51 protein-coding genes (1 of these 51 running past the window's edge) are annotated in these 56795 nt (G+C 62.6%); 26 read left to right on the top strand and 25 right to left on the bottom strand.

The features are described from left to right. The 12 genes from ACQ4W4_RS05810 to miaB all read right to left on the bottom strand — a co-directional run. A protein-coding gene (locus tag ACQ4W4_RS05810) for a lysophospholipid acyltransferase family protein (protein ID WP_034746739.1) crosses the window boundary here: on the bottom strand, positions 1-576 show its 5' portion. It extends 165 nt beyond the left edge of the window; 576 of the gene's 741 nt are visible here — the first part of the coding sequence; it begins with the start codon at positions 574-576; its stop codon lies beyond the left edge, outside the window. A gap of 16 nt (positions 577-592) precedes the next feature. Then, complete coding sequence (gene gmhB / locus ACQ4W4_RS05805) at positions 593-1180, bottom strand: D-glycero-beta-D-manno-heptose 1,7-bisphosphate 7-phosphatase (protein ID WP_436541170.1); 588 nt, start codon at positions 1178-1180, stop codon at positions 593-595. Continuing rightward, positions 1180-3282: a glycine--tRNA ligase subunit beta gene (gene glyS / locus ACQ4W4_RS05800; RefSeq protein ID WP_436541169.1), complete on the bottom strand. Its 2103-nt coding sequence runs from the start codon at positions 3280-3282 to the stop codon at positions 1180-1182. Before glyS ends, gmhB begins: the two co-directional genes overlap by 1 nt. 39 nt (positions 3283-3321) lie before the next feature. Continuing rightward, on the bottom strand, positions 3322-4239 hold the full coding sequence (glyQ, locus tag ACQ4W4_RS05795) for a glycine--tRNA ligase subunit alpha (RefSeq protein ID WP_034746745.1): 918 nt from the start codon (positions 4237-4239) through the stop codon (positions 3322-3324). A 146-nt stretch (positions 4240-4385) separates the two neighbouring features. Continuing rightward, the gene (gene lnt, locus ACQ4W4_RS05790) at positions 4386-5966 is read right to left on the bottom strand and encodes an apolipoprotein N-acyltransferase (protein ID WP_436541168.1); all 1581 of its coding nucleotides are present in this window, start codon (positions 5964-5966) and stop codon (positions 4386-4388) included. 16 nt (positions 5967-5982) lie between these two features. Then, positions 5983-6861 carry a CorC family transporter gene (locus tag ACQ4W4_RS05785; RefSeq protein ID WP_034746750.1) on the bottom strand — a complete coding sequence of 293 codons (879 nt, stop codon included), beginning with the start codon at positions 6859-6861 and terminating at the stop codon, positions 5983-5985. 117 nt (positions 6862-6978) lie between these two features. Continuing rightward, positions 6979-7401, bottom strand: coding sequence for a DUF4259 domain-containing protein (locus ACQ4W4_RS05780; protein ID WP_436541167.1), 423 nt, complete (start codon positions 7399-7401; stop codon positions 6979-6981). A gap of 66 nt (positions 7402-7467) precedes the next feature. Continuing rightward, entirely contained in the window at positions 7468-8058 is a 591-nt protein-coding gene (locus ACQ4W4_RS05775) for a hypothetical protein (RefSeq protein ID WP_436541166.1), read from the bottom strand. A gap of 35 nt (positions 8059-8093) precedes the next feature. Further along, complete coding sequence (locus ACQ4W4_RS05770) at positions 8094-8648, bottom strand: hypothetical protein (protein WP_436541165.1); 555 nt, start codon at positions 8646-8648, stop codon at positions 8094-8096. A gap of 285 nt (positions 8649-8933) precedes the next feature. Then, positions 8934-9398, bottom strand: a complete 465-nt coding sequence (gene ybeY, locus ACQ4W4_RS05765) for an rRNA maturation RNase YbeY (RefSeq protein ID WP_436541164.1) — start codon at positions 9396-9398, stop codon at positions 8934-8936. Next, entirely contained in the window at positions 9382-10446 is a 1065-nt protein-coding gene (locus ACQ4W4_RS05760; RefSeq protein ID WP_070257432.1) for a PhoH family protein, read from the bottom strand. The genes ybeY and ACQ4W4_RS05760 overlap by 17 nt, the downstream gene beginning before the upstream one ends. Further along, on the bottom strand, positions 10443-11810 hold the full coding sequence (gene miaB, locus ACQ4W4_RS05755; protein ID WP_436541163.1) for a tRNA (N6-isopentenyl adenosine(37)-C2)-methylthiotransferase MiaB: 1368 nt from the start codon (positions 11808-11810) through the stop codon (positions 10443-10445). Before miaB ends, ACQ4W4_RS05760 begins: the two co-directional genes overlap by 4 nt. Positions 11811-12460: 650 nt before the next feature. Here miaB and ACQ4W4_RS05750 point away from each other — a divergent pair. Next, positions 12461-12787, top strand: coding sequence for a hypothetical protein (locus tag ACQ4W4_RS05750; protein ID WP_034746769.1), 327 nt, complete (start codon positions 12461-12463; stop codon positions 12785-12787). A gap of 166 nt (positions 12788-12953) precedes the next feature. Here the strand turns inward: ACQ4W4_RS05750 and ACQ4W4_RS05745 are convergent, their stop codons facing one another. After that, positions 12954-13799 carry an HDOD domain-containing protein gene (locus ACQ4W4_RS05745; protein ID WP_436541162.1) on the bottom strand — a complete coding sequence of 282 codons (846 nt, stop codon included), beginning with the start codon at positions 13797-13799 and terminating at the stop codon, positions 12954-12956. Beyond that, a complete protein-coding gene (locus ACQ4W4_RS05740) occupies positions 13796-14134 on the bottom strand; it encodes a hypothetical protein (RefSeq protein ID WP_070221004.1) in 339 nt (112 codons plus the stop codon). Before ACQ4W4_RS05740 ends, ACQ4W4_RS05745 begins: the two co-directional genes overlap by 4 nt. Positions 14135-14341: 207 nt before the next feature. On the opposite strand from ACQ4W4_RS05740, the gene ACQ4W4_RS05735 reads away from it, so the two are divergent. From ACQ4W4_RS05735 to ACQ4W4_RS05725, 3 genes are read left to right on the top strand one after another with little or no spacing between them, the layout of a single operon-like run. Further along, on the top strand, positions 14342-15907 hold the full coding sequence (locus ACQ4W4_RS05735; protein WP_436541161.1) for a sensor histidine kinase: 1566 nt from the start codon (positions 14342-14344) through the stop codon (positions 15905-15907). Positions 15908-15920: 13 nt separating this feature from the next. Next, positions 15921-16508, top strand: a complete 588-nt coding sequence (locus ACQ4W4_RS05730) for a DUF1697 domain-containing protein (protein WP_436541160.1) — start codon at positions 15921-15923, stop codon at positions 16506-16508. Between the two features lie 19 nt (positions 16509-16527). Then, complete coding sequence (locus ACQ4W4_RS05725) at positions 16528-16707, top strand: hypothetical protein (RefSeq protein ID WP_436541159.1); 180 nt, start codon at positions 16528-16530, stop codon at positions 16705-16707. Positions 16708-16779: 72 nt separating this feature from the next. Here the strand turns inward: ACQ4W4_RS05725 and ACQ4W4_RS05720 are convergent, their stop codons facing one another. Then, positions 16780-17187 carry a PEP-CTERM sorting domain-containing protein gene (locus ACQ4W4_RS05720; protein WP_436541158.1) on the bottom strand — a complete coding sequence of 136 codons (408 nt, stop codon included), beginning with the start codon at positions 17185-17187 and terminating at the stop codon, positions 16780-16782. Between the two features lie 333 nt (positions 17188-17520). Between ACQ4W4_RS05720 and ACQ4W4_RS05715 the strand changes: the two genes are divergently transcribed. From ACQ4W4_RS05715 to ACQ4W4_RS05700, 4 genes are read left to right on the top strand one after another with little or no spacing between them, the layout of a single operon-like run. After that, on the top strand, positions 17521-17874 hold the full coding sequence (locus tag ACQ4W4_RS05715; protein ID WP_436541157.1) for an ArsR/SmtB family transcription factor: 354 nt from the start codon (positions 17521-17523) through the stop codon (positions 17872-17874). Between the two features lie 7 nt (positions 17875-17881). Next, complete coding sequence (locus tag ACQ4W4_RS05710) at positions 17882-18307, top strand: YeeE/YedE family protein (protein ID WP_436541156.1); 426 nt, start codon at positions 17882-17884, stop codon at positions 18305-18307. Continuing rightward, complete coding sequence (locus ACQ4W4_RS05705; protein ID WP_436541155.1) at positions 18304-18735, top strand: DUF6691 family protein; 432 nt, start codon at positions 18304-18306, stop codon at positions 18733-18735. Before ACQ4W4_RS05710 ends, ACQ4W4_RS05705 begins: the two co-directional genes overlap by 4 nt. A 42-nt stretch (positions 18736-18777) precedes the next feature. Then, the gene (locus tag ACQ4W4_RS05700; RefSeq protein WP_436541154.1) at positions 18778-19635 is read left to right on the top strand and encodes a ChaN family lipoprotein; all 858 of its coding nucleotides are present in this window, start codon (positions 18778-18780) and stop codon (positions 19633-19635) included. Here ACQ4W4_RS05700 and ACQ4W4_RS05695 read toward each other — a convergent pair whose 3' ends face one another. Then, complete coding sequence (locus tag ACQ4W4_RS05695) at positions 19636-20463, bottom strand: IclR family transcriptional regulator domain-containing protein (protein ID WP_436541153.1); 828 nt, start codon at positions 20461-20463, stop codon at positions 19636-19638. Between the two features lie 166 nt (positions 20464-20629). On the opposite strand from ACQ4W4_RS05695, the gene ACQ4W4_RS05690 reads away from it, so the two are divergent. The 18 genes from ACQ4W4_RS05690 to ACQ4W4_RS05605 all read left to right on the top strand — a co-directional run bounded on the left by ACQ4W4_RS05690 (position 20630) and on the right by ACQ4W4_RS05605 (position 42681). Next, a complete protein-coding gene (locus tag ACQ4W4_RS05690; protein WP_436541152.1) occupies positions 20630-21331 on the top strand; it encodes a 3-oxoacid CoA-transferase subunit A in 702 nt (233 codons plus the stop codon). A 12-nt stretch (positions 21332-21343) separates the two neighbouring features. Next, a complete protein-coding gene (locus ACQ4W4_RS05685) occupies positions 21344-21985 on the top strand; it encodes a 3-oxoacid CoA-transferase subunit B (protein WP_436541151.1) in 642 nt (213 codons plus the stop codon). 72 nt (positions 21986-22057) lie between these two features. Then, positions 22058-23260 (top strand): 3-oxoadipyl-CoA thiolase, encoded by a 1203-nt coding sequence (pcaF, locus tag ACQ4W4_RS05680; protein ID WP_436541150.1) that lies wholly within the window; start codon positions 22058-22060, stop codon positions 23258-23260. Between the two features lie 153 nt (positions 23261-23413). Then, the gene (locus tag ACQ4W4_RS05675; RefSeq protein WP_058048361.1) at positions 23414-24709 is read left to right on the top strand and encodes an MFS family transporter; all 1296 of its coding nucleotides are present in this window, start codon (positions 23414-23416) and stop codon (positions 24707-24709) included. Between the two features lie 76 nt (positions 24710-24785). Beyond that, complete coding sequence (locus ACQ4W4_RS05670) at positions 24786-25481, top strand: fumarylacetoacetate hydrolase family protein (protein WP_436541149.1); 696 nt, start codon at positions 24786-24788, stop codon at positions 25479-25481. 21 nt (positions 25482-25502) lie between these two features. Then, positions 25503-25823, top strand: a complete 321-nt coding sequence (locus tag ACQ4W4_RS05665) for a thioredoxin family protein (protein WP_436541538.1) — start codon at positions 25503-25505, stop codon at positions 25821-25823. A 716-nt stretch (positions 25824-26539) separates the two neighbouring features. Further along, positions 26540-27826, top strand: coding sequence for an MFS transporter (locus ACQ4W4_RS05660; protein ID WP_070290424.1), 1287 nt, complete (start codon positions 26540-26542; stop codon positions 27824-27826). Between the two features lie 267 nt (positions 27827-28093). Next, positions 28094-29095 (top strand): ABC transporter substrate-binding protein, encoded by a 1002-nt coding sequence (locus ACQ4W4_RS05655; RefSeq protein ID WP_436541148.1) that lies wholly within the window; start codon positions 28094-28096, stop codon positions 29093-29095. Positions 29096-29298: 203 nt separating this feature from the next. After that, on the top strand, positions 29299-31473 hold the full coding sequence (locus tag ACQ4W4_RS05650; RefSeq protein ID WP_436541147.1) for an ABC transporter permease: 2175 nt from the start codon (positions 29299-29301) through the stop codon (positions 31471-31473). Beyond that, positions 31470-32555 carry an ABC transporter ATP-binding protein gene (locus ACQ4W4_RS05645; RefSeq protein ID WP_099410804.1) on the top strand — a complete coding sequence of 362 codons (1086 nt, stop codon included), beginning with the start codon at positions 31470-31472 and terminating at the stop codon, positions 32553-32555. The genes ACQ4W4_RS05650 and ACQ4W4_RS05645 overlap by 4 nt, the downstream gene beginning before the upstream one ends. Next, on the top strand, positions 32552-33385 hold the full coding sequence (locus ACQ4W4_RS05640) for an inositol monophosphatase family protein (RefSeq protein ID WP_326459631.1): 834 nt from the start codon (positions 32552-32554) through the stop codon (positions 33383-33385). The genes ACQ4W4_RS05645 and ACQ4W4_RS05640 overlap by 4 nt, the downstream gene beginning before the upstream one ends. Before the next feature lie 111 nt (positions 33386-33496). Continuing rightward, a complete protein-coding gene (locus tag ACQ4W4_RS05635) occupies positions 33497-34597 on the top strand; it encodes a porin (protein WP_436541146.1) in 1101 nt (366 codons plus the stop codon). Positions 34598-34667: 70 nt separating this feature from the next. Continuing rightward, positions 34668-35657, top strand: a complete 990-nt coding sequence (iolG, locus tag ACQ4W4_RS05630; protein WP_436541145.1) for an inositol 2-dehydrogenase — start codon at positions 34668-34670, stop codon at positions 35655-35657. A 12-nt stretch (positions 35658-35669) separates the two neighbouring features. Beyond that, a complete protein-coding gene (locus ACQ4W4_RS05625) occupies positions 35670-37616 on the top strand; it encodes a bifunctional 5-dehydro-2-deoxygluconokinase/5-dehydro-2-deoxyphosphogluconate aldolase (protein WP_436541144.1) in 1947 nt (648 codons plus the stop codon). Beyond that, positions 37613-39457 (top strand): 3D-(3,5/4)-trihydroxycyclohexane-1,2-dione acylhydrolase (decyclizing), encoded by a 1845-nt coding sequence (iolD, locus tag ACQ4W4_RS05620; protein WP_436541143.1) that lies wholly within the window; start codon positions 37613-37615, stop codon positions 39455-39457. The genes ACQ4W4_RS05625 and iolD overlap by 4 nt, the downstream gene beginning before the upstream one ends. Position 39458: 1 nt before the next feature. Next, entirely contained in the window at positions 39459-40373 is a 915-nt protein-coding gene (gene iolE, locus ACQ4W4_RS05615) for a myo-inosose-2 dehydratase (RefSeq protein WP_436541142.1), read from the top strand. Next, entirely contained in the window at positions 40370-41167 is a 798-nt protein-coding gene (gene iolB / locus ACQ4W4_RS05610; protein ID WP_436541141.1) for a 5-deoxy-glucuronate isomerase, read from the top strand. Before iolE ends, iolB begins: the two co-directional genes overlap by 4 nt. Positions 41168-41181: 14 nt before the next feature. Continuing rightward, positions 41182-42681: a CoA-acylating methylmalonate-semialdehyde dehydrogenase gene (locus tag ACQ4W4_RS05605; protein ID WP_436541140.1), complete on the top strand. Its 1500-nt coding sequence runs from the start codon at positions 41182-41184 to the stop codon at positions 42679-42681. A gap of 39 nt (positions 42682-42720) precedes the next feature. Here the strand turns inward: ACQ4W4_RS05605 and ACQ4W4_RS05600 are convergent, their stop codons facing one another. From ACQ4W4_RS05600 to ACQ4W4_RS05560, 9 genes are all read right to left on the bottom strand, one after another. After that, the gene (locus tag ACQ4W4_RS05600) at positions 42721-44307 is read right to left on the bottom strand and encodes a histidine-type phosphatase (RefSeq protein ID WP_436541139.1); all 1587 of its coding nucleotides are present in this window, start codon (positions 44305-44307) and stop codon (positions 42721-42723) included. Positions 44308-44403: 96 nt separating this feature from the next. Further along, the gene (locus ACQ4W4_RS05595; protein ID WP_436541138.1) at positions 44404-46014 is read right to left on the bottom strand and encodes a histidine-type phosphatase; all 1611 of its coding nucleotides are present in this window, start codon (positions 46012-46014) and stop codon (positions 44404-44406) included. 79 nt (positions 46015-46093) lie between these two features. Continuing rightward, positions 46094-47494 (bottom strand): alkaline phosphatase family protein, encoded by a 1401-nt coding sequence (locus tag ACQ4W4_RS05590; RefSeq protein WP_436541137.1) that lies wholly within the window; start codon positions 47492-47494, stop codon positions 46094-46096. Positions 47495-47736: 242 nt separating this feature from the next. Continuing rightward, on the bottom strand, positions 47737-48756 hold the full coding sequence (locus tag ACQ4W4_RS05585; RefSeq protein WP_436541136.1) for a LacI family DNA-binding transcriptional regulator: 1020 nt from the start codon (positions 48754-48756) through the stop codon (positions 47737-47739). 161 nt (positions 48757-48917) lie between these two features. After that, positions 48918-51404: a TonB-dependent siderophore receptor gene (locus tag ACQ4W4_RS05580; protein ID WP_436541135.1), complete on the bottom strand. Its 2487-nt coding sequence runs from the start codon at positions 51402-51404 to the stop codon at positions 48918-48920. 74 nt (positions 51405-51478) lie between these two features. Continuing rightward, positions 51479-52483 carry a FecR family protein gene (locus ACQ4W4_RS05575; RefSeq protein ID WP_436541134.1) on the bottom strand — a complete coding sequence of 335 codons (1005 nt, stop codon included), beginning with the start codon at positions 52481-52483 and terminating at the stop codon, positions 51479-51481. Then, positions 52480-53007 (bottom strand): sigma-70 family RNA polymerase sigma factor, encoded by a 528-nt coding sequence (locus ACQ4W4_RS05570; protein WP_436541133.1) that lies wholly within the window; start codon positions 53005-53007, stop codon positions 52480-52482. Before ACQ4W4_RS05570 ends, ACQ4W4_RS05575 begins: the two co-directional genes overlap by 4 nt. Positions 53008-53262: 255 nt before the next feature. Beyond that, complete coding sequence (locus ACQ4W4_RS05565; protein ID WP_436541132.1) at positions 53263-55929, bottom strand: hypothetical protein; 2667 nt, start codon at positions 55927-55929, stop codon at positions 53263-53265. Beyond that, positions 55926-56543: a hypothetical protein gene (locus ACQ4W4_RS05560; RefSeq protein WP_436541131.1), complete on the bottom strand. Its 618-nt coding sequence runs from the start codon at positions 56541-56543 to the stop codon at positions 55926-55928. Before ACQ4W4_RS05560 ends, ACQ4W4_RS05565 begins: the two co-directional genes overlap by 4 nt. Between the last annotated feature and the right edge of the window lie 252 nt (positions 56544-56795).

Genomic DNA, 56795 nt, shown 5'->3' with positions numbered 1-56795 from the left:
GCACTCGCCTGAATTGTGCGCAATCGGCACCACCACGGCGCCCGTGGCGATGGCCAGACGCGTGCCGCCGCTCTTGTACTTGCCTGCCTGACCCACGGGAATGCGGGTACCTTCAGGGAACATGATAATCCATTGGCCATCGGCCAGGCGGCGCTTGCCATGCGCGACGACGCTCTTGAACGCATGCTTGCCCTGCTTGCGGTCGATGGGGATCATGCGCAGCAGCGCCATGGCCCAGCCGAAGAAGGGAATGTACAAAATCTCCTTCTTGAACACATACACGAGCGGACGGGGCAGGCTGGGCAGCAAGAAGATGGTTTCCCATGCCGACTGGTGTTTCGACAGCACGATGGCCGGCGCGTCGGGGAAGTTCTCGGCGCCCTTGACTTCATAGCGGATGCCGCAAATGACCTTGGCACACCACAGGATAAACACGTTCCAGCGCGAAGTGACCCAATAGCGCTTGTTGTAGCTCAATGGCGCGGCAAAAAAGCACACGCAGGCCCAGACGATGGTGGCTACGATCATGATGATCATGAACAGCAGGGATCGCAGGAACAGGGAAATATTACGCAATGCGGTTCTCCGAAGATTAAATACTGAATGCCACGGTGGGCGCCGGTGCGGCGGGCGCCTTGAGCAGGTGGTTCACGACGGCGGCCAGATCGGGGAAGACCTGGGTGCCAGGCGGCAGGCCACCCGTCTCGTTGGTTTTTTCGCCCTTGCCCGTCAAGACCAGGTAGGGCACGCAGCCGCTGATGAAGCCGGCCTGCAGGTCGCGCAGCGAATCGCCGACGGTGGGCACGCCTCTCAGGCTGGTGTTGTAGCGCTGCGAGATTTCATGGAACATGCCCGGTTTCGGCTTGCGGCAGTCGCAATTGTCCGCGCCCGCATGCGGGCAAAAGAAGATGGCGTCGATGTCGGCGCCCACCTGCTGCGCCAGGGTGTGCATCTTCTGGTGGATCGCGTTCAGCACCGTCATGTCGAAGTATTCGCGCGCGATGCCCGACTGGTTCGAGGCGACGATAACGCGATAGCCGGCCTGGTTCAGGCGGGCGATCGCTTCGAGCGAACCGGGGATCGGCAGCCATTCGGCCGGCGACTTGATGAAGTCCGGCGAGTCATGATTAATGACGCCGTCGCGGTCGAGAATAATCAGTTTCAGCGCCGGAGTACCCATTATGCCGCCAGCTTGGAAATGTCGGCCACGCGGTTCATCATGCCGTGCAAGGACGACAGCAAGACCAGGCGGTTGTTGCGCAGGGCGACATCCTCGGCCATCACCATCACGTCGTTGAAGAAGCCATCGACATCGTCGCGCAGCTGCGCCAGGGTTTGCAGGGTGCTGGTGAAATCGCCCTTGGCGAAGGCCGCGTCGACTTCCGGCTGCACGCGCGAGACGGCGGCGGCCAGTTTTTTCTCCGCTTCGTCCTGCAGCAGCGCCACGTTGACGCCGCCGGCGGCGACCTGGCTCACGGCTTCCTCGTTCTTTTTCAGGATGTTCGTGATGCGCTTGTTGGCGGCGGCCAGCGAGGCGCTTTCCGGCAAGGCGGCAAACGCCTGCACGGCTTCCAGGCGCTGCACGATGTCGTCCAGCCGATCCGGGTTCTGCGCCACGACGGCTTCGATTTCATTCGGCGAGAAACCGCGCTCGCGCAGGATGCCGCGCAGGCGGTCGAGCATGAAGGTGGTGACGTCCGCGACCGGGTCCTTGAAGCCGGGAACGGCTGCGAACTGCGCGGCCGCATCGGCCAGCAAGCCCTGGATCGACAGGGGCAGGCGTTTTTCCAGCAGCATGCGCAGCACGCCCAGCGCGTGGCGGCGCAGCGCGAACGGGTCCTTGTCGCCCGTCGGCGCCAGGCCGATGGCCCAGATGCCGACCAGGGTTTCGAGCTTGTCGGCCAGCGCCACGGCGGTGCCGGTGGCGGTCGATGGCAGGGCGTCGCCGGCAAAGCGTGGCTGGTAGTGTTCCGAGGCGGCCAGCGCCACTTCTTCCTGCTCGCCATCGTGACGCGCGTAATACGTGCCCATGATGCCTTGCAGTTCGGGGAATTCGCCCACCATGTCGGTCAGCAGATCGGCCTTGGCCAGCAGGGCGCCCCGCTCGGCCAGCGCCACGTCGTAGCCCAGCTTGGCGGCGATGGCGCCGGCCAGCGACTTGACGCGCTCTGTGCGGGCCGCTTGCGTGCCCAGCTTGTTGTGGTAGACGACGTTGGCCAGCAGCGGCAGGCGCGATGCCAGGGTTTTCTTCTTGTCCTGCTCGAAGAAGAACTTGGCGTCGGACAGGCGCGGGCGCACGACGCGCTCGTTGCCGCCGATGATGTGTTCAGGCGTGTCCGTCTCGATGTTCGAGACGATCAAAAAGCGCGAGCGCAGCTTGCCTTCGCTGTCGGTCAGGGCGAAATACTTCTGGTTCGTCTGCATGGTCAGGATCAGGCATTCCTGCGGCACGGCCAGGAATTCTTCCTCGAAGTGGCACTCGTACACGACCGGCCATTCGACCAGGGCGGTCACTTCATCGAGCAGCGCTTCGGGCATCAGCACCAGGTCGGCACCGGCTTTTTCCAGCAGCTGGGCGCGGATGCGCTCCTTGCGTTCCTCGTTGCTGGCGATGACGCTGGCGTTGAGAATCAGCGACGGCGCATAGTTTTCCGCGTGCGCGATGGTGATCGGTTCGCCGTCGGTGAGGAAGCGGTGGCCCAGGGTGGTGCGGCCGGCTGTCAGACCCAGCAGGGTCAACGGCAGGATATTGATGCCGTGCAGGGCGATCAGGCTGTGGGCCGGGCGCACGAATTGCACGGTGGTGCCGTTCGGGCGCTGGTAGCTCATCAGTTTTGGAATCGGCAGCTTGGCGGCCGATTCCGTCAAGGCCGCCTGCGCGCCCGTGGCGAGCTGGCTGCCCGGCGCCGTGTAGGTGTAGAAGAAGCTTTCAGCCTTGCCGTCGGCGGCGCGTTCCAGCTCGGCCACCGTTAGCTCGGGAAAACCCAGCGCGGCCAGTTTCTTGGCCAGCGGCGGCGTGCCGTTGCCGTTCGCGTCCAGCGCCACGGAGACGGGCAGGACTTTTTCGCGGATCGATTTGTCGGGCGAGACTTCGCGCACGTTGGTGATGGAAACGGCCAGGCGGCGCGGCGAGGCGTAGCTGGTGGCGACGCTGTCGGCTTCGAGGAAGTCGCGCGCTTTCAGGCCGTTGACGATGCCGGCCGTGAAGGCGGCGCCCAGTTTGGCCAGCGCTTTCGGCGGCAGTTCTTCGGTCAGCAGTTCGATGAGCAGTGTTTGGTTCATGGTGTTCTTGTCTGGTACGGCGGTGTATGAGCTAGGCGATCAAGCGGCGGCGGGTTGGTCTGCGGCGGGCAGCATCGGGAAGCCGAGGCGTTCGCGCGAGTCGTAATACGCTTGCGCCACCAGGCGCGACAGGGTGCGCACGCGGCCGATGTAGGCGGCGCGTTCCGTCACCGAGATGGCGCCGCGCGCATCGAGCATATTGAAGCTGTGCGAGGCCTTCATGATCTTCTCGTAAGCGGGCAGGGTCAGTTGCAGCTCGATCAGACGCTTCGCTTCCGCTTCGTAGTTGCCGAACTGTTCGAACAGCAGGTCCGTATTCGCGTGTTCGAAGTTGTAGGTCGATTGTTCCACTTCGTTCTGGTGGAAGACGTCGCCATAGGTCAGTTTTTTCGTGGTGCCGTTTTCTTCCCACTCGGTCCACACCAGGTCATACACGTTTTCCACGCCTTGCAGGTACATGGCCAGACGTTCGATGCCGTAGGTGATTTCGCCCAGCACGGGCTTGCAATCGAGGCCGCCCACTTGCTGGAAGTAGGTAAATTGCGTCACTTCCATGCCGTTCAGCCAGACTTCCCAGCCCAGACCCCAGGCGCCCAGGGTCGGGCTTTCCCAGTCGTCTTCGACGAAGCGCACGTCATTCTGCTTCAGGTCCAGGCCCAGCGCGGCCAGCGAACCCAGATACAGGTCGAGGATGTTTTCCGGCGCGGGCTTGAGCACCACCTGGTACTGGTAGTAGTGCTGCATGCGGTTCGGGTTTTCGCCATAGCGGCCATCCTTCGGACGGCGCGAAGGCTGCACATACGCGGCGCGCCACGGTTCCGGGCCGATGGCGCGCAGGAAGGTACCGGTGTGGAAGGTGCCGGCGCCGACTTCCATGTCGTAAGGCTGGAGCAGGGCGCAACCTTGCTTGTCCCAATAGGTTTGCAAGGTCAGGATAATTTGTTGAAATGTGAGCATCGTATGAGTTCGCCGCGCGGGAGGCTGCGCGCTGTTAAGGTTTGCTTGAAGCCCGCACGCTGCTAACAAGCGCGTCCGGGCCGGGGTTTTGCTAATTTTAGCGGTTTTTACGGGCCCACTGTGACTCTTCGGGCAATATCGACCGCTTATTGCTGCGCAGCGCGGCCGCGGCGGGCGGCGCGCGACAGCAGGAAGGCCGTCAGCAGGGCCAGCGCGGCCAGGGCCAGCACCAGTTTGTTGCCGTACAGAATGTATGGCGTCATGCCGCCCATGCCTTGCACCTTGGCCGCCAGCGTAGCTTGCTGTTCCGGCGGCAGCAGGCTTTGCACCACGCCCTTGCCGTCGATGACGGCGGTGGCGCCCGTGTTCGTCGAGCGCAGCATGGGACGGCCCGTTTCCAGGCTGCGCATCTGCGAAATCTGCAGATGCTGGGGGATGGCGATCGAGTCGCCGAACCAGGCCAGGTTCGAGATATTGAGCAGTACGGACGCCGACTGCTTGCCGTGGCGGTGGGCGCTGGCCAGCTGGCCGGCGATTTCCTCGCCAAACAAATCTTCGTAGCAGATATTCGGCAGCACCAGCTGGTCGCGCACGGGCAGCGGCGCCTGCACCTCGGCGCCGCGGCCCATGTCGCCCAGCGGGATGGCCATCATGGCGACGAACCAGTGCAGGCCGGGCGGCACGAATTCGCCGAACGGCACCAGGTGGTGCTTGCGGTACTGGTAGTAGGGACCGCCTGTGCCGTTGGGGGAAATTCCCAGGGCCGCGTTGTAGAAGCGCTGCTGCTCGTCGAGCACGGGCATGCCGACCAGGATCGTGCTGCCCGTCTGCTGCGCATACGTCGCCAGGCTATCCAGATAGCCGGGCGGCAGCTGGTGCGGCAGCACGGTGACGGCTGTTTCCGGCGTGGCGATCAGGTCGGCCGGCGCACTGGTGATGGCGCTCTGATACATCTGCAGGGCGCCCAGCACGAAGCCGGGGTCGAATTTCTGCTGCTGCGGCACATTGCCCTGCAGCAGGCGCACCGTGATCGGGCGCCCGACCGGATGGGTCCAGTTCACGTATTGCAGGCCGATGCCGGCCGCGTACAGGACGACCACGCCGCCCAGCGCGCTCCAGCGCGTGCGGTGCGTGAGCAGCAGCAGGGCGCCAGCGGACAGCGCCGCCAGCCAGCCCAGGCCGTACGATCCGACGATGGGCGCAAAGCCGCCCAGCGGGCTGGTATTGTGGGCGTAGCCGGTGGCCAGCCACGGAAAACCCGTAAACAGCCAGCCGCGCGTCCATTCGAACAGGGTCCATGTGGCCGGCAATACCAGCAGGGTCATGGCGGGCAGGGACAGCACCCAGCGCTGGCGCAGCCAGGCGGCCGCGCCCATGGCCAGGGCCACGTAGATGGCCATCAAGAGGGCCAGCAGGGCCACGGCGACGGCGGCGATCGGCGCGGCCATGTCGCCATAGCGATGCATGGAGATATACAGCCAGTGCGTGCCGGCCGCGCACCAGCCGAAGCCGTAGGCCCAGCCGATCAGCGCGCCGGCCTTGACGTTCGCCGCGCGCAGCACCTGGTAGAACAGCACGCCCAGGCTGAGGATTTGCAGCGGCCAGTAGCCGAAAGGGGCGAACGCCAGCACCGCGACGGCGCCGGCGATGGCGGCAGTCAGCATGCGCGCCCACATGCTGCGGGGCGGTTTGGCGGGGGCGTTGGGGTCGGCGCGTCTGAAACGCATTTACAGCACGCGCATGTCAGAGTTCCAGTTCCGGCACATTGGGCAGGCGCTCGACGAGCAGCACGTGCACCTGGCGCGCATCGGCGCGCAGCACCTCGAAGCGCAAATTGCCCAGGTCGAAAATATCGCCCTTGTGCGCCATGCGGCCCAGGTACTTCGAAACTAGGCCGCCGATGGTGTCGACGTCGTCGTCCACCAGGTGGCTGCCCACTTCTTCGTTGAACTGTTCGATCTCGGTCAGCGCCTTGACGCGCCAGCGGGGGCCGAACTGGCCTTCCTTGAGCGAGAGGATATTGTCCTCCGCTTCGTCGAAGTCGTATTCGTCCTCGATGTCGCCGACGATCTGTTCCAGCACGTCTTCGATGGTGATCAGGCCGGCGACGCCGCTGTATTCATCGACGACGATGGCCATGTGATTGTGGTTGGCGCGGAAATCGCGCAGCAGCACATTCAGGCGTTTCGATTCGGGGATGAAGATGGCGGGGCGCAGCATGTCACGCACGTCGAAAGTTTCTTCTGCGTAATAACGCAGCAAGTCTTTCGCCAGCAGGATGCCGATGACCTTGTCGCGCTCGCCTTCGATCGCGGGGAAGCGCGAGTGGGCGGTGGACAGGACTTCCGGCATCCATTCCTCGATCGGCTTGCTGATGTCGATGACATCCATTTGCGAACGGGGAATCATGATGTCGCGCGCACAGAGATCCGACACCTGGAACACGCCTTCGATCATCGACAGGGCGTCGGCGTCGATCAGCTTGCGTTCATGCGCATCGTGTAGAACTTCGAGCAATTCTGCACGGTTCTCTGGCTCGGGGGAAATGAGTGCGGTCAGGCGTTCAAACAGTGACCGGTGGGGCTTGACGTCAGTTCTGACGCCACTAGGGTGCTCGGGCATAGGAGGCGTGAGCCGTTGTTGCGAAGGGATATAGGATACACCAAAAGTGGGGGAATACCGGATTTCCCCGCTTTTGATGCAAATTTAATACGTTGAAGTGCGCCGTTGCGCGATCTTTTACGCCGCTTCCGGGCCCAGCACGCGCGCGCGCAAGTGCGCCACGTCGGCTTGCCAGTCGGCAAAGTGCCCGCTGTCCTGCCACAGCTGGCGCAGTTCCGAGGTCTCGGCCGCGATCCTGTCGAAGGCCAGGCGCGCCTTGTCCAGCAGCGGCGGCGTGACCTTCTTCTTGCAGGCGGCCACCCATTCATCGACTTCCGCCGTGGCCGGGTCGTCCTCGCCCGGTTTTCCCAGCAGGCGCGCGATGACTTCCAGCGCGGCCAGCGCCTCGGCGGCGAACGGCGCTTCCAGTGCCGCTTCCTGGCTGTCGATGACGTTGTCGAGCGTCGTCTCGACCAGTTCCAGTGTTTTATATTCGTGCAAATCCTGCGCCCAATCCATAGCGTAGTCGTTGCCGAAGGCGTCGGTGGCCCAAGTGCCCATGCTGTGTCCTTGTTGCGTTGTATGGAATGGCAGGCATTTTGGCATGCCTGCCATGGCCATGCGGATTTAATTGCGCAGGATGGGTTCGTCCAGCAGGGCTTGCTGCATCTTGAGCATGGCATCCGTCAGCGCCCGTTTGCCGGTGATGGCGTGGTCTTTCTTGAATTCGCTGAATTCTCCTTCGCCCACGCCGACGACTTTCTTCGACACGATTTCCTTGCCGCTGGCATCGCTGATGTTGCAGGTCAGGTCGACGTTGAACCGGGTCGGCGGCCAGGTGAAGGCGCTGTCCGACGAAGAACTGGTCGACAGCTGCGGCGTCACGACATACACGATCTGGTGACGCGCCATGGCTTCCTGGTCAGCCGGGCTTTTCAGCGTGGTGACTTCGCCAAAGACATTCGACAGCATTTTGTACAGCGACAGCTCCATGTCGCGGTAGGGGAAATAGCTGACCTTGTCGCCACCGCCGCCGCCAGTGGTGACTTCGGTTTGGCGCAGCGTGTCGCTGATGTAGTACGCGACATTTTTCTTGACCGGGCGTGCGGTATCGGGGCGTTCGATGCCGGCGAGGTTGGGCGTGATGACCATGGGATGGGCGCAGCCCACCAGGGCGATGGCAACGGCAAGCGTTGCAAGAAGTTTGGTAATAGCCATGTGATAAGGATTTCGTGAAGTAGGGGGACGCCGGCTTATTGCAGGCTGTTGTTGAAGTCCTTGTCCTGATACAGCTGGGCGAGCAGTTTCTGCACGACGACCGTGTATTCCTGCATGGCGCGCGGCAGCGCGATGGCGCCGGCAAACGAGGATGGCCATTCATGGCTGGCTGTCTTGATCTGGTCATAGCGCACCTTGCCGGCTTTCTTGACGATGAAGCGCGCTTCCAGCATGGCCGTGCCGGTGCTGAAGCCCGACGCGTCGAATTCATTTTGCAGCAGGGTGCCGGAAATTTCGATATCGGCATCCGGCGCCAGCTTGTTTGCCAGGCTCAGTTCCTGTTTCAGCGCCTCGGCCACATACACGGAATAGGACTTCTCATACGGCGAGGCCAGGGACGCGCCACGCATGGACAGCGGGGCATCGGCCTTTTTCTGTGCGGCGAAAACCCCCACCTTTGCCTGGCTGCCGGCGCTATTTTTGAGTGTCTGGACGTTGTCCATCGACGGGGTGTAGGGCGGCGCGACGGTGGAGCAGGCGGAAAGGGCGATGGCGGACAAAAAGGCAAACAGAATCTTGGCGTGACGCATGCTGAAATGACTCCCTGGGTTCGGATGGTTAGTTGATCCATTCCTCTTGCGTGAATGGAAGATCTTTGCCTGGTGGAATCGCCAATTCTTTTTTATGAATATGGCGAATATGGCAAGACCGTATTATATCGTTGCGTTTTGGCAATTGAATCAAGCCGCGACGATATATTTCAGGGGGCAGTCATGGGGCAGGGGCGCACGCCGGCATTTGGCCAGCGTGGCAATGGCGGCAGTGGCATGGCGCGCACTGCTGCCTGGAGGCGATCGCGGTTGACGGGGCCAGGCTCAAGCCTGGTAGGGATCGGCAATCCCCAGCCCGGCCAGGATCTCCGTCTCCAGGCCTTCCATCTCCGCCGCTTCCTCGTCGACCATGTGGTCGTAGCCCTGCGCGTGCAGCACGCCATGCACGATCAGGTGGGCCGTGTGCTCTTCCACGCTCTTCTTCTGCTCGGCCGCTTCCTTTTCCAGCACGTCCGTGCACAGGATGATGTCGGCGCGCGTCGGCTCGTCGTCATGCAGCTCTTCGCCTTCGTTGTAGGCGAACGTCAGCACGTTGGTGGCGTAGTCCTTTTCGCGGTAGTCGCGGTTCAGGCTGCGGCCTTCTTCCTCGTCGACGAAGCGGATGGTGAATTCGGCCGGGGCGAACAGGGCCGCCTTGACCCAGCGGCGCACTTTCGGGCGCGTGATCAGGGTTGCCAGGCGGGTGTCCGGGTATTGCACGGACAAGGACAGTTTATTTTTTTCGGACATTTTTGGCGGCGGCTGGTTTCAACAAGGGGAGTAACTGGGCGGCGTCGGCATTGGCCGCCTGCGCCGTTTCATAGGCGTCGACGATGCGCGCCACCAGCGGATGGCGCACCACGTCGGTGCTGTTAAATTGCGTGAAGCCGATGCCGCGCACATCCTTGAGCACGTGCACGGCGTCGATCAGGCCGCTGGTCTGGCTCTTGTGCAGGTCGACCTGCGTGACGTCGCCCGTCACCACGGCCTTGCTGCCGAAGCCGATGCGCGTCAAAAACATCTTCATCTGTTCGACGGTGGTGTTCTGCGCCTCGTCGAGGATGACGAAGGCGTGGTTCAGGGTGCGCCCGCGCATGTAGGCCAGCGGAGCGATCTCGATCACCTGTTTTTCAAACAGCTTTTGCGTGCGGTCAAAGCCCAGCAAGTCGTACAGCGCGTCGTACAGGGGACGCAGGTACGGGTCGACCTTTTGCGCCAGGTCGCCCGGCAAAAAGCCCAGGCGCTCGCCCGCTTCGACGGCCGGGCGCGTCAGGATGATGCGCTTGACGGCGTCGCGTTCGAGCGCGTCGACGGCGCAGGCGACGGCGAGATACGTCTTGCCTGTGCCGGCCGGACCCACGCCAAAGCTGATGTCGTGTTCGAGGATGTCGCGCAAATAGGCGATCTGGTGCGGCGTGCGTCCGCGCAGGTCGGAGCGCCGGGTTTTCAGCACGGGGCTGGCGATGTCCGGTTCCACAAAAGTGCTGGCAGGCGCGTTGGCGTGGTGTTCGGAGGCGGCGGACAGGCCCGCGCGCTGTTCCACCAGGGCCAATTGCACTTCTTCCAGCGGCACGACCTTGTTGGCGATGGCGTAGAACTGCTCGAGGATTTCCACGGCGCGTTCGGCATTGCTGCCGCCGACGATGAATTTCTCGCCGCGGCGGAAGATCGTCACGTCGAGGGCGGCGGAAATCTGGCGCAGGTTTTCATCGAGCGGGCCGCACAGGTGCGCCAGGCGCGTGTTGTCCAGCGGCTCGGGGATGAAGTAATGCGGCTGTATCGGGGCTTTGGTTTTCAACTGGCTCTTTTCAATGCGGGTGCGCTGGCGACGAGTTCGCCGCGCAAGGTGTAGGAATGGCTTTCGGTGATGCGCACGTTGACCAGCTGGCCGACCAGCTTCAGCGCATCTGCGCCGGCGTCGAAATTGACCACGCGGTTGTTTTCCGTGCGGCCTTGCAGCTCGCTGTCATTGGTGTCCTTCTTCGAGCGGCCTTCGACGAGGATGGTTTGCACCGTGCCCACCATGGCCAGGCTGTATTTGCGCGTGTTGGCGTCGATGGCCGCCTGCAGCTGCTGCAGCCGGGCCAGTTTCACATCGTGCGGCGTGTCGTCTTCCAGGCTGGCGGCCGGCGTGCCGGGGCGCTTGCTGAAGATGAAGCTGTAGCTGTTGTCGAAGCCGACGTCGGCGATCAGCTTCATCATGGCGTCGAAGTCGGCCTGGGTCTCGCCGGGGAAACCGACGATGAAGTCGGACGAAATGGCCATGTTCGGACGCACGGCGCGGATGCGGCGGATGATGGACTTGTATTCGAGGCCCGTGTAGCCGCGCTTCATGGCGCCGAGGATCTTGTCGGAACCGTGCTGCGCCGGCAGATACAGGTGGTCGACCAGCTGCGGGATCTTCGCGTAGGCGTCGATCAGGCGCTGCGTGAATTCCTTCGGGTGGCTGGTGACGAAGCGCATGCGTTCGATGCCGGGAATGTCGGCCACGTATTCGAGCAGCAGGGCGAAGTCGGCGATCTCGCCGCCTTCCATCGCGCCCCGGTAGGCATTCACGTTTTGCCCCAGCAGGGTGATTTCCTTGACGCCCTGGGCGGCCAGGCCCGCCACCTCCGTCAGCACGTCCTCGAAGCGGCGCGACACTTCCTCGCCGCGCGTGTAGGGCACGACGCAGTAGCTGCAATATTTGCTGCAGCCTTCCATGATGGAGACGAAGGCCGAAGCGCCTTCCACCTTGGCCGGCGGCAGGTGGTCGAACTTTTCGATTTCCGGGAAGCTGATGTCCACTTGCGCATCGCCGCTGGCGCGGCGCAGTTCGATCATCTGCGGCAGGCGGTGCAGGGTTTGCGGGCCGAACACCATGTCGACATACGGCGCGCGCTTGACGATGGCGTCGCCTTCCTGCGAGGCCACGCAGCCGCCCACGCCGATCAGGAGGTGCGGCTTGGCCAGTTTCAGCTCGCGCAGACGGCCCAGGTCGGAAAACACTTTTTCCTGCGCCTTTTCGCGCACGGAGCAGGTGTTGAGCAGGATGACGTCGGCGTCTTCCGGCGTATCGGTGCGCACCAGGCCATCGGAGGCGCCCAGCACGTCGGCCATCTTGTCCGAGTCATACTCGTTCATCTGGCAGCCGAAGGTTTTAATGAATACTTTTTTCTGCATGGAGTCAGGCGCTTATCGGTAAATGTGGCGGCAAACAAGATGGGTGGGCAGGATGCTGCGGCGCAGGGGGCCGCTCAGGGTCGGGCGCGGTGGATGACCGGCCGGGCGCCTCTGGCTGCCCGGTGGCAGGCTCGCTGCAAGTTCAGGCCATAGTTTAGCGTAAATCGCCGGCACGGGCCATGTCGTGCTGATCTTGCCGGCAAGGTTGCGGTGTGAACAAGGCGCCCGGGACGGCGATGCTGAAAAGCATTTATTGCTGTGCGGCACCATTGATTTGTAACAAGTTGCTGCAAAGCCTTGTGTGCGCCCGCTGGCATCCTAATGTGTTGAAATAGCATCGTTGCCAAGCCAACCAGCAGCTTGATTGATATTTAACAATCAGGAAGTTTGCGCGAGGCGCAGATGCTGCGTGTTTGGACTAGTATATTGCCTTATATGCAATTCATTTTGGTGGGTTGCAGTGCTTTTACTCACGCGGCAAGTTGCGTACGTTGGCTGGGCGTGGCTGTGCGAGTCCTGTGCGGGCAGTGCGATAAGGAAAAGGGCGGGGGAAGGCTGAATAAGTTGAAAAAACGTTTATTTACACACTCTAAGCCAGCCTTAAGTTCGTATCGGCATTATTTTCTACATTCACCAGACGAGGAAAAATCATGGCACATCATGCATTAGCATCGCAAGAGAGTTACAACCCGAACCACCTGCTGGATATTCTGCTGAGCAAGATGCAGCTGAAGAACGATGCAGCCCTGTCGCGCCTGCTTGAAGTGGCGCCACCGGTCATCAGCAAGATCCGCCACCACCGCTTGCCGGTCGGCGCCTCGCTGCTGATCCGTATGCACGAAGTGACGGGCATGAGCATCCGCGACCTGCGCGACTTGATGGGCGACCGCCGCACCAAGTATCGTCTGTCCGACGCTCAGGGCCGTCCCAAAGCGGAAGACCGCGGCGATGCGCAAGAATCGAATTACGCGCACTGATGTGGCGGTTGCGCGCTGACTGTGCCGCTTGCGTAGCTGCTGGCGGCAACAGGCTGGCGTGGACCGGGCAGCATGGACCGGGTAACATCGATGTATCGCAGTACCCATAACGGCTTTCGCTTCGCAGCGAGAGCCGTTTGCATTTGCGGCCATGTGAGGATCTTGATTAGCTCAGCAGTGCCGAGGTGATTTCGTCGTAGCGCAGTTCCGTTTCGCGGAACAGCTGCAGATACGCGTCTTCACTCAGGCCCAGCGCATCCCAGGCCACCGGCGAGACGCGCGGCACCATGTCGTCGCCCGCCTGCGCCAGGTCGAGCGCGCAAACAATCGCATTGGCCACATGGATCAGCGACGCGAGAAAGCCTGCCCCCGGCGTTTCCGGCTGCAGGTAGTTGCCCAGCGCCAGGCGCATGGTGTCGGAAAAATTCCAGTGTTCGGCCAGGGCCACGGCCGCCTGCACGTGGTCCACGCCCAGCACGGTTTGCTCCGCTTCCAGCAGGCTGCAATCGTGCGCGGCCTGGTAAGCGATGACTTGCGCGTAGTGCGCGGGAAAGCTGCTGACCAGCACCAGCCGTCCGATGTTGTGCAGCAAGCCGGCCGTGAAGGCGTAATCCTGGTTGAAGCGGATCTGCCGCGCCAGTACCTTGGCGCAGGCGGCCGTCGCCACCGAGTGGCGCCAGAAGGCCTTGTCGTCGAAACCGGGGCAGCGGCCTTCCGGGAAGCAGCCCGTGATGGCGGCCGAGGTGATCAGGCTGCGCGTGGTCTGGAAGCCCAGGTAGGTGATCGCCTGCTGGATGGTGGTGGCCTTCACTTGCAGGCCATAGTGCGATGAGTTGGCCAGGCGCAGGGTTTTTGCCGTCAGCGCCTGGTCATACGACACTTTTTTGGCCAGCACGGAAATATCGACGTCCTCCTGGTCTATGCTGTTGAGCAATTCCATGACGACGGCGGGCAGCGAAGGCAGGTCATCGAGGTGGGCGACGATATCGTCGAGCGTCAGCTGGGTGCTCATGCGGCCTCTCCCGTGCCCAGGCGGTAAGCCGTGACATAGTTGCGCAGCAAGGTGGTGGCCGCATCGAGAGGATCGTCCGGGTCATGCTTGCGGAACAGGTAGGCCAGCCGTTCGCTGTCGGCCGCTTGCTGCGCGGCGATTTCTTCCGGCGACGGGGGCGGCGCCTGGATCGGCAGCATGTCGATGTTGTGGCGGGGCATCAGGGCCAGCATGTTTTCCGTCAAAACCGCGCCTTGCGGCAGCAGCACTTGTCCATGCGCATCGAGCAAGACATCCGACAAGATCATGCCGGGACGAACTTGTTCCAGGGGTAGATGTTGATGCGTGACCGCCATGACGACTCCTTAGATGATTGCGGGATATTACCATTGCCATGACGCAATGTCTCAACCTGCATCAAAGTCTCTATCGAAACTGGGAATGCTGTAAATCTTGCCAATAAGCATGTCATACCGTACATTTGAATCAGGCCCTTGCATTGCTGACGTATCTGCGCCCGCGCCGCGGGCTGGCGGCTGGCCTGGCCCGGGGAGTGTTGATAGATGGTGAGTATCCAAGTCCGGCTGACCCTGCTTTTTGTCGTGATCGTCACCTTGGTGCTGGGCATTTCCGGCAGCTATACCCAATATACCTTGAGCAAGGAACTCGAATCGGGCAGCGCGCGCCTGCGCAGCGGCGTGCTCACGCGCTTGCAGACCAGCTTGCCGTCCGCCCTGTGGGACCTCGATAAATCCAAGGTCGACAGCATCGTGGCGGCCGAAATGCTGCCGCCGGAACTGGTCGGCATCCGCGTCTATGACGCCTCGGTCGGTTTGTTCGCCGGCGAAGTGCGCGACGCGGCCGGCACCCTGGTGCCGCTGGAGGCGGACGTGGCCATGGGCGGCACGCCCGTCGAGGCGCCGCTCGTGTTCCGCGACGCCGTGGCGGCGGCCACGGGCGGCAAGCCGGTGATCGTCGGCAAGGTCATCGTCAATTTCAGCCGCGCGCAGATCGATGCGGCCTTGCGCAGCGAAGTGCGGCGCAAGGTACTGGAAGTGTTGCTGCTTGACATCATCCTCGTGGGCGCCCTGGCGCTGAGCCTGCGCATCGTCTTCGGGCCACTGAAACAGTTGCGCGACGGTTTGTTCGACCTGGCCACGCGCGGCAGCGACGAGGTCGAAGAGCTGCCGGAAAACCGGCGCGACGAACTGGGCGACGTGATCCGCGGCTTCAATGCCGTGCAGCGCAAGCTCAAGTCCATCATCGAGGGCAGCCGCGAGGCGGAAGACATGGCGCGCCGCTCGCAGCAGGCAACGGCGCAGGCCATGGACGAGCTGCGCCGCGCGCAGGAATCGTTGCTGCAGTCGGAACGCCTGGCCTCGCTGGGCAGCCTGGTGGCGGGCGTGGCGCATGAAATCAACACCCCGGTCGGCATCGCGCTGACCAGCGCCTCGGTGCTGAAGGAGGCCACCGATGCCATCAGCACGGCGGTGGCAGGCGGCAGCGTGAAGAAGACCGACATCGTGCGCTACCTGGAAACGGCCGGCGAAAGCGCGCGGCTGATCATGAACAATGCCTACCGCGCCGCGCATCTGATCCACAGCTTCAAGCAGATCGCCGTCGACCAGGTCAGCGAGGCGCGCCGTTTGTTCGAATTGCGCGACTATATCGGCGAGGTGATCTCGAGCCTGCAGCCGACCCTGAAAAAGACGCGCATCAGCATCGATATCGATTGCCCGCCCGACATCATGCTCGACAGCTATCCGGGCGCGCTGGCGCAGGTGCTGACCAACCTCGTGTTGAACTGCGTCGAGCACGCCTTCGATGCGGACACGGCCGGCAATATCCATATCGGCGTGCGCCGCGACGGCGACGCTATCGCCATGCAGGTGCGCGACAACGGCCGCGGCATCGCGCCCGACATGCTCGACCGCGTGTTCGATCCGTTTGTCACCACGCGGCGCGGGCAGGGCGGCACGGGACTGGGCTTGAATATCGTGTTCAACTTGATTGCCAAGCAGTTTGGCGGCACCATCACGGTCAGCAGCACCTTGGGGCAGGGCGCGACGTTCCTGCTACGCCTGCCCACGGTGACGCCGTTGCCGGAAAGTACCAGCAGCCAGGCATAGTCAAGGAGATGACATGGCACAGATAGAAAACAGTCAGCAAGTGGCGTTTTTGCGCGGGATCAATGTGGGCCGCGCCAAGCGCGTAGCCATGGCCGACCTGCGCAAGCTGCTGAGCGACCTCGGTTTTGCGCAGGTGCGTACGGTACTCAACAGCGGCAATGTCGTGTATGACGGGGGCGCGGTGGCGCCGGCCGAGGCCGCTTCCCGCATCGAAGAAGCGCTGGTGCTGAAACTGGGCGTGGCGGCCAGGGTGACGGTGCTGTCGGCCAGCCAGTTTGCCGAACTGGTCGAACAAAACACCCTGGCGCCGGCGGCCGATGCGGCACGCCTGCTGACCTTGGTGCTGAACAATCCAGCCGACGTGCAGCGTCTGACGCCGCTCCTGCAGCAGTCGTGGCAGCCGGAAGCGCTGGCGCTGGGCCGGTGGGCCGCGTATGCCTGGTGTCCCGATGGCGTGCTGGCCAGCAAGGTGGTGGCGGCACTGGGCGTGCTGCTGGGCGACGGCGTCACCTCGCGCAACTGGGCCACCATGCAAAAATTATATGTGCTGCTGAACGGAGCGGATGCGGCCAGCATATCCTCATTTGCCAAGGAGCACTGATGTCCTCCATGGAAACGCCATGAACTGGGATATCGTCAAGGGCGTCTTGATCGTGCTCGTCGCCATCAGCGTGGTGGTGACGGCCTTCGTGCTCATGTCCGCCTCGGGCCCGGACAAGGCGGGCTGCATCGCGCGAGCCCTGAAGTCGGGCATTCCGGTGGGCAATATCGAACGGGTCTGCCGCTTGCTGGACAAATGATGGCGACACAAAAAAAACATTCCGCACGAGGCGGAATGTTTTGCAGCAGCGCACTTGCCAGCGCAGGCGCCGTCAGTTGTCGAATTTTTCCTGTTTTTCGCCGTGCAGGCTCAAGGCCAGCAGGCCCAATCCCACCAGCAGCATCGAGTACATGCTCGCTTCCGGCACGGCGGCCGGTATGCTGGTTTGCTGTGCGGTCGCGGCCGTCATGGGCCTGGGCGGCGCCAGGGCCGCATGGCGCACGCCACTGGTGCTCCAGTGCGGTGCCACCGTCGCGGTGCTGCTGGCCAGCAGGCGGGCATACGGCAAGTCCGGCGTTTCCCAGCCAGGATTGTTATTCAAGCTGATGCTTTCATCGATCGTCACGCGTTCGCCGGCTTCCTGCAGCTTGCCGGCCGTCGTGTCGCTGACTGCCGCCATGCTCCCCGTGCTGGCCGACAGCGCCAGCAAGGCCACGCATAGCGGCTGATAGATTCCCATCGTGCTCTCCCTGTTGTTCACCGCGCGGCGCAGCCGAAACCGGCTAGCGCATGGACGGACAATTCGCCTGTACGGGGGCGTATCATGGTTTTTCTGCTGACCTCACATTACAACATGGATCGTGACAATTTTGATACGTTTATTTCCTGTTTATTACGAATATTTGTCATTTTGATAGCGTAAACATGATCGTTGCCGCACACTTTGCATGAGTACGCTATCGCCGCAAAACACTGTTGTTTTTTTGTGCGAATCGCCAGCAGGAAAACAATATATTGATTAGTATATTGTTTATCGCACGCTATTCAATATGACCGCCTGTGGGAGGGCACGATGGAGACAGTCGCAACACAACACGCCGAATACACGCTCGACGCCATGCGTGGCTCGGCCTACAAGGCCAGCTCGCTGCTCAAGGCCATGGGCAATGCCGACCGTTTGATGCTGCTGTGCCAGCTATCGCAGGGCGAGCATTGCGTCAGCGACCTCGAGCAAAAAGTGGGCATCGGCCAGCCGACCCTGTCGCAGCAGCTGGGCGTGCTGCGCGAAGAGATGCTGGTGGCCACGCGGCGCGACGGCAAGCAGATCTACTACCGCGTCGCCAGCGCGCCCGTGCTGGCCGTGCTGCAAGTGCTGTACGCGCAATTTTGCGCGCCGCGCCCCACGTTCAACGACGAAGCGGACTGATCCTGCCATGACTATCGACTGGCAGCACTTTACGCCATGGGCCTCGCTGGCTGGCGGCATGCTGATCGGTCTGGCTGCGGCCCTGCTGATCCTGTTCAATGGCCGCATCGCCGGCATCAGCGGCATCCTCGGCGGCTTGCTGCGCCCGCGCAGTGGCGACCTGGGCTGGCGTGTCGCCTTTCTTGCCGGCCTGGTCGGCACGCCCCTGCTGTACCGGTTGTGGCAAGCCTTGCCGCCCGTGCAGATCGATGCGGGCACGCCCGCCCTGATCGTGGCGGGCCTGCTGGTGGGCGTGGGCGTGCGCTACGGCGCCGGCTGCACCAGCGGCCACGGCGTGTGCGGCCTGTCGCGCCTGTCCCCGCGTTCGCTGGCGGCCACCATCGCCTTCATGGCGGCCGGTTTCCTCACCGTCTATCTGTTGCGTCACCTATGAGCAAGCTGATCCTTTCCCTGTTGAGCGGCCTCGTCTTTGGCCTGGGCCTGATCGTTTCCGGCATGAGCAACCCGGCCAAGGTGCTCGGTTTCCTCGACCTGGCCGGCGCCTGGGATCCGTCGCTGGCGCTGGTGATGGGCGGCGCCATCGGCGTGGCCCTGCCGGCCTTCTGGCTGGCGCGCCGGCGTACCAGCTCGCTCCTGGGCGAGCCCATGCAATTGCCCGCATCGCGGCGCATCGACCGGCGCTTGCTGCTGGGCAGCCTGGCCTTTGGCGCGGGCTGGGGCATCGCCGGTTTCTGTCCCGGCCCCGCCCTCGTGTCCCTGCTGGCGGGCCAGCCGAAAGCGTGGCTGTTTGCCGGCGCCATGCTGGCCGGCATGTCCGTGTTTGAAGTGCTGGAGCGCCGCAAGGCACCCGCGCCGGCCTGAGACGGTACAATCTGGCGCATCGCCACTTTGGATACTGCTGACATGAACACCGTGATTTTCCGCGCCTGCGCGCGCGCCGCCCTGCTGTGCAGCGTGCTGGCGCTGGCCGCCTGCGGCGGCTTGCTGAAGAAGGGAGCACCGCTCCCTCCCGCGCCCGTAGGCGACGCCTTGCCCAATCCGCAAGTGCTGCTGCTCGGCGAAGTCCATGACAATGCGCAAGGCCACCGCCTGCGCGTGGCGGAATTGCAGCGCCGCCTGGCCGCCGGCTGGCGTCCCGTGATCGTCATGGAGCAGTTCGACCGCGAAAACCAGGCCCTGCTGACGCGCGCCGCGCGCGATTGCGCCGACCCCGACTGCATCATCCGCGTGATGGAACAGCCGCGCTGGGACTGGAGCTTGTACCGGCCCGTGCTGGACCTCGTCATCAGCTACCAGCTGACCCTGGTCGCCGGCAACCTGTCGCCGGCCGATGCCTCGCGCATCGTGCGCGACGGCATCCAGTGGGCCATGCCGCCCGCCATGGTGGCCACGTATCTGGCCGGGCCCGTGCCGGCCGATATTCTGGAAGGGCAAAAGAAGGAAGCCCAGGCGGCCCGCTGCAATATGCTGCCCGACATGATGATCAACGGTGTCGTCAACGCCCAGGTGGCGCGCGATATCTGGATGGCCAAGCTGATCCGCGACCAGGCGCCGCGCGACGTGGTGCTGATCGCCGGCAATGCGCATGTGCGCAAGGATATCGGCGTGCCCCGCTGGCTGAAGCTGGCCGACCCGCAATTGAACATGCGCAGCATCGGCTACCTGGAACAGGGCGTCGCCGGCTACCAGGGCACGTTCGACCTGACGCAAACGATGCCGGCGCAGCCGCGCCCGGACCTGTGCGCCAAGTTTAAAAAATAATCACTGCTGCACGCGCACCAGGGCGCTGACCCGGCTGGCCGTGTCGAGCAGTTTCGGCAGGCTGTGTTCCAGCAGGTGCGCCACGGACGGCCCCGCCGTCTGGCCGCTGACGTTGATCGCCGCCACCACCTTGCCGGCCCGGTCGAATACGGGCGCGGCCAGGGCGATCAAGCCCTGTTCCAGTTCTTCCTGCACCAGGCACCAGCCCTGGCGCCGCACTTGCGCAATCTCTTCCATCAAGACGTCGATATCGACCTTGGTCGCCGGCGTGATCTTCAGCAGCGCCATTGTCGACAGCCGTTGGCGCAGCACGTCGGGCGCCAGTCCCGACAGCAACACCCGTCCCATCGAGGTGCAGTAGGCGGGCAGGCGGCTGCCAATGCCCAGGTTGATCGACATGGTGCGGTGCGCGGACAGGCGCACCACATACACGATGTCGTCGCCGTCGAGCACGGTAGCCGAGCACGACTGGCGCAAGGTCTGCATCAATTCTTCCAGCAGCGGCTGCGCCTGCGTCCACACGGGCAAGGACGACAGATAGGCATAGCCCAGGTCGAGCACCTTCGGCGTCAGGCGGAACAGCCGTCCATCCGCTTCCACATACCCGAGATGCAGCAAAGTGTGCAGGATGCGCCGCGCGCCCGCGCGCGTCAGCTGCGCCCGCTCCGCCACTTCGCTCAGGGTCTGCTGCGGCGCGTCCGCGCCAAAGCTGCGCAAGACGGCCAGGCCCCGCGCGAACGATTGCACATAGCTGTCGCCGGGACGCGGCGCGCCGTCGGCATCGACGGTGTCGTCGGTGGAAAGAGAAGTGCTGCTGCGTGCGGTCATGGCAATTCCAATGGGGCAAGGTGGCAATTATAGCCATGGCGCCGGCGAAAACGGCAAATTGACAAGCGCCCAGAACAGGCATATTCTCACGAATAAGTTCTAAATACGAATATTTGTTCGCAATACGAACAAATGGTTGATGAGTTTGATTGGGAGGAGACAGGCAATGATCGACAAACTGCGTTCCAGCGTCCTAGACGCGCTGGCCGATATCCACGATGGCGCCACCGTCATGATTGGCGGCTTCGGCGGCGCGGGCCAGCCGGCCGAGCTGATCGACGGTCTGATCGCCCAGGGCGCGCGCGACCTTGTCATCGTCAACAACAATGCGGGCAACGGCGACACAGGCCTGGCCGCCCTGCTGAAAAACGGGCAGGTGCGCAAGATCATCTGTTCGTTCCCGCGCCAGGCCGATTCCCACGTGTTCGACGCGCTGTACCGCGCGGGCAAGCTGGAACTGGAATTGGTGCCGCAGGGCAACCTGGCCGAACGCATCCGCGCCGCCGGCGCCGGCATCGGCGGCTTTTTCACGCCCACGGGCTATGGCACGGACCTGGCCAAGGGCAAGGAAACGCGCGAGATCGACGGCCGCATGTATGTGTTCGAGTCACCGATCCACGCCGACTTCGCGCTGATCAAGGCGGAGCAGGGCGACCGCTGGGGCAACCTGACCTATCGCAAGACGGCGCGCAACTTCGGCCCGATCATGGCCATGGCCGCGAAAGTCAGCATTGCTTCAGTGCACGAGGTGCTTGAGCTGGGCAGCATCGACCCCGAGCACGTCGTCACGCCGGGCCTGTTCGTGCAGCGCCTCGTGCAAGTGCCGCGCACGGCCACCGGCCCCGCCGGCTTCAAAGCTGCAGCTTGAGAAGGAAATAACATGAATAAATGGAATCGAGATCAGATGGCGGCCAGGGTGGCGACCGACATCCATGAGGGCAGTGTCGTGAACCTGGGCATCGGCTTGCCGACCCTGGTGGCGAACCACTTGCCGGCCGGCGCGGAGATCCTCCTGCACAGCGAAAACGGCGTGATCGGCATGGGCCCCGCGCCCGCGCCGGGCGAGGAAGACTATGACCTGATCAACGCGGGCAAGCAGCCCGTCACTCTGCTGGCGGGCGGCAGTTACTTCCACCACGCCGACAGCTTTGCCATGATGCGCGGCGGCCATCTGGACATCTGCGTGCTGGGCGCGTTTCAAGTCTCCGCCACGGGTGATCTGGCCAATTGGCACACGGGCGCGCCCGACGCCATCCCCGCCGTGGGCGGGGCCATGGACCTGGCCATCGGCGCGAAAAAAACCTGGGTCATGATGGAATTGCTGACCAAGACGGGTGAAAGCAAGCTGGTGCAGGTCTGCACCTATCCGCTGACGGGCATAGCCTGCGTCAGCCGCATCTACAGCGACCTGGCCGTGCTCGACCTGGGGCCGGCCGGCGCCACGGTGGTCGAACTGGCCGACGGCTTGAGTTTTGAGCAGCTGCAGGCGTTGACGCCGGTTTCACTGCTGGATGGACGTTAGCAGCCAGCAATGTCGGCTTACGTGCTTGCGCACTAACCCGACCTACATAAATATTTCTTGGAGGAAAAAAATATGACTGCAGCGTTTATCTGCGATGCCCAGCGCACCCCATTCGGCCGCTATGGCGGCGGACTCGCCGGCGTGCGCGCCGACGACCTGGGCGCCGTGCCCATCCGCGCCTTGATGGCGCGCAACCCGCACGTGGACTGGAGCGCCGTCACGGACGTGCTGTACGGTTGCGCCAACCAGGCGGGCGAGGATAACCGCAACGTGGCGCGCATGGCCGCCTTGCTGGCGGGATTGCCCGACAGCGTGCCGGGCGCCACCCTGAACCGCCTGTGCGGCTCGGGCCTGGACGCCATCGGCAGCGCGGCGCGCTTCATCAAGAGCGGCGAAGCGGGCTTGCTGATCGCGGGCGGCGTGGAAAGCATGAGCCGTGCGCCATTCGTCATGGGCAAGGCGGACAGCGCCTTTTCGCGCGGCATGAAAATGGAAGACACCACCATCGGCTGGCGCTTCATCAACCCCTTGATGAAGGCGCGGTACGGCGTCGACTCGATGCCGGAAACGGCGGAAAACGTGGCCAGCGATTTTGGCATCAGCCGTCTTGATCAGGATGCGTTCGCCTTGGCCAGCCAGGTCAAGGCGCTGGCGGCGCAGCAGGCGGGCGTGTTCGACAGTGAAATCTGCCCTGTCAGTATCGCCCAGAAGAAGGGCGATCCCATCATCGTTGCCTGCGACGAGCATCCGCGCGCCACCACCCTCGATACCCTGGCCAAACTGAAACCCGTCGTGCGCGCGGACGGCACGATCACGGCCGGCAACGCGTCCGGCGTCAACGATGGCGCGGCGGCCCTGCTGCTGGCCGATGAGGCGAACGCGGCCCGCTTTGGCCTGACGCCGCGCGCCCGTGTCGTGGCCATGGCGACGGCCGGCGTGGCGCCCCGTATCATGGGCATCGGCCCCGCGCCCGCCACCCTGAAAGTGCTGGCCATGACGGGCTTGACCCTGGCCGACTTCGACGTCATCGAATTGAACGAAGCGTTTGCCGCCCAAGGCCTGGCCGTGCTGCGCCAGCTGGGTGTGCGCGACGACGACCCGCGCGTCAACCCGAACGGCGGCGCCATCGCCCTCGGTCACCCGCTGGGCGCGTCCGGTGCGCGCCTGGCCATGACGGCCGTCAACCAGCTGCACCGCACGGGCGGCCGCTATGCGCTCTGTACCATGTGCATCGGCGTGGGCCAGGGCATCGCGCTGGTGCTGGAACGGGTCTGATCCCGCGCGTCCGAGGGTGAAAAAAAGTTGCCGGCGATACGTATTAACCCGTATGCCGGCCGGCTTTTTGACCCTGATCAAGGGCGTATGATGCAAAACCAGCCCGGGCAACCCGGCTGGCGTTGGCTTTTTCACACGAACAAGAAGATTGATATGACATCCCACGATACTCCGCATGACGTTGCGCAGCTGACTTCCCAGCAGCGCATCAAGGCCATCATTGGCGCTTCCTCCGGTAACCTGGTCGAATGGTTCGACTTCTACATTTACTCGTTCTGCGCGCTGTACTTCTCGCACGCTTTCTTCCCGTCCGGTAACCCGACGACGCAGCTGCTGCAGACGGCCGGCATCTTTGCCGCCGGCTTCCTCATGCGCCCGGTGGGCGGCTGGCTGTTCGGCCGCATCGCCGACAAATACGGCCGCCGCCAGTCGATGATGATTTCCGTGCTGATGATGTGCGGCGGCTCGCTGATGATCGCCGTCATGCCGACCTATGACACCATCGGCGCCTTCGCGCCGTTCCTGCTGCTCGTGGCGCGTCTGTTCCAGGGCCTGTCCGTGGGCGGCGAATACGGCACCAGCGCCACCTACATGAGTGAAGTGTCGGAATCGGGCAAGCGCGGCTTCTTCGCCTCGTTCCAGTACGTGACCCTGATCGGCGGCCAGCTGCTGGCCTTGCTGGTGCTGGTGGTCTTGCAGCAATTGCTGACCCTGGAAGAGCTGCGCGCCTGGGGCTGGCGCATCCCGTTCGTCTTTGGCGCCCTGGCGGCATTGGTGTCGCTGAACCTGCGTAAATCCCTGACGGAAACGACCACCGCCAGCGAGCGCAAGGACAAGGACGCGGGCAGCCTGCGCGGCTTGCTCAAGCACAAGCGCGCCTTCATCACCGTGCTGGGCTTTACGGCCGGCGGCTCGCTCGTGTTCTACACGTTCACCACCTACATGCAGAAATACCTGGTCAACACGGCTGGCATGGATACCAAGACGGCCAGCGCCGTCATGACGTGCGCCTTGCTCGTCTACATGATTTTGCAACCGGTGTTCGGCGCCCTGTCCGACCGCATCGGTCGCCGCACCTCGATGCTGTTCTTCGGCGGGCTGGCCACCCTGTGCGTGCTGCCGATCATGCATGCCTTGAAGGATATTTCCAGTCCTTACGCGGCGTTTGGCCTGATCATCATCGCGCTGGCCATCATCAGTTTCTATACGTCGATCAGCGGCTTGATCAAGGCGGAAATGTTCCCCGTTGAAGTGCGTGCACTGGGCGTGGGCCTGTCGTATGCGGTGGCCAACGCCATGTTCGGCGGTTCGGCCGAATACGTGGCGCTGCAGTTCAAGGCCTGGCACGTGGAAGAATACTTCTATTGGTACGTGACCGTCATGTGCCTGATTTCCTTCATCGTCGCCATCCGCATGCCGGACCCGAGTCGCTCGGGACTGCTGAAGTAAGCTTGCCGTAAAATAGGGGACACTGCGGTGTCCCTTTTTCATCGCCGCCTTTTTATTGTGCCGATCAGGAGTTTTCATGCCGTATGTTATTCCCGCAGCCATCCAGCCCAGCGTGCCCGTCACCGGCAGCGCCGACAGCTTTCCCGTTCACCGCATCTATTGCGTGGGCCGCAACTATGTCGACCATGCCAAGGAAATGGGCCATACGGGCCGCGAGGCGCCGTTTTTCTTCATGAAACCAAACGACGCCGTGCTGCCCGTGCCAGCCGGCACGACGGGCGAGCTGCCGTACCCGGCGCAGACGCAGGATTTCCAGCACGAGATGGAACTGGTGGTGGCCATCGGCAAGGGTGGCAGCGACATCGGCGTGATTGACGCGCTGAGCCACGTGTGGGGTTATGCCGTGGGCCTGGACATGACGCGCCGCGACGTGCAGGGCGCAGCGAAAAAACTGGGGCGTCCATGGGACACGGGCAAGGCCTTCGAGCACTCGGCGCCCATCGGCCCCATCACGCCGGCCGCGCAGGCGGGCGATGTCCAGCATGCCGCCATCACCTTGCTCGTCAATGGCGAGCTGCGCCAAAGCAGCAGCATCGACATGCTGATCTGGAACGTGGCTGAAACCATCGCCGACCTGTCGACCTACTTTACCTTGCAGCCCGGCGACCTGATCTACACCGGCACGCCGGCCGGCGTGGCGGCGGTGCAGCGTGGCGACGAGCTGGTGGGCGCCATCGATGGCCTGGAGACCTTGCGCGTCAAAGTGGTTTAAGCCATCAAGGAGAGCGGCATGATGAACGACACGTATTGCGTAGCGCAACCTACGCGCGCCGAGATCGACGCCCTGGCGGGCTCGGCCCTGCTGGAATTCGGCACGGGCTGGTGCGGCCACTGCCGCGCCACCCAGGCGCCGCTGGCCGCCGCGTTTGCGCAGTATCCGGGGGTAGCGCATATTCGCGTGGAAGACGGCCCCGGCCGCGCACTGGGGCGGTCCTTCCGCGTGAAACTGTGGCCGACACTGATCTTCTTGAAAGATGGCCAGGAAGTGGCACGCCTCGTGCGCCCGCTCGACAGTGCCGAGATTGAGCAGACTTTTGCATTGATTGATGCATAGGTCGGCGTAGGTCGGCTTAGCGCAGCGTAAGCCGACACCACCGCACATGCTCCATCACAACTTCTTGCCGCACCGCACCACTGCGCGTATCATAAGCCGCTTACAGCAAGATCAACCGCATCCTTCGTGATGCAGGCGCGATCATCGCCGGCCCGCTCCACCCGGAGGGGCCGCAGGCAAGGATTCACCACAAATGACCGATGCCGCGATGCCGACGCGCGGGTCTGGTACGGAATGCCTGGCGATACGCCGGGCCTGATACACGTCGCCCATCCCCTGACGCCTTTCCTGCCGTGCCCCGGGTAACCGGATGGCGCACGACCGTTGTTTCTCTAAATCAGCACTGATCACGGCGCGTTGGCGCGCGTTGCCGGCAGTTCGCTACGGCAACTAAAACCGTTGTTTTTTGTTTGCAAATTTAATAGCAAATGCGCGGCAAATGCATGCGCGCAAGGCTATGATATGCGAATGACGCGCGAAGTAATCGTCGGGAAATTATTGTAAATTTATGACGAACAGAAGCGGATGTGATGCAAGGCGGCTGTCGCGACGCAGTGCGAGCACTGCGAGCGGCTGCCAACGCAGCAGCGCGCCGCTTATGGAAGTCAGAAATAACAAGAATTTACTGGCGCTTACTTTATACAACGTGCTGTGCTGCTGCCTGAAAAAACATCCAGAGAATGGCCTTTAGACACCCTCCCCAAGGAGCGCAGTAAATGAGCACCCCCCCCAAGAAAAATTCCCCCGGCACGGTGCTGTTCGCCAGCCTGATCGGCACCACCATCGAGTTCTTCGACTTTTATATCTACGCCACCGCTGCCGTGCTGGTGTTTCCGAAACTGTTCTTCCCCGCCGGCGACCCGTCGGCCGCCGTGCTGCAGTCGCTGGCCACGTTCGCCATCGCCTTCTTCGCCCGTCCCATCGGCTCGGCCGTGTTCGGCCACTTCGGCGACCGCATCGGCCGCAAGGCCACCCTCGTGGCCGCCTTGCTGACCATGGGGATCTCCACCGTCATCATCGGCTTGCTGCCGACGTATGCCGCCATCGGCACGCTGGCGCCGCTGCTGCTGGCGCTGTGCCGTTTCGGCCAGGGCCTGGGCCTGGGCGGCGAGTGGGGCGGCGCGGTGCTGCTGGCAACCGAGAATGCGCCACCGGGCAAGCGCGCCTGGTATGGCATGTTCCCGCAGCTGGGCGCGCCGATCGGCTTCTTCCTGTCGGGCGGCATCTTCCTGCTGCTCAGTGAAACCATGACCGATGAGCAATTCTTCAGCTACGGCTGGCGCATCCCCTTCCTCGCCAGCGCGCTGCTGGTCATCGTCGGCCTGTATGTGCGTCTGAAGATCACGGAAACGCCGGACTTCCAGAAAGTCATCGACAAGAACGAAGTCGTCAAACTGCCCGTGGCCACCGTGTTCCGCCAGCATGGCCGCATGCTGTTCCTGGGCACCATCATCGCCCTGGCCACCTTCGTGCTGTTCTACCTGATGACGGTGTTCGCATTGAGCTGGGGTACGACCAAGCTGGGCTTCACGCGCAAGGAATTCCTCGTCGTGCAGCTGTTTGCCGTGCTGTTCTTCGCCCTGACGATTCCATTCTCGGCCGTGCTGGCCGACCGCCGCGGCCGCCGCGCCACCCTGATCTGGGTTTCCGTCGCCATCGCCATCTTCGGCCTGGTGCTGGCGCCCATGTTCGGCTCGGGCGTGACGTGGGAAGTGACCGTCTTCATGGCCGTCGGCCTGGGCTTGATGGGCATGACCTACGGTCCGCTGGGCACCATGCTGTCCGAGCTGTTCCCGCCCGAAGTGCGCTACACGGGCGCCTCGCTGACCTTCAACCTGGCCGGCATCCTCGGTGCCTCGCTGGCGCCGTACATCGCCACCTGGCTGGCCACCAACTACGGTCTGCAATACGTGGGCTATTACCTGTCGCTGGCGGCCGTGCTGACCCTGGGCGCGCTGCTGATGGTGGGCAAACCACGCGCGGGCAAGGAAGCCTGGCAGTAACACCCCGCTGATCCCGGCCCCCCGAAAGCCGCCAGCTGTACGCACAGCTGGCGGCTTTTTTTTGTCGGTAAAACGCCACGCCGCACGCCTGCCGAGATTCTTGTTGACAGTCAAAATCGGCTGGTGGTAAGGTGTGCACACGTGTGCAATGCAGTGCAAGCCTTGAAAAAGCACATCCCGGGACAGTGACACCGCAAGATAGCGGTGCGGTCTGAAGTACCACAACGACAACAAATTTGGAGTGAGACGATGAAGATGCGCAATGTTGTGATTGCTATAAGCCTGGCCCTGCCGATGACGGCCATGGCCGCCGAGGAACGCCTGTCCGTGCTGTGTTCGGCCGACATGGAATGGTGCCAGCTGATGAAGAACCGCTTCGAGGCGGAAAGCAAGATCAAGGTATCGATGATCAGGAAGAGCGCGGGGGAAGCCTACGCGAAGATCCGCGCCGAAGCGTCCAACCCGAAATCGGACATCTGGTGGGGCGGCACGGGCGACCCGCACCTGCAGGCCGCCGCCGAAGGCTACACGGAAGAATACAAGTCGCCCACCCTGCCCAAGCTGCAGCCGTGGGCGCTCAAGCAGGCCGAGACGGCCAAGTACCGCACCGTCGGCATCTACATCGGCATCCTGGGCCTGGCCTACAACGAAAACGTGCTGAAGAAGAAAAACCTGCCGCCGCCGCAATGCTGGAAAGACCTGGTCAAGCCCGCCTACAAGGGCGAGATCGAGATGGCCAACCCGAACTCCTCGGGTGCCGCCTACAATGCGCTGGCCACCGTGGTGCAGCTGTTCGGCGAAGAGGAAGCCTTCGATTTCCTCGCGAAAATGGGCCAGAACGTCAGCAAGTATCCGAACGCGGGCGTGGCGCCGGGCGAGGACGTGGGCCGCGGCGAAGCGGGCGTGGCCATCGGCTTCATGCATGACCTGATGAAACTCACCGTGGCCGGCTTCCCCGTGAAAGTCTTGCCGCCCTGCGAAGGCACGGGCTACGAGATCGGCTCGATGAGCATCGTCAAGGGCGCGAAAAACATGGAGCAGGCAAAGAAATTCTATGAATTCGCCCTGCGTCCCGACGTGCAGAGCGAAGCCGTCAAGGCGCTGGCCTTCCAGATCCCGTCGAACACGGCCGCCACCATTCCCGCCGCCTCGCCGCGCCTGGAAAACATCAAGACCATCAACTACGACTTCGCCAAGTATGGCGCCTCGGACACGCGCAAGCGCTTATTGCAACGCTGGACCACGCAGATTTATTCTGCCGGCAATTAACGCGCGCCAAAACTTACTGCGCGTCGCGATTTGCAGCCTGCGATGCTCACTGTGCTAGCGCACAGCTGCGCGTCTCGGCTACAACTCACTGCCGCTCGCTACAGTTTTGGCAGGCGTTAAACCTATATAAATTGTTCAAAACGTCTGGAAATCAAGGCGCACCGCGCAACAGAATTTCAGACGTTCATAGTTGGATGAAACTCATGAAAAAGATATTTTACGGCTGGCTGCTGGCCGCTTTGGCAGCGTTGTGCCTGTTGCCCTGGCAGCAGCAGGAAGCGGGCTTGTTCGCCGGCGAATGGCTGCGCGACGGCCAGTTCTTCAGTGACCGTGGCGCACCGGCCGTGCTGCAAGTCCTGTCGTTCGGCGCCTGGCCGCTGGGCGTGTTCTTCGCCCTGCTCGCCGCCAGCGCCGCGCTGGTGGCCGCCAATCCCCACCGCAAGACCCTGGGCCTGGGCCAGATCGCCATCGGCGGCGCCGGCCTGCTGTGGCTGGCATGGCTGGGCTGGGGGCCGCTGGCCGCCGGCATCGGCCTCGGTTTCGGCGCGCTGCTGCTGGCCCTGTGCTTGCTGTTCCTGCTCACGTCGGGCGCTGCCGCCTGCGGCGTGTGTCGCGGCGACGCCTTCGTGGCCGGCGCCATCGGCCTCATCATTTGCCTGATTTCCCTGTTCGTGCTGTTCCCCGTCGCGCTGATCCTCGTCAGCGCCGGCCAGCCCATGGACGATGGCGGCACGGGCGCCGCCGCCCTGGCGCGCCGCCTGGCCGACCCCGGCATCTGGAGCCTCAATTGCGTGGCTGGTCCCGGCCGCTGCGGCGTGGCCTGGAACACGCTGGCGCTGGCCCTGCTGACGGGCGTGTCGGCCACCTTCCTCGGTCTCGTGTTCGCCCTGCTGGTGACGCGCACCAATGGCCGCTGGGTACGCCCGATGCGCGCCATCACGATTCTCCCCATCGTCACGCCGCCGTTCGTGCTGGGCCTGGCCCTGATTTTGCTATTCGGCCGCAACGGCGCCATCACGGGCCTCGTCGGCGACCTGTTTGGCATCGAGCAAAGCCGCTGGCTGTACGGCATGACAGGCGTGTGGCTGTCGCAGATGCTGGCCTTTGCGCCGATCGCCTTCATGACATTGATCGGTGTGGTGGAAGGCGTTAGCCCTTCGCTGGAAGAGGCGTCGGGCACCCTGGGCGCGAGCAGCTGGCAGACCTTCGTCAAGGTGTCGCTGCCCTTGATGCGTCCCGGCATCGCCAATGCCTTCCTGCTGTGCTTTATCGAAAGCATGGCCGACTTCGGCAATCCGATGGTGTTGGGCGGCAATTTCCACGTGCTGTCGACGGAAATCTTCTTTTCCGTGGTGGGCGCCTCGAATGACCAAGGCCGCGCGGCCACCCTGGCCATCGTGCTGCTGACCTTTGCCGTGGGCGCCTTCTTCATCCAGAACCTGTGGCTGGGCAAGAAATCGTATGTGACGGTGACGGGCAAGGCCGACCACGGCGGCCACGCCTCGCTCAATCCGCGCCTGAAAACCACCTTGTGGACCATCGCCCTGCCATGGTTCGCCTTCACGGCCCTGATCTACGGCACCGTGGTGGCGGGCGGCTTCGTGAACAACTGGGGCCAGGACAATGCCTTCACCTTGCGCCATTACATCGACGCCTTCGGCATCACGGCGGGCGCTTCCGGCTGGCACTGGACGGGCCAGGCCTGGCCGTCGCTGTTTACTACCTTGACGATTTCTGCCATCGCCGCGCCCTTGACGGCCTTTGTCGGCATCCTGTCGGCCTGGCTGCTGGTGCGCCAGCAATTTGCCCTGAAGAGCGCGTTCGAGTTCGGCACCATGCTCAGCTTTGCCATTCCCGGCACCGTCATCGGCATCAGCTACATCCTGGCGTTCAACTCGGCGCCGATCGAGTTGACGGGCACGGCGACGATCCTGATCCTGTGCTTTGTCTTCCGCAACATGCCGATGGGCTTGCGCACGGGCATCGCCGCCATGCGCCAGCTCGACGGCAGTCTGGACGAGGCATCGATCACCCTGGGCGCCAGCAGCTGGACCACCATGCGCAAGGTCATCCTGCCGCTGCTGCGCCCGGCCATCGCCTCGGCCCTCGTGTATGGCTTCGTGCGTTCGATCACGTCGATCTCGGCCGTCGTCTTCCTCGTCAGCGCCGACTATGACATGGCCACGTCCTACATCATCGGCCTGGTGTCGAACGGCAACTACGGCACGGCGATCGCCTATGCCACGGTGCTCATCGTCATCATCCTGCTGTGCATCCAATTGATCCATTTGCTGGTCGGCAAGCGCCGCCTTCGCCGCGTCAGCGCCGAAAAAACGCTGCCGGCCGCCGTACCCAACCTGGAAAAGAGCTACGCATGAACCACTTTACTACCCAAGCAACAGAGCTTGCCGCGCTGGAATTCGATGGTGTTACCAAGCGCTACGGCAAGGCCCTGGCCGTGAACGATGTGTCGTTCACGATCGCGCCGCGCACCATGGTCACCCTGCTGGGTCCCAGCGGCTGCGGCAAGACGTCCACCCTGCGCCTGATCGCGGGCCTGGAACGCGTCAGTGCCGGGCGCATCCTGCTGGCCGGCGAGGACGTCACCTTGACCTCCGCCGCCGAGCGCGACGTCAGCATGGTGTTTCAGTCGTATGCGCTGTTTCCGCACATGACGGTGCTCGACAACGTGTGCTACGGCTTGACCGTCTCGGGCGAGACCAAGCCGCGCGCCATCGAACGGGCACAGGAAAGCCTGCGCCTCGTGGGTCTGGCCGACTTTGCCGCGCGCTTCCCGAACGAACTGTCGGGCGGCCAGCAGCAGCGCGTGGCCGTGGCCCGTTCGCTGGTGCTGCAGCCCAAGGTGCTGCTGCTGGACGAGCCGCTGTCGAACCTGGACACGAAACTGCGCCGCCGCGTGCGCGACGAGATCCGCGACATCCAGGTCAAGCTGGGCTTGACGGCCGTGTATGTCACGCATGACCAGGAAGAGGCGCTGGCCATTTCCGACCAGATCATCGTCATGAACCGGCAAGTGATCGCGCAAAAGGGCACGCCGCACGAGCTGTTCGAGTCGCCGGCCGACAAGTTCGTCGCCGATTTCATCTGCAACGCGAACATCGTCGATGGCGTGATCGAATCGGTGGCCGACGGCAAGGCCGTCTGCGTCATGGGCAAGCTGCGGCTGCGCCTGCCATGCCGCAGCCAGCGCAGCGGCGAAGCGAGTTTCGCCGTGCGTCCGGAAGCGATCCTGCTGTCGCCCGCGCAGCCCGACAGCGCCATGGTGGTGCGCGTGGCGCGCGCCACCTACCTGGGACGCGAAATGCAATACACGCTCGACACGCCGGTCGGCGAACTGTTTGCCGTCTCGCACGACTTGAGCCAGGTTTTCACGCAAGGCACATCGGTCGCCATGACCGTACACGAACATGGCGCAGCCATCATTGGAGGACAAGCATGACAGATATGACACAGGCTGCGGTACTGGCCGACGCGGCGACCCTGGAACGCTATGCCTACGCCCGGCACATCATCGGCCAGGCGGGCGAGATTGCGCTGGGCATGTTCCAGCGCCGCACGGAACTGGTGATCGAGGAAAAGGGCTTGCAGGACATGGTCAGCATCGCCGACCGCATGGTGGAGGATTTCCTGCGCGCGCAGATCGCCGAGCGCTTCCCGGACGACGCCGTGGTGGGCGAGGAGCGGGGCGGCGGCGCGTCCGACGCGCGCTGCGTGTGGGTCATCGATCCCATCGACGGCACGGCCTGTTTCGTCAACGGCATGCTGGCCTGGTGCGTGTCGATCGGCGTGCTGGTCGACGGCCAGCCCGCCATCGGCGCCGTGTACGACCCGAATGCGGACGAGCTGTTCCACGCCTGCCTGGGGCAGGGCGCGCATGTGACGGCGAAGGCCGGCGAAACGCGGCTGCGCATCAACGACGTGGCCAGCCTGCAGGGCGGCGTGCTGGGCGTGGGCTTTTCGCACCGCGTGGGCACCGATACCTTTCTACCGTTTCTGCTCGACGTGCTGGAAGAGGGCGGCATGTTCATCCGCAACGGTTCCGGCGCGCTGATGATCGCCTACGTGGCGGCCGGGCGCCTGATCGGCTATTTCGAGCCGCACATCAATTCCTGGGATTGCCTGGCGGGCATCGTGCTCGTCAACGAGGCGGGCGGACGCTGCAATGATTTCCTGGCCGATAACGGCCTGGAAAAGGGCAACCCCATCCTGGTGGGCGGCCCCCGCCTGTATCCGCAACTGGCGGCGCTGGCCTTGCCGCGCTGTACCTGAACACATTGACTGGAAAGGGAGGGCAGGCGTCCGGCGAGGGACGCATGTAGTGGCAACACGCTGTTGAGCATCATGAGTAATCCACCACCATAAAAACAAGCAGGAGACAAAATGAAAAACGGGATGAAAAAGAGCACCATGCAGTTGAACAAGATCGCTGCCGTATTGTTGCTGGTCGCACCAGGCTGCGTGCTGGCCGAATCGAGCGTCGTCGTGTACGGTCGCATCCACGCGGGCTTCGACCGTATCGAAACGTCGAGCTCGGCCACGGCGCCGAATGGCGAATCGGTATCGCGCGTATCGGACAATTCCTCGAAGATCGGCTTCCGTGGACGTGAAGACTTGGGCAATGGCAACACGGCCTTCTTCCAGATTGAGGGCAACGCCAAGCTCGACGATGGCACGGGCGCCATCAATAGCAAGGATACCTTTGTCGGGCTGGAAAACCCCGCCTACGGCCGCATCGCGCTGGGCCGCTTCGCCACGCCGATCCGCCAGATCAACGGCTACACCAACCGTTTCGTGGGCGAAGGTATCCAGGATGACGCCAACATTTCGCAGCTGGGCGGCGAAGGCTTCAACCGCCGCAGTTCGAACGCCGTCAGCTATCGCACGCCCGTGGTGCAGGGATTCAGCGCCACGATTTACCGCGCCAGCGAAAACGAGGCATCGAACGGCGACCGCATCTATTCGGGCATCGTGCAATACGTGAACGGACCGATCAAGGGCGCCATCGGCTATGAAAAGCACAAGGACTTGCGTCCCGGCTTCAGCGAAAAGATGTTCCGTGCCGTGGGCAATTACAACTTCGGCGGCGGCGACGTGGGCGTGGCCTGGAACCGCATGGTGTATGACGTGGCCGGCGGCGACTTGCAGCGCGACTACTTCACCATCACGGGCGCTTACAAGGCGGGCGGCGGTTCCTTCATCGGCCGTTTCGGCGTGGCAGGCGATGTGTCCGGCAGCGCGCCCAACGGCAGCAGCGTGACCATCAAGGCCACCACCCTGGTGCGCGGCGACGACAGCGGCGCCAAGCAGGCGACCCTGGGCTACGAGTATTACTTGTCCAAGCGCAGCACCGTGTACGCCTACTACACGCAAACGAATAACGACAAGAACGCCAACTACACGTTTGGCGGCAATGCCTTCGCCGCCACCAAGAAGGGTGCCAAGCTCAGCGGCGTAATGCTGGGCGTCATCCACCTGTTTTAACCTTTTCAGCCCGGATTTGCACACGTGTGCATTTTCGGGCAGCGTACTACCGACTATCAAGGAGATGGAAATGATTCAAGTGGCATTGTTCGGCGCCGGGCGCATCGGCCGCATTCACGCCGGCAATCTGGTGCGCCAGCCTGGCGTGCGCCTGAAATACGTGGTCGACGTGCATGCGGGCGCGGCGGCGGAAGTGGCGGCCCTGCATGGCGCCAGCGTCGCCAGCGTGGAGACCGTGCTGGCCGACCCGGCAGTCAAGGCCGTGCTGATCGCGTCGAGCACGGATACGCATGCGGACCTGATCGTGCGCGCGGCCGCCGCCGGCAAGGCCATCTTTTGCGAGAAACCCGTCGACCTGACCTTGGAACGCGCGCGCGCCGCCGCCGCCGCCGTCAAGGACGCGGGCGTGCTGTGCATGATCGGCTTCCAGCGCCGCTACGACCCCACGTTTGCCGCCGTCAGGCAGCGCATCGCAGCGGGTGAGATCGGCACGCCGGAGATGCTCATCGTCACCAGCCGCGACCCGGGCCCGCCGCCCGTCAGCTACATCCAGGTGTCGGGCGGCATCTTCAAGGATATGCTGATCCACGATTTCGACATCTTCCGCTGGATACTCGACGATGAAGCCGTCAGCGTGCATGCGACCGGCAGCTGCCTCGTCGATCCGGCCATCGGCGCGGCGGGCGACCTCGATTGCACTGCCGTCACTATCCGCACGGCAAAGGGCCGCTTGTGCCAGATCAATACCACGCGCCGCGCCGCCTACGGCTACGACCAGCGCTTCGAAGTGCTGGGCAGCGCCGGCATGCTGCAGGCGGGCAACCACAAGCCGACGGAAGTGACGGCGTATGGTGCCGTCAACGTCAGCGTGGACCGTCCGGAAGATTTTTTCCTGGAACGCTACCGCGCCGCCTACGCCAGCGAGATGGCGCACTTTTTCGACGCCTTTGCCCATGGCGCACCGCTGCGCACCACCGTCCACGATGGCTTGAAGGCGCTGGAACTGGCCGAAGCGGCCACCGTGTCGTGGCGCGAGCAGCGCATCGTGCAACTGTCATAAGGAAACAATGCCATGAAGAATACGACTGAATTTGCCCAGGGCCGCGCGCTGGACGTGATCTGCCTGGGCCGCCTGGCGGTGGACCTGTACGCGCAGCAGATCGGCAGCACGCTGGAAGATGTCAGCAGTTTCGCCAAGTACCTGGGCGGCTCGTCGGCGAATATCGCCTTCGGCACGGCCCGGCTCGGCTTGAAATCGGCCATGCTGTCGAAGGTGGGCGACGACCACATGGGCCGTTTCCTCACCGACACCTTGGCGAAAGAGGGCTGCGACGTCAGCCGTGTCGGCATCGACCGCGAGCGGCTCACCGCCCTGGTGATGCTGGGCATCAAGGATAAAGACACCTTCCCGCTGATTTTTTACCGTGAAAATTGCGCCGACATGGCCATCGACGCATCGTCGGTGGATGCGGCTTTCATTGCGTCGAGCAAGGCGCTGTTAATCACCGGCACGCATTTCTCCACGGCCGCCATGCACGCCGTCAGCACGCAGGCCTTGCAGCTGGCCCGCGCCAACAACGTGCGCACCGTGCTCGACATCGATTACCGGCCCGTGCTGTGGGGCTTGTCGGGCAAGGCCGATGGCGAAACGCGTTTCGTCTCGAACGACGGCGTGACGCAACATCTGCAAAGCATCCTGCCGCAGTTCGACCTGATCGTCGGCACGGAAGAAGAATTCATGATCGCCGGCGGCGGCGCCGATATCATGGCGTCTCTGCGCGCCGTGCGGGCCGCCACCCTGGCCACCCTGGTCGTCAAGCGCGGGCCGCTGGGCAGCGCCGTCATCGACAATGTGGTGCCGGCCAGCCTTGACGATGCATATAACTACCGTGGCGTGCGCGTGGAAGTGCTCAACGTGCTGGGCGCGGGCGACGCGTTTCTCTCGGGTTTCCTGAAAGGCTGGTTGCGCGGCGAGGATTACGAGGCCTGCTGCCGCTACGCGAATGGCTGCGGCGCCCTCGTCGTGTCGCGCCACGGCTGCGCGCCGGCCATGCCGTCGCCCGTCGAGCTCGACTATTTCCTGGCCAACGCGACCAAACTGACCCGTCCTGACCAGGATGCGACCCTGGCGCGTCTGCACCGCACGACGGTGGCGCGCAAGCAATGGAACGAATTGTGCGTGTTTGCTTTCGATCACCGCACGCAATTCTTTGAACTGGCCCAGCAGGGAGCCAGCGATGAAGCGCGGATTGCAAAGCTCAAGCAACTGTTCGTGCAAGCCGTGGGCCAGACGGAAGCGGCGCGCGGCTTGCAGGGCGGCACGGGAGTGCTGATCGATGACCGCTATGGCGTCGACGCGCTCAACGATGCGACGGGACGCGGCTGGTGGATCGGCCGCCCCGTCGAGATGCCGGGCTCGAACCCGCTGCAGTTCGACTGGGGCCGTTCGCTGGCGTCGCGCCTGACGCAGTGGCCCAAGGAACATGTGATCAAGTGTCTGGTGCAGCTGCATCCGGACGACGCCGTGGAAAACCGATTGGAACAGGAAGCGCAGATCAAGGGCTTGTACGACGCGGCGCAGATCACGGGCCATGAATTGCTGCTGGAAATTATTCCTGCCAAGTCGCTGCCGCAGCACGACGACACCGTGTATCGCGCGGTGAAACGCCTGTACAACCTGGGCATTTATCCGGAATGGTGGAAACTGGAAAGTATGTCGGCCCAGCAATGGCAAGCGATCGATGCCCTGGTGCACGAGCGCGATCCGTATTGCCGGGGTGTCGTCTTGCTGGGCTTGAACGCGCCGATCGCCGCCCTGGCCGACAGTTTTGAACAGGCCAGTGCCAGCAGCACCTGCCGCGGCTTCATGGTGGGACGCACCATCTTCCAGGAACCGAGCCGCCGCTGGCTGGCCGGAGAGCTCGACGATGCGGGCCTGATCGCCGCCGTGCGCGCCAACTTCGAGCAGTTGATTTCCCTGTGGCAGCGCACGCGCAACCGCCTGGAGCGTGCAGCATGAGCGCCACCACCATCCGCTTGACCATGGCCCAGGCTTTAGTCCGCTACCTGGCCGCCTTGCGCACGGAGGACGGCGATGGTTCCCTGGTCCCGCTGTTCGGCGGCGCCTTCGCCATCTTTGGCCACGGCAACGTGGCGGGCATGGGCGAGGCGCTGTACCAGTACCGCGAATCCTTTCCCACCTACCGCGCGCACAACGAGCAGGCGATGGCGCATTCGGCCATTGCCTATGCGAAAGCCCACATGCGCCGGCGCATGCTGGCCGTCACCAGTTCCATCGGCCCCGGCGCCACCAACCTGCTCACGGCCGCCGCGCTGGCGCACGTGAATCGCTTGCCCGTGCTCTTGTTGCCCGGCGACGTCTTCGTCTCCCGCGCGCCGGACCCGGTCTTGCAGCAGCTGGAAGATGGCACGGACGGCAGCGTGTCCGTCAACGATGCCTTCAAGCCGCTGTCGCGCTATTTCGACCGCATCGTGTATCCGGAACAGTTGCTGACCGCCTTGCCGCGGGCGATTGCCGCCTTGACGGACCCGGCCGCCTGCGGCCCCGTCACCTTGTCCCTGCCGCAAGACGTGCAGACGATGGCGTATGACTATCCGGAAGAATTCTTTACGCCGCGCATCGTGCGTTTCCGCGCCGTGCCGCCCGTCGAGCAGGAGCTGGAAGAGGCGGCCGCCTTGCTGAACAACGCGAAGCAGCCGCTGATCGTCGCCGGCGGCGGCGTGCTGTACGGCCAGGCCGGCGCCGCCCTGCAGGCGTTTGCCGAACGCCACGGCATTCCCGTGGCGGAAACCCAGGCCGGCAAGAGCAGCTTGCCGTGGGACCATCCATTGCAGCTGGGCGCCATCGGCGTCACCGGTTCGCCCGCCGCCAACGCGCTGGCGGCGCAGGCCGACGTGGTGCTGGCCGTCGGCACGCGCCTGCAGGATTTCACGACGGGCTCGAACTCGCTGTTTGCGCAGGCGCAGCTGCTCAGCCTGAACGTCAACGTTTTCGATGCGCTGAAACGCCGCGGCCTGGGCCTGCAGGCGGACGCGACACTCGGCTTGCAGGGCCTGTCGCGCCTGCTGGGTAGCTGGAACAGCGCGGGCCAGTGGCTGGACCGCGCGCAGCAGGAGGCGAATGCCTGGCGCGCCACCGTGGCATCCATTACCGGCAAGCGCGACGTCGCCGGCTTGCCGTACGACGGCGAAGTCATCGGCGCCGTGCAGCGTTCCGCTCCCGATTCCACCAGCCGCGACATCGTCGTCTGCGCGGCGGGCACCTTGCCGGCCGAACTGCACAAGTTGTGGCGCACGGAAACGCCGGGCGGCTATCACATGGAATACGGCTATTCGTGCATGGGTTATGAAATCGCCGGCGGCCTCGGCGTCAAGATGGCGAAACCGGAAGCGGAAGTCATCGTCATGGTGGGCGACGGCAGCTATCTGATGATGAATTCGGAAATCGCCACCTCCGTCATGCTGGACAAAAAACTCATTATCGTGGTGCTCGACAACCGCGGCTACGGCTGCATCAACCGATTGCAGCAGGCCTGCGGCAATGCCTCGTTCAACAATATGCTGCCTGACAGCGCACCCGCCATCGACTTCGCCCTGCATGCGCGGTCGCTGGGCGCGCTGTCCGAACACGTGGCCAACATCGCCGAGCTGGAACAGGCCATGCTGCGCGCCCGCGCCGCCGCGCGTACCTATCTGATCTGCATCGATACGGACGACACGCGCACGACCGAGGAGGGCGGTTGCTGGTGGGAAGTGGCCGTGCCCGAGGTTTCCACGCAAGCCGGCGTGCAAGCTGCCCGTGCCCGTTATGAAAACGATCGCCTGAAACAAAGGAATTGAAATGACTACCTGGAATGTGAAGATCGGCATCAACCCGATCTCGTGGATGAACGACGATTTGCCGAGCCTGGGCGGCGAGACGCCCCTGGAAACGGCCCTGAAGGAAGGCGCCGAGATCGGCTATGTGGGTTTTGAGCTGGGCAACAAGTTTCCGAAAGACGCCCCGTCCCTGAATGCCGTGCTGGGCAAATACAATCTTGCCTGCGTCTCCGGCTGGTATTCGGGCCGGCTGGCCCATCGCTCCGTCGAGGAAGAGATCGCCTCCGTCGGCCCGCACTTGCGCCTGCTGGCCGACAGCGGCGCCACCGTTATGGTGTATGGCGAAGTGGCCGACGCCATTCAGGGCGAAGCGCGTCCCTTGTATAAACGCCCGCGTTTCCAGTCGCAGCAGCAATGGCAGGACTACGCCGACAAGCTGACGGCGTTTGCCAAGCACTTGCTCGCCCACGGCGTGCGCCTGGCCTATCACCACCACATGGGCGCCTACGTGGAAACGCCGGCGGACGTGGACCAATTGATGGCCCTGACGGGACCGGAAGTGGGCTTGCTGTTCGACACGGGCCACATCACCTTTGCCGGCGGCGACGCGCTAGCGGTCTTGAACAAGCACATCGACCGGATTTGCCACGTGCATTGCAAGGACGTGCGTCCCAACGTGGTGAAACTGGCGAGAAATGGCCACTGGAGTTTCCTGCAAGCGGTGATCAATGGCGCCTTCAGTGTGCCCGGCGACGGCAGCATCGACTTTCCGGCCATTTTGACGCGGCTGTATCTGCACGGCTACGAAGGCTGGCTGGTGGTGGAGGCGGAGCAGGACCCGGCCGTCGCCCCCAGCTATCAGTATGCGAAGATGGGCCACGATTACCTGGCGCGCCTGGTCGACGCGATTCCCCGCCTTGGCCGGGAGGCGGCATGAGCCCGCTGCTGGTCAAAGCGCAGAATGAAGGCGGCAAGATCGTCGAGGTGACGCCCGAATCCGCCGGCTGGACGCACGTGGGCTTTGCCGCGTACAGGTTGCAAGCGGGCGAACACATCAGCCTGGAGACGGGCAGCCGCGAACTGTGCCTCGTCGTGCTGACGGGCACGGTGACGGTGCAGGCCGGTGAACAGACCTGGGAAGCCATCGGCAATCGCCAGAGCGTATTTGACGACGTCTCGCCGTATGCCGTGTATGTGCCGCTGGAAACGACGGTGAGCATCACGGCCGTGAACGCCGCCGAGGTCGCCCTGTGCAGCGCGCCGGCCACGACGCACCGTCCGGCGCGCCTGATCGAGCCATCGTCCATGACGCGCTCCGTGCGCGGCAAGGGCGCCAATACGCGCTATGTGTGCGACATCCTGCCGCAGACGGCCGAGGCGGACGGCTTGCTGGTGGTCGAGGTGGTGACGCCGTCGGGCCACTCGTCCAGTTATCCGCCGCATAAACACGACAGCGACAATATTCCAACCGAGAGTTCGCTGGAGGAAACGTATTACCACCGCCTTAATCCCGCGCAGGGCTTTGCCTTTCAACGGGTCTACACGGACGACCGTTCCCTCGACGAGGCCATGGCCGTGGAAAACCACGACGTGGTGATGGTGCCGCGCGGCTACCACCCCGTCACCGTGCCATATGGCTACGACGGCTATTACCTGAACGTGATGGCCGGCCCGCAACGCGTGTGGCACTTTAAAAACGACCCGGCCCATGACTGGCTGATGACGAAATAACCAAGGACAAGATAATGACGACCCCGACAATCGGCCACTTTATTGGTGGCAACCCCATGGCTTCGCGCACCGAGCGCACGAGCGACGTTTTCAATCCCGCCACGGGAGCGATCACGGCGCAGGTGGCGCTGGCGACGCCTTCCGAGCTGAACGCGGCCGTGGCCGCCGCCCACGCGGCCTTTCCCGCCTGGTCGCAGACGTCGCCGCTGCGTCGCGCCAGGGTCATGTTCAAATTTAAAGAGTTGCTGGAGCAAAACGCCGACAAGCTGGCCGCGCTGATCACAAGCGAGCACGGCAAGGTGTTCACGGATGCCAAGGGCGAAGTGACGCGCGGCATCGAAGTGGTGGAATTTGCCTGCGGCATCCCGCAGATGATGAAGGGAGAATACTCGGAACAGGTGGCCGGCGGCATCGACGCCTGGTCGATCCGCCAGGCACTGGGCGTCTGTGTCGGCATCACGCCATTTAACTTTCCCGTGATGGTGCCGATGTGGATGTTCCCGATGGCGATTGCCTGCGGCAACACGTTTGTATTAAAACCGTCGGAGCGCGACCCGTCGGCCAGCCTGCTGCTGGCGCAGCTGCTGACGGACGCGGGCTTGCCGGACGGCGTCTTCAACGTGCTGCAGGGAGACAAGGAAGCCGTGGACGGCTTGCTGCACCACCCGGACGTGCGCGCCGTCAGCTTTGTCGGTTCCACGCCGATCGCCGAATATATTTATGCGACCGGCTGCGCCCAGGGCAAGCGGGTGCAGGCCCTGGGGGGCGCGAAAAACCACATGGTCGTCATGCCGGACGCGGACATTGCGCAGACGGTGGACGCCCTGATGGGCGCCGCGTTCGGTTCGGCCGGCGAGCGCTGCATGGCCATTTCCGTCGTGGTGGCGGTGGGCAACGTGGCCGACCAATTGGTCGAAGCCTTGGTGCCGCGCATCGCGGCCTTAAAGATCACGCAGGGCATGGATCTGTCGGCCGAGATGGGGCCGGTGGTCACGCAGGTGCACAAGGACAAGATCGCCGGCTACATCGCCAAGGGCGTGGAAGAGGGGGCGAAACTCATCAGCGATGGGCGCGGTTTCGTCCTGCCCGGCCATGAGCATGGCTTTTTCCTCGGCGGCAGCCTGTTCGACCACGTCACGCCGGAGATGACGATCTACAAGGAGGAAATCTTCGGCCCAGTCCTCTGTATCGTGCGCGTGCCCGATTTCACGGCGGCGCTGGACCTGGTCAATGCGCATGAATACGGCAACGGCACGGCCATCTACACGCGCGACGGCAATACGGCGCGCGAATACACGCACCGCGTGCAAGTGGGCATGGTGGGCGTCAACGTGCCGATCCCCGTGCCGATGGCCTTCCACAGCTTCGGCGGCTGGAAGCGCAGCCTGTTCGGCGACCACCATGCGCACGGTCCGGAATCGGTGCGTTTTTACACGAAGCAGAAGGCGGTGACGCAGCGCTGGCCGGCCTCGACGGCGGCCGGCGCCGAGTTTGCCATGCCGACCCTGAAGTAATTCCGCTGTAAAACGCTGGCGGCGCGCAGCATCAGCGCGTCAGCGCGCCGCCACGTGTCCGTAGCAGGTTTTCAGTTTCGCATAGTCGTAAAAGACGCTGCCCGGCGCGATGCGGGCGCCGTCGCAGCTGGCCTGGAAGTCGGTTTCCTTTTCGTTGTACAGCAGGCGTACGATCAGCTGGCCTGCGTCGTTGCGGTATACATCCCACTGCATGTTGGCCGCCAGCGGCGAGACGCTCTGGCCGCACCATGGATTGTTTTCATAACTGTAGCCGGCCGATGCCGGCAAGGGGGCCAGCGCCTGTTTCAAACCCATGGCCGAGGCGAGCGGGATGATCAACTCGGCGTGCGTGAAGCGCAGCTTGGCCGCGTGGCGCAAATCGCCCCTGGCCAGCGCATCGACCTCATTGAAAAAATCCTCGCGCAAGGCCAGCGCAAAACGCCACGTCACGCCGCTGCTTTCCGTGGTGGCCGGTCCTTTCTGGTAAAAATCCTCGTGGTCGGCCACATACGCGTAGTAGCGCGCATCCTCGGCGGGCATGTAGCGGCTGAAATCGGCCGGCACTTCATGCCGCATGCCGGCGGCGATCGCATACAACTCATACAGTTTTGTCGCGGCGGCATTCAAGCTGCGGATGACGGTCTTGCCGCTGCCCGTGATGGTGCGTGTGAGCTTGCCGTCGGCGCTGCTGAAGGTGTAGCTGCCTGTGTCCGCATAGCTGGCGCGGCCGCCTTCAAACTGGTCGAGGAAGGCGGGCGCGAACAGCCGTTCGAGCACGTGGCGCGCATGCGCGGCCGCTTCCGGCTGCCGCGCTGGTGCATCCATCAGCGCATGCAGCTGCTTGGTTCTTTCATAGTACTGGTAGGCCTGGCTGGCGGCATAGGTGGCGTAATGCGGGTTGGCCGGATCGGTGACGCGGTCCGTCTGCGGCGCCAGCTTGTGCGCATACAGCAGGAAGCGGTTCACGCCATCGGGCTGCAATATCGGCTGTACCGCGGCCTTGCGTCCTTGCGGGTAGGGTGCCGGCGCGGGCGGCAGGTAGAGCAAGGGCGCCAGCGCGGGCGCGTGCTCGAGCAGCGATTGCGTGAAGAAGCGCGAACTGTCGCGCGCGCGGTCCACGCCCGAGTTGATGGTGACGAGCTGGCGCGGTGCCGTCGCGGCGTCCTGCCGCACTTGCGCGAACAGGGCGGGCAGGCGCGCCAGCATGCGCGCGGCCAGCTGCCGGTGTTCGTCGATGCCCGTCTGCGACAGATTGCCGTAGCCGGGCCGCTCGATGCCGGCCACGCCATAACCGAGCAAGGCATTGGCCTTCATCAGGACCAGGATGTCGGGACCGAGTTCGCGTCCCAGGGGCGTGAGCGCATCCTGGGCGGCCGCTTGCTGCCACATCACATACAGGGCCGCATCGTTTTTCATGCTGGTGAGCCCCCGCGAGCCGTGGCGCGCCACCAGTTGCGTGAAGATGGGCTGGAAGCCGTCCGGCGGCGCGGCATAGGTGGCCGGGTCCTGTTGCGGTGCATACGGCGTCTTGGTCTGGTAATAGCCTTCGGCGGCCAGCGTGGGACCAGCGCAGATGGCGATGGCCAGGGCCAGCGGGATGCTGGCCAGGGGAAGCGATGGAGGCATGGGAGTCCGTGACGTGATTAGTTCCTAGGCGCAAGCCTAGCATCAAACGCCAAACTGGCGGGCACGGCTGGGAGCCGGCCCGCCTGCACTCCGTGATTACTGCGCCACGTGGCCGTAGCAGGTCTTCAGCTTCGCATACACATAGAAATGGCTGCCGGCGGCAAAGCGGGCGCCGTCGCAGGCGGCCTGAAAGTCCGTTTCCTTTTCGTTGTACAGCATCTTCACCAGCACATTGCCGCTGGCGTCGCGGTACACGTCCCACTGCATGTTGGCCGCCATCGGCGCCACGTACAGGCCGCGCCAGCTGCTGTTGTCATAGCTGTAGGTCTGCGCCGCCGGCAGCGTGCCGACGACGGTCTTCAATCCCATGGCCGTGGCCAGCGGGATGATGGCTTCGGCATGCGTGAAGCGCAGCTTGGCGCCGTGCGACAGGTCCCCGCGCGCGATGGCGTCCACTTCCGTGAAGAAGTCCTCGCGCAGCGCGCGCACGTAGTTCCAGGTGACGCCGGCGCTTTCCGTGGTGCCAGGACCCTTGTTGTAGAAGTCCTGGTAATCCTGCACGAAGGCCTGGTATTTGGCCGCGTCCGACGGCATGTATTGCACGAAGTCGGCTTTGACCTCGCTTGTCATGCCGGCCATGATGGCGTACAGGTTGTACAGCACGGAAGCGGCATCGGCCAGGCCCTTGATGGTGGTCTTGCCGTCGCCCGTGACGGTGTTGGTGAACTTGCCGTCGTCGCTGGTGAAGCTGTAGGTGCCCGTATTGGCGAAGCTGTAGGTACCGTTGTCGATCTTGTCCACAAACGCCTTGGTAAACAGGCGTTCGAGCACTTCGCGGCCCAGGGTGCGCGCCGTGGCATCCGTGTCGATGGCCGTGTATTTGGCCAGGAAGTCGGGGCTTTCCAGGTAGGCCTGGTAGGCCTGGCTGTCCTGGTAGGTCTGGTAGTAGCGATCGAGGGTATCGGTGACGAGGTCCGTCTTCGGCACCAGTTTGTGCGCATACAGCAGGAAGCGGTCGGTGCCGGCCGGCTGCACCACGGGCTTGCCGGCCGGGTAGCCGGCGGGCGCGGGCGGCAGGGTGATCAGCGGCGCGACGTTTGGTGCCGTGGCGGCCAGCGACTGCGCGAAATACGCGGCGCTGTCCTTGGCGCGGTCCACGCCGGAACTGACGGTGACGATCTGGCGCGGCGCGCTGGCGGCATTGCTACCCAGTTGCGTGAACAGGGCGGGCAGGCGCGCCAACATGCGCACGGCCAGCTGCTTGTGTTCATTGATGCCCGTCTGCGACAGATTGCCGTAGCCGGGCGCCGTGATGCCGTCCACGCCGTAGCCGAGCAGCGCGTTGGCCTTCATCAGTTTCAAAATGTCGGCGCCCAGCTTTTGCCCCAGCGGCGTGAGCGCATCGTCGGCGGCGGCCCTTTGCCAGACGTTGTAGAAGGCGGCGTCGTACTTCATGCTCGACAGGCCGCGCGAGCCGTGGCGCGCCACCAGTTCGGTGAACACGGGCGCGTAGCCGGCCGGCGCGGCTTCATACGTGGCCGCCTCCTGCTGCGGCGTGTACGGTGTCTTGGTCTGGTAGTAGGTGGCGGGCGGCGGCGTCACCGGCGGCGTGACAGGGGGCGTTGGCGGCGGCGTTGTCTCGCCGCCGCCACAGGCGGCCAGGGAGAGCATCAGGATGGAAAGGGGAAGATGGCGTGCGTGCAGCATGGCGTTTCCTTTGGACGTGAGTTGCCCGGGCGCGCCGCGCAGGACGGCGCACCCAGGGTAGACAGGCAGGAGGGAGGCGTTACAGCTTGAGGGCCTTGGCCAGGCTGTTGGCGCGCGCATCGCGCTCGCTCAATGGCGCCAGGCCATGGCGTTCCTCGATGAACTTCAGGATCGACACGGTTTCATACTCGGTATGGTCGATATGCCCGCCTTCGCTGAACGGCGAGATGACGAGGGCGGGGATGCGCGTGGCCGGGCCGAAGCGGTCGCCTTTGGGCGGCGCCACATGGTCCCAGAAGCCGCCGTTTTCATCGGTGGTGACGATGATGACGGTGTCCTTCCATTGCGGGCCTTCCATGATGGCGCTGATGATGGCCACGCCCTCGTCGTCGCCGGCCGCCACGCTCGATTTATCCATCCCCGGATGCATGTTCTTCTTGCCCATCGGCTTGTAGAACGAGACGGGCGGCAGCTTGCCCGCCTGGACGTCGGCGATCATGTCGGAGCGGTCCTTCAGGTGCGTGGCGCGCTGCTGCGGGCTGTCGATGAAGCGCTTGAAGTAGGTGAACGGCTGGTGGTGATACGAGAAGTCATCGGCCTTCTTGCCCGACTTGGTCGAGGCGACGGCGATGTCGTAGCCGTCCGCATAATAGACCCACGAGATGCCCTTGTCCGTCAGGCGGTCGCCGATGGTGGGCATGGTTTGCGGCGGCAAAAAGGTCTGTTTCTTGGTCGGATCGAACAGCAGCGGGCCTTGCATGGTGTTGACGGCGTAGCCGTCCTGCGTCACCTCCGCTTCCTCGCCCTTCTTGTGCCCCGTGCCCCGCTCATCCTGGGCGACGATGGACTTGGGGGCGTTCGGGAACACGGGCGTGCAGGCGCAGGTCAGCCACATGTGGTTGAGGAAGGAGCCGCCGTAGGCGGACTGGAAGAAGCGGTCGGCCAGGGTGTAGCGCTGCGCCAGCGCCCACAGTTTGAGCTTGCTGCCATCGAAATAGCCCATGGGCAGGGCGCCCGTATTGCCCTCGACGACGAAGCGGTCGTTCTTGCCGTCGTTGATCTGGCGCTTGTGCGTCCAGAACGCGTGCACGGGACTGGCCGTCTTGTCGCCCAGCGAGACGCTCGGCTCCATGCGGAAGGGCGCGTTGGCGATGTCTCCCTTGAAGCGCTGGTCCAGGCCGCCCTTGTCGAGCGCCACGGCGGGCAGCATCGCATAGGGTTTGCCGTCGGGGCCAATCTGCGTGGTGGTGTCGGGAGAGCGGCCATTGGCGATGCCGTCGGCGCCGGGGAAGGTGCCGAACAGATGGTCGAAACTGCGGTTTTCCATGTACACGACGACGATCTGACCGATCTTCGCCAGCTTCGGATCGGCGGCGGCACTGGCAGCGGCATTGTGCTGCGTGCCGGCGGGGGTGGTGCAGGCGGCCAGGCCGATGGCCCCGGCGCCGAGCAGGGCGATTCTTAGAACGTGGTTCAACATAACAGTCTCCTTGATGGCGCCTCCGTGGACGGGGCGCTTTTTTTAGTGGTGTGGCCAGAACAGGCTTTTTGAAGAAATTGCACACGTGTGCAGTACACGTGTGCAAACAGTAACCCGGATTTTTTTCGATGTCAACAAGTACAGGCGGGGGATGAAAAAGTGTGGAAAACGGGGAACGGCGGGCGGTGCGGGGCGGTGGCGGGCAGGCAGACGGCGTCGCGCCATCTGCCGTATCGAAGCGCTTAGCGCGTCGTGCCGCGCCGCACCAGGGTGACGGGGACTTCCTTCAGGCGGCCCGGCATGGCAAATTTTTCCATGCGTTCGACCAGGCTCTTGACGGCGCGGCGCGCCAGTTCGCCCGCATCCTGGCGGATGGTGGTCAGCTGGTAGGCGTCGAGCGCCGCCATGGGGATATCGTCGAAGCCGATCACCTGCAATTGCGTCGGCACGTCGATGCCGTACTTGCTGCGCGCCGCATCGATGAAGCCGCAGGCGATCAGGTCAGTGGCGCAAAAGACGCCGTCGGGCAGCTTGCCCGAGGCGAGCAGGGCGTCGGCCGCTTCCTGGCCCGCCTGGTAGCCGATGGCGTCGGCCAGGTATTCGCCGGCCGTGCAGCGCTTTTTCGCCACGGCCGGCGCCAGGTGGTCGAGGAAGGCCTTGCCGCGCGCGATGCCGCTGAAACTGCTGGCGCGCGTATTGATGAAGGCCAGCCGTTTGGCGCCGCTGTCGAGCAGGGTGCTGGCCGCCAGTTCGCCGCCATGGCGGTTGTCGCTGTTGACCACGTCCACGCCCTTCAGGTCGCGCGCGCGGTTGATCATGGCCACCGGCACTTGCCGCTGCAGGTATTCCGTGGCGACGGCGGACGGCGGCGAGCCGGACGTCATGATGACGCCGGAAATCTTGTAGCTGAGGAGGATGCGCAGCAATTCGCTGAGGCGTTCGGGATCTTCCGCATTCATCAGCAGCGGCACCAGCGCATGTTCGCTCAGGCTGCGCGTGACTTCCCCCAGCAGGGCAACGCGGAACGGGTCCGTGAAGCCCGTGATGACGACGCCCACCAGGTTGCTTTGTCCTTGGTTCATGCTGCGCGCCAGGATGTTGACCTGGTAGCCCAGCGACTGCGCCGCTTCCATCACGCGGGCCCGCGTTTCGGGCGCCACGCTGGCGCCGGGCGTGAACGTGCGCGAGACGGCGGAGCGGGAGACGCCGGCCCGTTTGGCGACGTCCACCGAAGTGACCCAGGACTTGTCTTTTTGTTCCATTGACGGTGTAGATGAATGAGAGGCCGATGCACGATGCGGTGCGGCGCAATGCCGCGCCATCATCTTAGCCGAAAATCCCGGCCGCGGCGCGAACTGAATGCCGGTCGTCACGTCAGTCACGCGGCGCGGCCATCGCGCCGGCCCTCAGCCTCCCGGTCGTCCTACCATTTCGGCGTGTACTTCAGGGTGAACTGCACGTTGCGCGGATCGCCATAGTAGTTATTCGAACCGGTGGTGTTGTAGGACGGGATGATGTAGCGCTTGTCGAAAACGTTGTTGACGTTCAGCGACAGGGCCACTTGCGGCGTGGCTTGCCAGCCCAGGCGTGCATTCCAGATCGAGAAGCCGGCAACCTTGAAGGTGCGCTCGGTGTCGACCGTATGGCTTTGCAGGTTGGCGCCGGCGCCCACGCTGAACTTGTCCCACGCGCCTGGCAGGGTATAGCTCGACCAAAGGCGCAGCATGTGCTTCGGCGTCCAGGTGGAAAAGACCTGGCCCTTGTTGTCCGGATCGTCGAGATAGGTCGTCGTCGTGTAGGCGTAGCCGGCCGACAGCTGCAGGCCGCGCGCCACTTCGCCCGATACTTCCGCTTCCAGGCCCTGGCTGCGCACCTTGCCCGAGGCGCGCGAGCAGTACCAGCCGTCGCAGGCGAAACCGGCGGCGTAATCGGTGACGGCGCGGTCCTTGTGGTCATAGCGGAAGACGGCCAGCGAGGTGTTGACCTTGCCGTCCAGCAGTTCGCCCTTGATGCCGCCCTCGTAGCTGCTGCCCGTGATGGGCTTGAGGGTGCGGCCGGCCACATCGTGGTTCGTCTGTGGCTGGAACACGTCCGCATAGCTGGCGTAGGCCGACCATTGCGGCGTCAGTGCGTAGATCAGGCCCACCGACGGCGTGAACTTGGCCGTGGTGCGGGTGGCGTCGCGGTAGCCGTCCGGCGTGGCATACAGGAAGTCGTACCAGTTGAAGCGCCCGCCCAGCAGGGCTTTCAGATTGCTCGTCAGCTGGCCGTTCCAGGTGGCGTACAGGCCTTTCTGGCGCATGTCGTAGGTGCTGTAGCTGGTCACACCCGTTGGGCGCGCGGCGATGGTGTCGAAATCCTGCCATGGCCGATTGTGCTTGATATGGAAGATATCGGCGCCCGTTTCCCACGCGCGCGCATAGCGGTCGTTTGACGTCATGCTGACATAGCTGGCGCCGACGACGACTTCCTGCGCGATGCCCAGGCCGTCGAATTTGCCGCGCACGAAGGCATCGATGCCGCGCTTGCGGTTGTCGAAATCGGTGGAAAAGTCGCCATAGCGCGCGCCGCTGCCGTCGGGATTGATGGCGAAAGCCGTGCGCTGGTGCGTCGAGCTGGTACTTTCATTCATGCCCAGCGCCGACGCTTTCAGGCTCCATTGCGTATTGAAGTGGTGTTCCAGGTCCAGGTAGAAGGTGCTCTGTTCCACCAGGCTGCGGTTCCAGTCGGCACCTGTGAAGGTGGAGCGCGGCAGAGGCAGTTCGCTGCCGTCCGCGTAGCGGGGCAGGCCGATGAAGGTGGGGCGGCCGTATGCTTTCACATGGCTGGCGGCCAGCCCGACCGTGGTGGCGGGCGCCAGGTCGTAGTCGAGCGCCGCGTACAGGGTGCGGTTCTTGCTCCACACCTGGTCGATGAAGGAGTGGCTGTCGTCTTCATCGACGATGGCGCGTCCGCGCAGGGTGCCTTCCGCGTTCAGGGGGCTGCTGATGTCGACCTGGGCGCCGTAGTGGTCCCAGGAGCCGGCGCGCCCCGTCAGCGTGATCGCGCGCGTGGCCAGCGGACGCTTGCGCACCAGGTTGACGGAGCCGCCGGGGCTGCCCGTGCCGACGAGCATGCTGGAAGCGCCGCGCAGCACTTCCAGGCGGTCGTAGATGACCATGTTTTCCTGACCCCAGTTACCCAGCGCATAGGTGTTGCGGTCGATCGGCACGCCATCGTACTGCCATTGGTCGATCTGGAAGCCGCGCGCCGTGATCACCACGCCCGGGCCCACGCCATGCACGCCCACCACGCCGGTGACGTTGTTGACGGCTTCGCGCAAGTCCGTGATGCCCTGGTCGTCCAGGCGCTGGCGCGTCAGCACGCTCACCGATTGGGGGATCTCCTTCATCGCTTGCTCGCCCTTGCCGATGGTGATTCTGCGCGCCGTGTAGGAGCCGCTGCCTTCCGTGGTGGCGCCTTGCTCGGCCTGGCCGACGATGGTAATCGAAGGCATGGTGCGCTCGGCCGCCGAAGCGGCGCTGGCCGCCGCCGTGGGTGCGGATGCCGGCGCGGCCACCAGCACATAACCGGTGGCCGTCTTGCCGATGGCGTAGCCGCTGCCGCGCAGCAGCGCGGCGAAACCGTCGTCGATGGCGTAGCTGCCCTGCAGGCCGGCCGTCTGCAGCCCCTGCACCTTGGCCGAGTCGATGACGATGGACACGCCCGCCTGCTGCGCATAGCGGTTCAGGGCGCCGGCCAGCGGACCGGCGGGAATGGCGTAGCTGACGGCGGCAGGGCTGGTCTGCGCCTGGGCGACGGCCTGGGCGTGCATGCCGGCGCCGGCCAGCAGCATGGCCGCCAGGGCCAGCGGGCGCAGACGCGTGCGCAGGATGTTCGGGGAGGAAACGGCAACAACTGGAGCGGACATGGTGACAGCCTTTTTTTGATTGATCTCAGCTGCCTTGACGCACGAGATGCGCCAACACGAACCTGCGCGGGCATTTATTTTTTTGCGGCGCCGCTGGCGGGGGCGTCCACCATCACCAGGTAGCGCGTCAGCATGCGGATGCGCAGCTGCGGGAAATTGTCGATCAACAGCTGCAGCGCCTTGTCCGTGTCGTCCAGCGGCAGCACGGCCGCCACGCGGATGCCGGCGATCTGCGCGCGGTCGTAATGCAGCTGGCCGGGACGGTGGCGCGCCAGCTCGTCGAGCACCTCGGCCAATGGCTGGTCGTCGACCACCAGCTGGTGCGCGCGCCACGCTTCCTGCACGCTGGCCGCGTCGATGGCCGTGACTGGTTCCACGCCGTCGCCCGTGATGCGCGTGCGCTGGCCTGCCTGCACCACGACGGCCGGATGCTTCGGCACCTGCGCCAGCACCTTGGACTCCAGCATGCTCAGGATGGTGGCGTCGCCATCCCTGCGCACGGTAAAGCGCGTGCCCAGCGCGCGGATCGCCGCCTGTTTGCTGTCGACGATGAAGGGGCGCTGCGCATCCTTGGCCACGTCGACGAGGATGTCGCCACGCACCAGTTCCACGTGCCGTTCGCCCGCGCTGAAATGCACATTGACGGCGCTGTGGCCGGCCAGGGTGATCCGGCTGCCGTCGGCCAGGGTGTGCGTGCGCCATTGTCCCGTGGGGCTGCGCAGGTCGGCCAGCAGGTAGGCGGGGCGCTCGCCGAGGGCCAGCGCCCCGGTCAGCACCAGCACGGCCACGGCGCTGGCGGCGGCCAGCTGGCGCAGACGCCGGCGGGGACGGTCGGGGGCGATGGCGGCCAGGGCGGCGCGCGCCGGGCGATGGTCGCCGCCGGCCGGCTCGCGCACGGCGTGCAATTGACGCAGCAAGTTTTCCATGCCGGCGGCCAGCGTCGCGTGCAGCGGGTCGGCCGCCTTCCATGCGGCGAAGCCGGAGCGTGCCTGTTCGCGCTCGGCCGGGTCGTCGGCGCTCAGGCGCACGATCCAGTGCGCGGCCTGCTCGGCCGCCACGTCGGGGCGGGCGGTCTTCATGCCGCCAGGGCCGGACAGGCGTGGCGGCAGGCCAGCAAGGCTTGCACCAGGTATTTTTGCACCATGCGCGTGGAGACGTTCAGGTGCGCGGCGACGGCGGCCTGCGGCTGCTCTTCCAGGTAGTGCAGTAAAAAGGCGTCGCGCGCCTTGCTGGACAATCCATCCAGCGCCGTGGCGATCTGTCCGAGCGCCTGCACGGCCATCAGGATCTCGTCCGGCGAGGGCGCGCCAGGCAGGCTGTCGGCCAGCAGGGCCAGTTCCGCCAGGTAGCTGCGCTCGAGTATCTGGCGGCGCGCGCGGTCGAGCAGCAAGCGCTTCGCCGTCGTCGACAGGTAGGCGCGCGGTTCGCGCATGCCGAACAGGGCGTCGCGCGAGGCGATGATGCGCACGAACGTGTCTTGCGCCACGTCGGCCGCGCCATGCGGGCAGCTGAGTTTTTTGCGCAACCAGCCAAGCAGCCAGCCGTGATGTTCGCTGTAGAGCGACTGCACTTGCTGTTGCAGGCTGGGCTGGATGGCGGACATGGTTGATGAATAATATGAATGAGAATTATTCTCATTGTAAGCGCCAGTGGCCGTTTGTCACAATCCCCGATTGCATGCGAGTGGCGCAGGTGTTGTGCGCAGGCCGCATGCGCGGCGATGCCGGAAATGAAAAAACCCGCCGCTGCACGGGGCAGTGGCGGGTTTTTCGATGCTGCTAATTTGGGCTAAATGAAATTGAAATTTTCAGGAGCGGGCATAGATGCTAAATTAGCTCAACCAGAGTTGTCCTGCTACCTAATTTGTTGAATTAGATGTACTTCTGACGTATTTCATCATCAACCCCATTTTATATAATTGTCCAACACGCCACCAACCACCAAAACCAGGTCGATCTTCGAACATGCGAATTGCCTTCATTCGCTGAAGTGACTCTCTAACCGATTTTTCAGTAAATCCAGTTTTTTCAGTTAATTCGGTGACAATCACGTCACGAAGGAATGGTGTACTTAAGCCAGCAAATGCTGTAATAAATTTTGAGACCTTTGTTGCATCGTCATCCTCATCATTATTTTCGACGGAATATTCAAGAGATAGCAAATGAGCTAATTCCTGTTTGGTCTCCTCGATAAATTCATTAGAAGCATCATCATAAGCTCGATTCAATAATGCGGAAGTAATTCTTCCATCAGCATCTAATGGCGAATCGGATTCGGAAGCTAATTTGTCAAGTTTTTGTAAAAAAGATAAATACAATCGAGGATAGAACGTACCCTTGTTTGTGTCATCGCCTCCTGCATCCGAGAAATATAACCGTAAAAAAGTGGCTGTAGAAAGATTGTTCCGGCGCAAACGAGTTGGGAATACTCGAAGCATTAATTCCGTTGCCTGCTGCTCATCAAACCCGCTGCGTTCAATTTCTTTTTTTGCGCTAATAATTTCCTCGCAAACTTTTTTGAAATTATTTCCGATCCAGCTTAACAGTGGAAGGCGCGAAAGAGCGAAATTTAAAATTGAAGTCGCACTCCATTTAAGTCGAATATTCCGGCCTTCGAGTTGTTGCTCAATATTTTGCACTGAGTCTGCCGCAAGGTCCTCGCGGATAAATGACCTGATCATCAGTTTACTTGCCATTGATGGATCATTTTGTATTGTGCCAAGCATATCGAACAAAGCAATAACGAAATCTTTTATATTTGAAGCTGGAACTAAAGTTTCCAAGCCGTCCACTAATAATACTAACGGTTCTTTTAGCTCTAAAATTAGATCTTTAATCTTTATTTTGCTGGCTAATTCAGTTACTAATGTTTCGTTGTCAATGTGATATTTTATGCGTGATTCCATTTGGAAGTCACCTACCCCGACACTTTCGATTCGGATGCGCAGTAACGACCACCAAAATGTAGGAGCATCATAATTGCAGCGCTCCAACCACGAATTGGCTTCTATAGATTTACTTCTCAGTCCGATGGTACTAGTCTCGTCGTTTGCAACTAGCAGCGGATATCCAAGTCTGCGATTTGCCATTTCTTTAAGTAGACGAGTTTTTCCGGTTCCCTTGCGACCTAAAATATATGAATATGAATTTCCTGGTACAAACAATCTATCCAGTTCTGGAATGTGGATAAATTGACCTGAGTCCTTTGCGCCTGATAGAGATGAAATTGCCGGTTCTATACGTTGCGAAATTTCAACTGGAGTCGTTATCTTTCGCCCTAATGGAAGGTCTAACGCTTCACGTAATAGCCGCAAAGAATTAATGTTGTCATTTTGTAGCTTCGAAACGTCAGGAAGGGAAGATGCTAACATCGCTCGATCCAAGTACCAATCTATCCAATTGAGAGCAAGATCATTCGTCGTTATATGGTTACCCTCTTGAGGGATTCCAGTTGCTATACTTTCTGTTTCTTCTATAACATCTGCGAGTTCGTACAGCAAAGCCTCACGAGTTCGAGCCTCAGTTGCCGATAGTTCAGCAGACGCAGACTTATTTGGGTCAAGCGAAAAACTCACGAATGCACCAGGAACGGATGATGTTTCAGCGAATATAGATCGAACTACTTTTTTAAGCTCTGAAGGAATGGAGGAAATATTCATATCCGTCCGAGCAAAAATCACTGCTGATCCTGCAAGTGTGTGAATAAGCGGGAGTACTGAGGACGCTACCCCTGTCCTATGATCTACCAAAACTATATCGTAGGGATTATTTGGTTCGGAAAGATATTTATTTAATAGTGAGCCGGCGCGTTCGAATATGCGTATATCAATTGGAGCGGTGGATACGAGCAAAGCAAAGTCGAGATCAGAAATTTCGTTTCGTGGTCGACAAGCAATGAGATCAATCTGACCTCCAAGTCGTCCGGTATAAACGCCAGCTAGAGGCTCAAGATTATCCGACCAACCACATAGCCCCATTAGTGTATTGGAAAATTTACTAGGAGCTACGTCAAATAGTAAATCTAAAGAAGGCGCTTCTAGGTCAGCGTCTAGTAGAAGAACGCGATGCCCATCGTCAGCAAGATTCTTCGCTAGCAATGCCAATACTGATGAGCGACCCTGCCCACCCTTATAGCCATAAAAGTGAAGAATTTTGGTTCTGGTTTTCACGTCCTCTCGGCGTTTTGTTTTTTTATTTAGAAATGCAGAAATCCAGCTACTTTTACTTGCTCGATCTACCCATGGTTTTTTTTCAATCCAAGCTGATTGAGATATGGGATTAATGGTTAGTGGCATGTATCCCATAGAGTCTCTTAATAATGTGGGCTCTATGTTAGATACTTCATTGTTAACAATATCTTGGAGTAAGTCTATATCGCTGTCAGATCCATTGAACATATCGTTGACTACGTCGATGTGAAGTGTCGGTGAAACGAAGTGTGCATGGATAGAAAAATCATTGCCAGTATTGTTATTTTTTTTTGCGACCAGATCTAATGTTTCAAGAATTTCCGAAATTGATTTCATATTTTTACACCTATTATCTTTCCAATACTTTTTAATATGGAACGAGTATTTTTACAGGTATCGAGAAGCTCAATCAGCCTCAAGGCCGATGTTTCTGCAGTTCCATTCCAGTCACCCTCACATCTGCAATACCGTAAGAATGGATAACTTCTATGTGGAACTGGCTGTGGTTGACCATCCTTACTCTGACAGGTAACAGCTTTCAACGAATTGCTTAGCTGAGTCGCCAGCCCTATTAGCTGAACTTGGACTCCTTGTTTTGCAACTGCCTTTTCAGATTCAGATGCCTTTATCAACATCCCCGGGATATCGTGTCCATTTTCGCCTGCATATTTTGCATCCTTTAAAGCGAGTTCTATGCTAATTAATAAGAGATATGACTCAACTAAATCTGACCGCAAGCCATTGGAGAAATATTTTATATTGTTCGTAAATGTCATATCCGCAAAATTCAAATATTGTGAACACGTATTATTGTGTATTGCTTCTTGGTCTGTTACGACGATCATACAGGAATCACGTATGATGTCCATATGCAACGCATTTGAGTCAGAAAATTGCATTGAACCGCCGATCATCGGTAGTGTGTCAGTGGTCAATGTGCTAGCTTGCATCGGTTTACTGCACGTTTTGAAGCTTTCTGCGCGCCGCTCCGGCTTTATGGGGCGGAAGTTGTCAAAAAACTTGCTTACTGCGACGAACACATCTTTAAGGTGGCACCCCGAATTCCGTTGAGTAAGTCGATACTAAGAGCGCCTAACAAAACGTCGTCCAGAGAAACAAACGGCCCCGAAGTTGGTCAAACCCACCTGACATTGTTTTCGGGAGGCGCGCCATGGCCAACGCCCTTCTTCCTGACGACCTGT

Origin of the sequence: Janthinobacterium glycogeni, assembly GCF_051380725.1 — a bacterium.
GTDB lineage: Bacteria > Pseudomonadota > Gammaproteobacteria > Burkholderiales > Burkholderiaceae_D > Janthinobacterium.
Note: the sequence above shows the minus strand (reverse complement) of the source record. Positions and strands in the feature narration are given on the sequence as shown.

Coding starts and splice junctions, on each gene's coding strand:
- ybeY (WP_436541164.1), bottom strand. CDS start 9,398: ATGTCCGAAAAAAATAAACTGTCCTTGTCCGTGCAATACCCGGACACC.
- iolB (WP_436541141.1), top strand. CDS start 40,370: ATGAGCCCGCTGCTGGTCAAAGCGCAGAATGAAGGCGGCAAGATCGTC.
- ACQ4W4_RS05745 (WP_436541162.1), bottom strand. CDS start 13,799: ATGAGCACCCAGCTGACGCTCGACGATATCGTCGCCCACCTCGATGAC.
- ACQ4W4_RS05685 (WP_436541151.1), top strand. CDS start 21,344: ATGAATAAATGGAATCGAGATCAGATGGCGGCCAGGGTGGCGACCGAC.
- ACQ4W4_RS05695 (WP_436541153.1), bottom strand. CDS start 20,463: ATGACCGCACGCAGCAGCACTTCTCTTTCCACCGACGACACCGTCGAT.
- ACQ4W4_RS05660 (WP_070290424.1), top strand. CDS start 26,540: ATGAGCACCCCCCCCAAGAAAAATTCCCCCGGCACGGTGCTGTTCGCC.
- ACQ4W4_RS05595 (WP_436541138.1), bottom strand. CDS start 46,014: ATGCTGCACGCACGCCATCTTCCCCTTTCCATCCTGATGCTCTCCCTG.
- iolE (WP_436541142.1), top strand. CDS start 39,459: ATGACTACCTGGAATGTGAAGATCGGCATCAACCCGATCTCGTGGATG.
- ACQ4W4_RS05665 (WP_436541538.1), top strand. CDS start 25,503: ATGAACGACACGTATTGCGTAGCGCAACCTACGCGCGCCGAGATCGAC.
- ACQ4W4_RS05740 (WP_070221004.1), bottom strand. CDS start 14,134: ATGGCGGTCACGCATCAACATCTACCCCTGGAACAAGTTCGTCCCGGC.
- glyQ (WP_034746745.1), bottom strand. CDS start 4,239: ATGCTCACATTTCAACAAATTATCCTGACCTTGCAAACCTATTGGGAC.
- lnt (WP_436541168.1), bottom strand. CDS start 5,966: ATGCGTTTCAGACGCGCCGACCCCAACGCCCCCGCCAAACCGCCCCGC.
- ACQ4W4_RS05775 (WP_436541166.1), bottom strand. CDS start 8,058: ATGGCTATTACCAAACTTCTTGCAACGCTTGCCGTTGCCATCGCCCTG.
- ACQ4W4_RS05565 (WP_436541132.1), bottom strand. CDS start 55,929: ATGAAATCAATTTCGGAAATTCTTGAAACATTAGATCTGGTCGCAAAA.
- ACQ4W4_RS05710 (WP_436541156.1), top strand. CDS start 17,882: ATGACTATCGACTGGCAGCACTTTACGCCATGGGCCTCGCTGGCTGGC.
- miaB (WP_436541163.1), bottom strand. CDS start 11,810: ATGCAGAAAAAAGTATTCATTAAAACCTTCGGCTGCCAGATGAACGAG.
- ACQ4W4_RS05750 (WP_034746769.1), top strand. CDS start 12,461: ATGGCACATCATGCATTAGCATCGCAAGAGAGTTACAACCCGAACCAC.
- ACQ4W4_RS05670 (WP_436541149.1), top strand. CDS start 24,786: ATGCCGTATGTTATTCCCGCAGCCATCCAGCCCAGCGTGCCCGTCACC.
- ACQ4W4_RS05720 (WP_436541158.1), bottom strand. CDS start 17,187: ATGGGAATCTATCAGCCGCTATGCGTGGCCTTGCTGGCGCTGTCGGCC.
- ACQ4W4_RS05560 (WP_436541131.1), bottom strand. CDS start 56,543: ATGCAAGCTAGCACATTGACCACTGACACACTACCGATGATCGGCGGT.
- ACQ4W4_RS05575 (WP_436541134.1), bottom strand. CDS start 52,483: ATGAAGACCGCCCGCCCCGACGTGGCGGCCGAGCAGGCCGCGCACTGG.
- pcaF (WP_436541150.1), top strand. CDS start 22,058: ATGACTGCAGCGTTTATCTGCGATGCCCAGCGCACCCCATTCGGCCGC.
- ACQ4W4_RS05605 (WP_436541140.1), top strand. CDS start 41,182: ATGACGACCCCGACAATCGGCCACTTTATTGGTGGCAACCCCATGGCT.
- ACQ4W4_RS05635 (WP_436541146.1), top strand. CDS start 33,497: ATGAAAAACGGGATGAAAAAGAGCACCATGCAGTTGAACAAGATCGCT.
- ACQ4W4_RS05590 (WP_436541137.1), bottom strand. CDS start 47,494: ATGTTGAACCACGTTCTAAGAATCGCCCTGCTCGGCGCCGGGGCCATC.
- ACQ4W4_RS05730 (WP_436541160.1), top strand. CDS start 15,921: ATGGCACAGATAGAAAACAGTCAGCAAGTGGCGTTTTTGCGCGGGATC.
- ACQ4W4_RS05780 (WP_436541167.1), bottom strand. CDS start 7,401: ATGGGCACTTGGGCCACCGACGCCTTCGGCAACGACTACGCTATGGAT.
- ACQ4W4_RS05675 (WP_058048361.1), top strand. CDS start 23,414: ATGACATCCCACGATACTCCGCATGACGTTGCGCAGCTGACTTCCCAG.
- ACQ4W4_RS05725 (WP_436541159.1), top strand. CDS start 16,528: ATGAACTGGGATATCGTCAAGGGCGTCTTGATCGTGCTCGTCGCCATC.
- ACQ4W4_RS05715 (WP_436541157.1), top strand. CDS start 17,521: ATGGAGACAGTCGCAACACAACACGCCGAATACACGCTCGACGCCATG.
- glyS (WP_436541169.1), bottom strand. CDS start 3,282: ATGAACCAAACACTGCTCATCGAACTGCTGACCGAAGAACTGCCGCCG.
- ACQ4W4_RS05770 (WP_436541165.1), bottom strand. CDS start 8,648: ATGCGTCACGCCAAGATTCTGTTTGCCTTTTTGTCCGCCATCGCCCTT.
- ACQ4W4_RS05705 (WP_436541155.1), top strand. CDS start 18,304: ATGAGCAAGCTGATCCTTTCCCTGTTGAGCGGCCTCGTCTTTGGCCTG.
- ACQ4W4_RS05625 (WP_436541144.1), top strand. CDS start 35,670: ATGAAGAATACGACTGAATTTGCCCAGGGCCGCGCGCTGGACGTGATC.
- ACQ4W4_RS05580 (WP_436541135.1), bottom strand. CDS start 51,404: ATGTCCGCTCCAGTTGTTGCCGTTTCCTCCCCGAACATCCTGCGCACG.
- iolG (WP_436541145.1), top strand. CDS start 34,668: ATGATTCAAGTGGCATTGTTCGGCGCCGGGCGCATCGGCCGCATTCAC.
- ACQ4W4_RS05600 (WP_436541139.1), bottom strand. CDS start 44,307: ATGCCTCCATCGCTTCCCCTGGCCAGCATCCCGCTGGCCCTGGCCATC.
- ACQ4W4_RS05785 (WP_034746750.1), bottom strand. CDS start 6,861: ATGCCCGAGCACCCTAGTGGCGTCAGAACTGACGTCAAGCCCCACCGG.
- ACQ4W4_RS05690 (WP_436541152.1), top strand. CDS start 20,630: ATGATCGACAAACTGCGTTCCAGCGTCCTAGACGCGCTGGCCGATATC.
- ACQ4W4_RS05640 (WP_326459631.1), top strand. CDS start 32,552: ATGACAGATATGACACAGGCTGCGGTACTGGCCGACGCGGCGACCCTG.
- ACQ4W4_RS05650 (WP_436541147.1), top strand. CDS start 29,299: ATGAAAAAGATATTTTACGGCTGGCTGCTGGCCGCTTTGGCAGCGTTG.
- ACQ4W4_RS05570 (WP_436541133.1), bottom strand. CDS start 53,007: ATGTCCGCCATCCAGCCCAGCCTGCAACAGCAAGTGCAGTCGCTCTAC.
- ACQ4W4_RS05585 (WP_436541136.1), bottom strand. CDS start 48,756: ATGGAACAAAAAGACAAGTCCTGGGTCACTTCGGTGGACGTCGCCAAA.
- ACQ4W4_RS05735 (WP_436541161.1), top strand. CDS start 14,342: ATGGTGAGTATCCAAGTCCGGCTGACCCTGCTTTTTGTCGTGATCGTC.
- ACQ4W4_RS05645 (WP_099410804.1), top strand. CDS start 31,470: ATGAACCACTTTACTACCCAAGCAACAGAGCTTGCCGCGCTGGAATTC.
- gmhB (WP_436541170.1), bottom strand. CDS start 1,180: ATGGGTACTCCGGCGCTGAAACTGATTATTCTCGACCGCGACGGCGTC.
- ACQ4W4_RS05700 (WP_436541154.1), top strand. CDS start 18,778: ATGAACACCGTGATTTTCCGCGCCTGCGCGCGCGCCGCCCTGCTGTGC.
- iolD (WP_436541143.1), top strand. CDS start 37,613: ATGAGCGCCACCACCATCCGCTTGACCATGGCCCAGGCTTTAGTCCGC.